The sequence below is a fragment of the Aeromicrobium duanguangcaii genome, from assembly GCF_024508295.1.
Taxonomy (GTDB): Bacteria; Actinomycetota; Actinomycetes; order Propionibacteriales; family Nocardioidaceae; genus Aeromicrobium; species Aeromicrobium duanguangcaii.
The window spans coordinates 1,296,309-1,353,979 of the sequence record NZ_CP101990.1 but is presented as its reverse complement, the minus strand read 5'-3'; the positions used below and the strand labels follow the sequence as shown (position 1 = coordinate 1,353,979).

Annotated in this window: 46 protein-coding genes, 4 tRNA genes and 1 pseudogene (2 of these 51 cut by a window edge); 20 read left to right on the top strand and 31 right to left on the bottom strand. The window is 64.8% G+C overall.

The annotated features are described in order from the left end of the window. Window positions 1-87 carry the start of an ABC-F family ATP-binding cassette domain-containing protein gene (locus NP095_RS06775; RefSeq protein WP_232416735.1) on the bottom strand. 1,566 nt of this gene lie to the left of the window's left edge, so 87 of the gene's 1,653 nt are visible here — the first part of the coding sequence; its start codon is at window positions 85-87; its stop codon lies beyond the left edge, outside the window. Between the two features lie 316 nt (window positions 88-403). Between NP095_RS06775 and NP095_RS15315 the strand changes: the two are divergent. The 3 genes and pseudogenes from NP095_RS15315 to NP095_RS15310 form a co-directional block, all read left to right on the top strand. After that, window positions 404-796 (top strand): annotated as a pseudogene (locus NP095_RS15315) (tyrosine-type recombinase/integrase); the annotation flags it as partial. Window positions 797-1,013: 217 nt separating this feature from the next. Beyond that, window positions 1,014-1,292: a site-specific integrase gene (locus NP095_RS06770; protein WP_232416736.1), complete on the top strand. Its 279-nt coding sequence runs from the start codon at window positions 1,014-1,016 to the stop codon at window positions 1,290-1,292. Further along, window positions 1,256-1,540 carry a tyrosine-type recombinase/integrase gene (locus NP095_RS15310; protein ID WP_404801106.1) on the top strand — a complete coding sequence of 95 codons (285 nt, stop codon included), beginning with the start codon at window positions 1,256-1,258 and terminating at the stop codon, window positions 1,538-1,540. The genes NP095_RS06770 and NP095_RS15310 overlap by 37 nt, the downstream gene beginning before the upstream one ends. Before the next feature lie 942 nt (window positions 1,541-2,482). Here the strand turns inward: NP095_RS15310 and NP095_RS06760 are convergent. After that, complete coding sequence (locus NP095_RS06760; RefSeq protein ID WP_232416738.1) at window positions 2,483-3,073, bottom strand: restriction endonuclease; 591 nt, start codon at window positions 3,071-3,073, stop codon at window positions 2,483-2,485. A 462-nt stretch (window positions 3,074-3,535) separates the two neighbouring features. On the opposite strand from NP095_RS06760, the gene NP095_RS06755 reads away from it, so the two are divergent. From NP095_RS06755 to NP095_RS06740, 4 genes are read left to right on the top strand one after another with little or no spacing between them, the layout of a single operon-like run. Next, complete coding sequence (locus NP095_RS06755; protein WP_232416739.1) at window positions 3,536-5,275, top strand: N-6 DNA methylase; 1,740 nt, start codon at window positions 3,536-3,538, stop codon at window positions 5,273-5,275. Continuing rightward, on the top strand, window positions 5,272-6,501 hold the full coding sequence (locus NP095_RS06750) for a restriction endonuclease subunit S (RefSeq protein WP_256766130.1): 1,230 nt from the start codon (window positions 5,272-5,274) through the stop codon (window positions 6,499-6,501). The genes NP095_RS06755 and NP095_RS06750 overlap by 4 nt, the downstream gene beginning before the upstream one ends. 41 nt (window positions 6,502-6,542) lie before the next feature. Beyond that, window positions 6,543-7,472: a DUF4268 domain-containing protein gene (locus tag NP095_RS06745; RefSeq protein ID WP_232416741.1), complete on the top strand. Its 930-nt coding sequence runs from the start codon at window positions 6,543-6,545 to the stop codon at window positions 7,470-7,472. Beyond that, a complete protein-coding gene (locus tag NP095_RS06740) occupies window positions 7,469-10,600 on the top strand; it encodes a type I restriction endonuclease subunit R (RefSeq protein ID WP_232416742.1) in 3,132 nt (1,043 codons plus the stop codon). Before NP095_RS06745 ends, NP095_RS06740 begins: the two co-directional genes overlap by 4 nt. A gap of 38 nt (window positions 10,601-10,638) precedes the next feature. Here NP095_RS06740 and NP095_RS06735 read toward each other — a convergent pair whose 3' ends face one another. Genes NP095_RS06735 through NP095_RS06725 form a run of 3 tightly spaced genes read right to left on the bottom strand, consistent with a single transcriptional unit; the run spans window position 10,639 to window position 13,417 of the window. After that, the gene (locus tag NP095_RS06735; RefSeq protein ID WP_256766129.1) at window positions 10,639-11,706 is read right to left on the bottom strand and encodes a hypothetical protein; all 1,068 of its coding nucleotides are present in this window, start codon (window positions 11,704-11,706) and stop codon (window positions 10,639-10,641) included. Further along, entirely contained in the window at window positions 11,703-12,227 is a 525-nt protein-coding gene (locus NP095_RS06730) for a hypothetical protein (protein ID WP_232416744.1), read from the bottom strand. The genes NP095_RS06735 and NP095_RS06730 overlap by 4 nt, the downstream gene beginning before the upstream one ends. Continuing rightward, a complete protein-coding gene (locus tag NP095_RS06725) occupies window positions 12,224-13,417 on the bottom strand; it encodes a hypothetical protein (RefSeq protein WP_232416745.1) in 1,194 nt (397 codons plus the stop codon). The genes NP095_RS06730 and NP095_RS06725 overlap by 4 nt, the downstream gene beginning before the upstream one ends. A 138-nt stretch (window positions 13,418-13,555) precedes the next feature. On the opposite strand from NP095_RS06725, the gene NP095_RS06720 reads away from it, so the two are divergent. Continuing rightward, the gene (locus NP095_RS06720) at window positions 13,556-14,446 is read left to right on the top strand and encodes an HNH endonuclease family protein (RefSeq protein WP_232416746.1); all 891 of its coding nucleotides are present in this window, start codon (window positions 13,556-13,558) and stop codon (window positions 14,444-14,446) included. A 3-nt stretch (window positions 14,447-14,449) separates the two neighbouring features. Here the strand turns inward: NP095_RS06720 and NP095_RS06715 are convergent, their stop codons facing one another. The 12 genes from NP095_RS06715 to NP095_RS06660 all read right to left on the bottom strand — a co-directional run bounded on the left by NP095_RS06715 (window position 14,450) and on the right by NP095_RS06660 (window position 32,943). Continuing rightward, window positions 14,450-14,947, bottom strand: a complete 498-nt coding sequence (locus NP095_RS06715; protein ID WP_256766128.1) for a hypothetical protein — start codon at window positions 14,945-14,947, stop codon at window positions 14,450-14,452. A gap of 32 nt (window positions 14,948-14,979) precedes the next feature. Next, window positions 14,980-15,924 (bottom strand): hypothetical protein, encoded by a 945-nt coding sequence (locus tag NP095_RS06710; protein ID WP_232416748.1) that lies wholly within the window; start codon window positions 15,922-15,924, stop codon window positions 14,980-14,982. Between the two features lie 164 nt (window positions 15,925-16,088). Continuing rightward, a complete protein-coding gene (locus NP095_RS06705) occupies window positions 16,089-17,129 on the bottom strand; it encodes a hypothetical protein (RefSeq protein WP_232416749.1) in 1,041 nt (346 codons plus the stop codon). Continuing rightward, window positions 17,126-18,493, bottom strand: coding sequence for a GAP1-N2 domain-containing protein (locus NP095_RS06700; protein WP_232416750.1), 1,368 nt, complete (start codon window positions 18,491-18,493; stop codon window positions 17,126-17,128). Before NP095_RS06700 ends, NP095_RS06705 begins: the two co-directional genes overlap by 4 nt. After that, window positions 18,490-20,679 (bottom strand): hypothetical protein, encoded by a 2,190-nt coding sequence (locus NP095_RS06695; RefSeq protein ID WP_232416751.1) that lies wholly within the window; start codon window positions 20,677-20,679, stop codon window positions 18,490-18,492. Before NP095_RS06695 ends, NP095_RS06700 begins: the two co-directional genes overlap by 4 nt. Beyond that, window positions 20,676-21,095 (bottom strand): hypothetical protein, encoded by a 420-nt coding sequence (locus tag NP095_RS06690; protein WP_232416752.1) that lies wholly within the window; start codon window positions 21,093-21,095, stop codon window positions 20,676-20,678. Before NP095_RS06690 ends, NP095_RS06695 begins: the two co-directional genes overlap by 4 nt. 1 nt (window position 21,096) lies before the next feature. Then, window positions 21,097-23,730: a hypothetical protein gene (locus NP095_RS06685; RefSeq protein ID WP_232416753.1), complete on the bottom strand. Its 2,634-nt coding sequence runs from the start codon at window positions 23,728-23,730 to the stop codon at window positions 21,097-21,099. Then, a complete protein-coding gene (locus NP095_RS06680; RefSeq protein ID WP_232416754.1) occupies window positions 23,714-27,160 on the bottom strand; it encodes a tubulin-like doman-containing protein in 3,447 nt (1,148 codons plus the stop codon). The genes NP095_RS06685 and NP095_RS06680 overlap by 17 nt, the downstream gene beginning before the upstream one ends. Before the next feature lie 22 nt (window positions 27,161-27,182). Next, window positions 27,183-29,750 carry a vWA domain-containing protein gene (locus NP095_RS06675; RefSeq protein WP_232416755.1) on the bottom strand — a complete coding sequence of 856 codons (2,568 nt, stop codon included), beginning with the start codon at window positions 29,748-29,750 and terminating at the stop codon, window positions 27,183-27,185. Next, entirely contained in the window at window positions 29,747-30,112 is a 366-nt protein-coding gene (locus NP095_RS06670; protein ID WP_232416756.1) for a hypothetical protein, read from the bottom strand. Before NP095_RS06670 ends, NP095_RS06675 begins: the two co-directional genes overlap by 4 nt. Window positions 30,113-30,867: 755 nt before the next feature. Continuing rightward, window positions 30,868-31,179: a hypothetical protein gene (locus NP095_RS06665; RefSeq protein ID WP_232416757.1), complete on the bottom strand. Its 312-nt coding sequence runs from the start codon at window positions 31,177-31,179 to the stop codon at window positions 30,868-30,870. Between the two features lie 687 nt (window positions 31,180-31,866). Next, window positions 31,867-32,943, bottom strand: a complete 1,077-nt coding sequence (locus tag NP095_RS06660) for a hypothetical protein (RefSeq protein WP_232416758.1) — start codon at window positions 32,941-32,943, stop codon at window positions 31,867-31,869. 1,243 nt (window positions 32,944-34,186) lie between these two features. Between NP095_RS06660 and NP095_RS06655 the strand changes: the two genes are divergently transcribed. Then, a complete protein-coding gene (locus NP095_RS06655; RefSeq protein ID WP_232416759.1) occupies window positions 34,187-34,807 on the top strand; it encodes a GIY-YIG nuclease family protein in 621 nt (206 codons plus the stop codon). Between the two features lie 227 nt (window positions 34,808-35,034). Here the strand turns inward: NP095_RS06655 and NP095_RS06650 are convergent, their stop codons facing one another. Beyond that, complete coding sequence (locus NP095_RS06650) at window positions 35,035-36,249, bottom strand: hypothetical protein (protein WP_256766127.1); 1,215 nt, start codon at window positions 36,247-36,249, stop codon at window positions 35,035-35,037. A gap of 326 nt (window positions 36,250-36,575) precedes the next feature. On the opposite strand from NP095_RS06650, the gene NP095_RS06645 reads away from it, so the two are divergent. From NP095_RS06645 to NP095_RS15305, 3 genes are all read left to right on the top strand, one after another. After that, the gene (locus NP095_RS06645; protein WP_232416761.1) at window positions 36,576-37,769 is read left to right on the top strand and encodes a TRAFAC clade GTPase domain-containing protein; all 1,194 of its coding nucleotides are present in this window, start codon (window positions 36,576-36,578) and stop codon (window positions 37,767-37,769) included. 997 nt (window positions 37,770-38,766) lie between these two features. Then, entirely contained in the window at window positions 38,767-39,132 is a 366-nt protein-coding gene (locus NP095_RS06640; RefSeq protein WP_232416762.1) for a YidH family protein, read from the top strand. Between the two features lie 13 nt (window positions 39,133-39,145). Next, on the top strand, window positions 39,146-39,490 hold the full coding sequence (locus NP095_RS15305) for a DUF202 domain-containing protein (RefSeq protein WP_369413442.1): 345 nt from the start codon (window positions 39,146-39,148) through the stop codon (window positions 39,488-39,490). A 191-nt stretch (window positions 39,491-39,681) separates the two neighbouring features. On the opposite strand, the gene NP095_RS06635 is transcribed toward NP095_RS15305, so the two are convergent. The 9 genes from NP095_RS06635 to NP095_RS06595 are packed head-to-tail and all read right to left on the bottom strand — an operon-like array spanning window position 39,682 to window position 48,096. Continuing rightward, window positions 39,682-40,140 (bottom strand): hotdog family protein, encoded by a 459-nt coding sequence (locus NP095_RS06635; protein WP_232416763.1) that lies wholly within the window; start codon window positions 40,138-40,140, stop codon window positions 39,682-39,684. Beyond that, window positions 40,140-40,865 (bottom strand): enoyl-CoA hydratase-related protein, encoded by a 726-nt coding sequence (locus NP095_RS06630; RefSeq protein WP_232416764.1) that lies wholly within the window; start codon window positions 40,863-40,865, stop codon window positions 40,140-40,142. The genes NP095_RS06635 and NP095_RS06630 overlap by 1 nt, the downstream gene beginning before the upstream one ends. Beyond that, window positions 40,862-41,605, bottom strand: coding sequence for an SDR family NAD(P)-dependent oxidoreductase (locus tag NP095_RS06625; protein WP_232416765.1), 744 nt, complete (start codon window positions 41,603-41,605; stop codon window positions 40,862-40,864). Before NP095_RS06625 ends, NP095_RS06630 begins: the two co-directional genes overlap by 4 nt. Beyond that, the gene (locus NP095_RS06620) at window positions 41,602-42,855 is read right to left on the bottom strand and encodes a CaiB/BaiF CoA transferase family protein (protein WP_232416766.1); all 1,254 of its coding nucleotides are present in this window, start codon (window positions 42,853-42,855) and stop codon (window positions 41,602-41,604) included. Before NP095_RS06620 ends, NP095_RS06625 begins: the two co-directional genes overlap by 4 nt. Next, window positions 42,852-43,844 (bottom strand): NADPH:quinone oxidoreductase family protein, encoded by a 993-nt coding sequence (locus tag NP095_RS06615; RefSeq protein WP_232416767.1) that lies wholly within the window; start codon window positions 43,842-43,844, stop codon window positions 42,852-42,854. Before NP095_RS06615 ends, NP095_RS06620 begins: the two co-directional genes overlap by 4 nt. 58 nt (window positions 43,845-43,902) lie before the next feature. Continuing rightward, window positions 43,903-45,420 (bottom strand): tripartite tricarboxylate transporter permease, encoded by a 1,518-nt coding sequence (locus tag NP095_RS06610; protein ID WP_232416768.1) that lies wholly within the window; start codon window positions 45,418-45,420, stop codon window positions 43,903-43,905. Beyond that, a complete protein-coding gene (locus tag NP095_RS06605; RefSeq protein WP_232416769.1) occupies window positions 45,420-45,932 on the bottom strand; it encodes a tripartite tricarboxylate transporter TctB family protein in 513 nt (170 codons plus the stop codon). Before NP095_RS06605 ends, NP095_RS06610 begins: the two co-directional genes overlap by 1 nt. Window positions 45,933-45,942: 10 nt before the next feature. Continuing rightward, entirely contained in the window at window positions 45,943-46,959 is a 1,017-nt protein-coding gene (locus NP095_RS06600) for a tripartite tricarboxylate transporter substrate binding protein (protein ID WP_232416770.1), read from the bottom strand. A 51-nt stretch (window positions 46,960-47,010) separates the two neighbouring features. Then, complete coding sequence (locus tag NP095_RS06595; protein ID WP_232416771.1) at window positions 47,011-48,096, bottom strand: NAD(P)H-dependent flavin oxidoreductase; 1,086 nt, start codon at window positions 48,094-48,096, stop codon at window positions 47,011-47,013. Window positions 48,097-48,211: 115 nt separating this feature from the next. Between NP095_RS06595 and NP095_RS06590 the strand changes: the two genes are divergently transcribed. The 3 genes from NP095_RS06590 (at window position 48,212) to NP095_RS06580 (ending at window position 51,997) form a co-directional block, all read left to right on the top strand. After that, window positions 48,212-49,102, top strand: a complete 891-nt coding sequence (locus NP095_RS06590; protein WP_232416772.1) for a LysR family transcriptional regulator — start codon at window positions 48,212-48,214, stop codon at window positions 49,100-49,102. Continuing rightward, window positions 49,099-50,010 carry a LysR family transcriptional regulator gene (locus NP095_RS06585; protein ID WP_232416773.1) on the top strand — a complete coding sequence of 304 codons (912 nt, stop codon included), beginning with the start codon at window positions 49,099-49,101 and terminating at the stop codon, window positions 50,008-50,010. Before NP095_RS06590 ends, NP095_RS06585 begins: the two co-directional genes overlap by 4 nt. 1,267 nt (window positions 50,011-51,277) lie before the next feature. Continuing rightward, the gene (locus NP095_RS06580) at window positions 51,278-51,997 is read left to right on the top strand and encodes a DUF6994 family protein (RefSeq protein WP_232416774.1); all 720 of its coding nucleotides are present in this window, start codon (window positions 51,278-51,280) and stop codon (window positions 51,995-51,997) included. A 152-nt stretch (window positions 51,998-52,149) separates the two neighbouring features. On the opposite strand, the gene NP095_RS06575 is transcribed toward NP095_RS06580, so the two are convergent. From NP095_RS06575 to NP095_RS06565, 3 genes are all read right to left on the bottom strand, one after another. Further along, window positions 52,150-52,221 (bottom strand) — tRNA-Val (locus NP095_RS06575). Window positions 52,222-52,300: 79 nt separating this feature from the next. Beyond that, window positions 52,301-53,329, bottom strand: coding sequence for an SDR family NAD(P)-dependent oxidoreductase (locus tag NP095_RS06570; protein WP_232416775.1), 1,029 nt, complete (start codon window positions 53,327-53,329; stop codon window positions 52,301-52,303). Between the two features lie 77 nt (window positions 53,330-53,406). Next, window positions 53,407-54,240 carry an aminotransferase class IV gene (locus tag NP095_RS06565; RefSeq protein WP_232416776.1) on the bottom strand — a complete coding sequence of 278 codons (834 nt, stop codon included), beginning with the start codon at window positions 54,238-54,240 and terminating at the stop codon, window positions 53,407-53,409. Window positions 54,241-54,321: 81 nt separating this feature from the next. Between NP095_RS06565 and NP095_RS06560 the strand changes: the two genes are divergently transcribed. The 4 genes from NP095_RS06560 to NP095_RS06545 all read left to right on the top strand — a co-directional run bounded on the left by NP095_RS06560 (window position 54,322) and on the right by NP095_RS06545 (window position 55,723). Then, window positions 54,322-54,393, top strand: a tRNA-Gly gene (locus NP095_RS06560). Window positions 54,394-54,425: 32 nt separating this feature from the next. Then, window positions 54,426-54,496: transfer RNA gene (locus NP095_RS06555), tRNA-Cys, on the top strand. A 21-nt stretch (window positions 54,497-54,517) separates the two neighbouring features. Further along, window positions 54,518-54,589, top strand: a tRNA-Val gene (locus NP095_RS06550). A 375-nt stretch (window positions 54,590-54,964) separates the two neighbouring features. Next, window positions 54,965-55,723 carry an SGNH/GDSL hydrolase family protein gene (locus NP095_RS06545; RefSeq protein WP_232416777.1) on the top strand — a complete coding sequence of 253 codons (759 nt, stop codon included), beginning with the start codon at window positions 54,965-54,967 and terminating at the stop codon, window positions 55,721-55,723. A 6-nt stretch (window positions 55,724-55,729) separates the two neighbouring features. Here NP095_RS06545 and NP095_RS06540 read toward each other — a convergent pair whose 3' ends face one another. After that, the gene (locus NP095_RS06540; protein ID WP_232416778.1) at window positions 55,730-56,638 is read right to left on the bottom strand and encodes a zinc ribbon domain-containing protein; all 909 of its coding nucleotides are present in this window, start codon (window positions 56,636-56,638) and stop codon (window positions 55,730-55,732) included. A gap of 151 nt (window positions 56,639-56,789) precedes the next feature. On the opposite strand from NP095_RS06540, the gene NP095_RS06535 reads away from it, so the two are divergent. Beyond that, window positions 56,790-57,671, top strand: partial view of an acyl-CoA dehydrogenase family protein gene (locus NP095_RS06535; protein WP_232416779.1) — the 5' portion only. Its footprint extends 762 nt past the window's final position; 882 of the gene's 1,644 nt are visible here — the first part of the coding sequence; it begins with the start codon at window positions 56,790-56,792; the stop codon falls past the right edge of the window.

Genomic DNA, 57,671 nt, shown 5'->3' with positions numbered 1-57,671 from the left:
GGGCGCGACGGTCAGGTCGAGGGATTCGAACAGGATGCGGTGAGCGTGCCCGCCCGCGAGGTCCTTCGCCACGAGATGCGCGCTCATGCAGTGATCATAGGTTCCGGCCACCGTCAACCGTCTCGCGGTGGTCCCCGACATCACCGCTGCATCGGATCTGCGCGCGACATGACGAAAGCCCCGGAATCGTTGGGATTCCAAGGCTTGTCTCGGGTGGGCGATACTGGGTTCGAACCTGATCGCCGCCGTTAGCGCCTCCGACTGGAACGACGGCATTTTTTGTTGTTATCCCAGCTCATAATGGAACCGTCTTCCGTGACTTTCGTGGACACAAGTGGACTGGAACGTACTCTCTTATTGCACGTTTATTGCACGACCACAGGGTTCCGGGGGTTCAGTTCGCATGGCTACTTCGACTCGACGGCGTCGACGTGGGTTCGGTGCCATCCGTCGCCTCCCGTCCAAGCGGTTCCAGGCCTCGTACACCGGGCCGGACATGGCCCGTCATGTCGCTCCGGCGACCTTTCCGACCAGCCTAGATGCCGAAGCGTGGCTCGCGATCGAACGCCGGCTCGTCGACACGAACATGTGGACTCCCCCGGCAGTCCGTGACCAGATCGAAGTCGTCGAACGCGACGAAGCCCTCTTCGCCACCTACGCCCAGACCTGGCTGACCGAGCGGGACCTCAAACCCCGCACCCGCGCCCACTACGCCAGCCTCCTGTCCAAACAACTGCTCCCCACGTTCGGTGCCGTCCGACTGACCGACATCTCCCCCGCCATGATCCGGGCCTGGCACGCCAGCCTCGGCACCGACCGACCCACCCAACGCGCCCACGCCTACGGGCTCCTGCGGACGATCTTGGGCACCGCGGTCGACGACCGCAAGATCGACATCAACCCGTGTCACATCCGCGGCGCCGGGAACTCCAAACGTGTCCGCAAGATCCGGCCCGCCACCTTGACCGAACTCGAAGTCATCACCGCGAGCCCTGCCGCCGCGGTATCAGCCGATGGTCCTGCTGGCGTCCTGGTGCGCGCTGCGGTTCGGGGAGATCACCGAGTTGCGTCGCAAGGACATCGACCTGGCCAACGGCGTCATTCACGTCCGCCGCGGGGTGACTCGGATTGCCGGGGAGACCATCATCGGCACCCCCAAGTCCGATGCCGGCGTCCGCGACGTCGCGATCCCGCCCCATTTGGTGCCGCTGCTCGCCGAACACATCAACGAACGCGTCCACGGCCGCGCGAAGGACTGCTGTTTCCTGCTGCTGACGGTGTCTCACACATGACTCCCTCGAGTCTGTACAAGGTCTACTACCGCGCCCGCGACAAAGCCGGACGCCCCGACCTACGTTGGCACGACCTCCGCCACACCGGCGCCGTCCTCGCCGCCCAATCCGGCGCAACCCTCGCCGAACTCATGAACCGACTCGGCCACTCCACCGCCAGCGCAGCCCTGCGCTACCAACACACCGCCGAAGAACGCGACCAAGAAATCGCCCGCCGTCTCTCCACCCTCGCCGGCAGGCATCAGTAGCCGAATCGCGCACGGGCGCTTCCTGGCTCTACGGCTATTTCCGGCTGGCGCACACCGTCCGCGAACTTGGTCGAGCCATAGGGGCTTTCTCTCTTCGCCGAAGGACGCGGTGATTCGCGCGAACTTCCCGTCGGTCTTGAATGGCACGGCGTGCTCGACGTGGTCGATGACCGGGCCAACCTCGAAGGGCGCCTGAAACAGCACTAGCTTCGTCAGACTGACATCCCGCAGCACCTGTCTGGCGATCTCGTCGGTCTCCAGTGACCGGCTACCGCGCGCTGCTGGATGCACACATCCTGCCTACCTTCTCCGACGTGGACCTCACCGCCATCACCCCCGACATGGTCGACCCCCGTCTGCCATTTCCTTGGACGCGCCCCGCGCCCCAACGACGCGTCCGCCGGCGAAGAAGCCACACCCACCAGAGAAACGCGAATGTCTCGAAGACGAAGATCGCGCTGTACAGAGTCCGGGCCGAAGCCCGCTCCGGGCGAAGAGCAAGCCCGGCTCCCGAGTCCCCTCCGAGCAGGCCCGGCAGAGCACTGAACAACTCAGCTCGTGGAGTGAACTCCCATGCACCCCCGGCCACCAAGTTGGCGAAGGACCTGGCGACGTGGACGACGATGACGCCGCCCAGCACCGCCAGACACACGACGAGCGCGGGCATCTCCCACGTCCAAGGGTGGGGGTTTGCACGGCGGTCCTGCTGAAAGCTCAAGCCGACCAGGTGCATGGTGTGGTCGGCGGTGATCCCGGGGGGGGAATCCCCGGGTTTCTCGGCGCGCTTGGATGCTTACGGCTACGACCGATGCCCTAGCGGGTCTCCGCGGACCCGCGGCGGTAGCGATGGAGGACGGTTCCCGCCATTCATACACGAAAAACGTGGTTCTCCCCCGTCCTCGTGACAGCCGAAATACGCCGCGAGGTGGCCCCATATCCCAATCAGTCGATGGCGTCGAAGTACCGCCGGGCACAGAGCGGCGCCCCGACAAGACCTATCAGCATCAGCACGAAGTTGTTGACCACCGCTGTCGACGTCTCAAGCCAGCCCTCCGAGAAACCTGACCCGATGCCGACGACGAACGCGCTCACAAACCACAGGGTCGCCCACCCCCACTCCTTGGAGTGGGTGTTCTCCACCAGCGGGAGCGCATGTGCTGCGTTCGCCTTCACCAGGTCATTCGCAGTCTTGTTCACAGGTTCGACGTTGCGCTTGCGGTCGAACGAGAACAGCGCCATCTTCAAGTGCTCTGCTTCTTCGGTGGCTTGCTTCGAGTAACCGCTAAACGAATAGAAGACTCGGCGCTCGCCGCCTGCGAACACACCCGCGAGCCGTTGGATGTCCGGACGTCCCACTGGCGTCGCGAGAAACTTCACCTGCGCGATGGCGCGCTCGGACCGGACGTCGATACCCCCGTCAGCCCCGTCGGGCATCCGTTTCGCGTCACGGAAACCAAGGACTCGTCTCATGTGCAATGCCGCCAGTTCCTCCGCATCCTCCCAGAGATAAATCTCCTCAACCGATTCGCTCACGCTTGCACTATCTCAAGTCCAACCACGAAATTTGTTGCTTCGTGCCTTTCGAACCCTGAAGCACAGGCAAATGACCTGATGGTACCCGTCTGCCTTCGGCCAGGACGGCATCGTTCGCGGTGCTGACAGGGACGATGAGTGAACGCACTGCGCACTGCGCCGCGACGCCCGACTGCCGCTCAGCCGCGATTAGTGCGTCACTCCACCGCGATTGCACCCGCAGTCAGATCAGCGCTTGCTGGGCTCCTCCAGCTCCGCCTTCGGAGATGCGGTGCGCTCGACGAGACCACCAGCAACGCGATCACCAGCGGTACCGCGGCTGATCACCCGCGAGGCGACGATCGAGACATCCTCTGGGGACCCGAGCCCCCGTGACCTCGGGGGTTCGACGAAAGTTCGATGTCCATTGCTGCCAGACTCAGCGAAGCTGAACACCCTCACGGAAACGGGGATCTGAATCTCATGAGCACCTTGGGCAACTTCGTCTGGGGCATCGCTGACGCCCTGCGGGGTCCGTACAAGCCCCACCAGTACGGCGACGTCATCCTGCCGATGACTATCCTGCGGCGCCTCGACGCGATCTTGGTCCCGACCCGCGATGAGGTCGCGCAGTTGGTCGCGGCCAATCCGGTCCCTGACGTGGCGTCGGCGCGGATCAAGCAGCAGCTCGGGCTGGGGTTCTACAACACTTCGCAGTGGACAATCTTCAAGCTGCTCGGCGACCCGGACAATCTGGCCGACAACCTCATCGACTACATCTCGAGCTTCTCGAAGAACATCGACGTCTTCGCCGAGTTCAAGTTCGACCAGACGATCCACGACCTGGCCGACAAGGACCGTCTCCTGATCGTGGTCCAGGCCTTCGCCAAAGTCGACCTGTCACCAACCACCGTTGACAACGCCGCGATGGGTGACCTCTTCGAGGAGCTCATCCGCAAGTTCGCTGATGCATCCAACGAGACCGCGGGTGAGCACTTCACCCCGCGCGACGCGATCCGGCTGCTGGTCGACCTGCTCTTCGCCGGTGACGACGACGCGCTCGCTGGCGCCGGTGTCGTACGCACGGTGTACGACCCCACGGCCGGCACGGGCGGCATGTTGTCGATCGCTGACGAACACCTGAAATCGCTCAACTCCCAGGCGCGGCTGCGACTCTACGGCCAGGAGATCAACCCGCAGTCCTATGCGATCGCGAAGTCGGACATGATCGCCAAGGGCCAGGACGCGGAGAACATCAAGCGCGGCGACACCCTTACCGATGACCTCTTCGCGGGTCAGTCCTTCGACTACTGCCTTTCAAATCCGCCGTACGGCGTCGATTGGAAGGGCGCCCAGGCGAAGGTCAAGGCGGAGGTGCAGGACCTCGGTGACGCGTCTCGCTTTCATGCCGGTCTCCCTGCGGTCTCGGACGGCCAGATGCTCTTCCTGCAGCACCTGATCGCGAAGATGCGCCCCGTCAAGGACGGTGGCGGCCGCGCCGGGATCGTCCTCAACGGCTCCCCGCTCTTCAACGGTGGCGCCGAGTCGGGGCCTTCGAACATCCGACGTTGGCTGCTCGAATCCGATCTGGTCGACGCGATCGTGGCGCTGCCGACCGAGATGTTCTACAACACCGGCATCGCCACCTACATCTGGATCCTCGACAACAACAAGCCTGCCGAACGAGTCGGCCAGGTGCAGTTGATCGACGGCACCGACTTCTTCGTGAAAATGCGCAAGAGCCTCGGCTCGAAGCGCCGCGAGATCACCAAGGAACAGCGCGACGAACTGGTGAAGCTGTACGCCGCCCACGGCCAGAGCGCGAAGTCGAAGATCTTCCGCACCGACGAGTTCGGCTACTGGACCATCACCGTGGAGCGGCCTCTGCTCGACGAGGACGGCCAACCGGTCACCGACCGGAAGGGCATCCCCAAGCCCGACGCGAAACTCCGCGACACCGAGAACGTGCCGTTCACCTACGACGGCAACACCCTCGGGGATGCCGGACGCGAGGTGACCATCAAGGCCTACATGGGGGTCGAGGTGCTGCCGCATGTACCGGACTCCTGGGTGGATGTGAAGAAGACCAAGGTCGGCTACGAGATCCCCTTCACCCGACATTTCTACACGTACGTCCCCCCGCGCCCTCTGGCCGAGATCGACGCGGACCTCGAGAAGCAGGTCGCGAAGATCCTGGAGTTGTTGCGCGAGGTGGAGGCGTGAGCGGAGAGAACGTTTGGGAACGCCGGCGGCTCAAGTGGGGCTGCTCCCTCGCAGCAGGTTCAACGCCCCCCACATCCGATGCGTCCTTCTGGGCAGCGCCTGACGCCGACGACGTCGTACCTTTCGTGTCCATCAGCGACATGAGTCGTCGGGTCACCGTGACGACCACCCAGCGTGCAATCTCGACCCGAGTGGTACGTGAGCGACGAATGCCCGTCGGGCACCCGGGGACGCTCCTCCTCGCGATGTACGCCAGCGTGGGAGAGGTAGCGTTTCTCGACTCTGACGCGACGTGGAGCCAAGCGATCTTGGGCCTCACGCCAGACCCAGCGCACTTTGAGCGACGCTTTCTTCGGTATGCCCTAGAGGCGATGAGACCGGACCTGCTGATGGACGTGCGTACGAACACTCAGGCCAATCTCAATGCCAGGCAGGTTGGGGACCTGTGGATCCCTGCTCCCCCCTCTGCACTTCAGGCTGTGGTCGCGGACTACCTCGACCGCGAGACCGCCCAGATCGACAACCTCATCGCCGAGCAGGAGCGTCTCATCGAACTGCTTCGCGAGCGCCGACAGGCGGTGATCGACTCCGTTTTCGATTCGGTTGAGGCGCCTCGGGGTCAGTTGCGAAGGGCCATCACGTTCCTGACCAGCGGCTCTCGCGGATGGGGTGACTATTACGCCGATGCCGGGGCCCGTTTCCTCCGCATCGGCAACCTGCCGCGCAGGTCCTTGGCGCTGCGGGGGCAAGTCCAGCGGATCTCGCTGCCCGAGGGTGTTACCGAGGGGGAACGTACCAAGCTGCAGTTGCACGACCTGCTCTTCTCCATCACTGCCTACCTCGGCTCTGTTGCGGTCGTCGATGCCGCTTGGGCGGGTGGCTACGTCAGCCAGCACGTCGCTCTGTGCCGAATGGACTCGGCACGTCTGGAACCCCACTTCGTCGGATGGTCGATGTTGGCGACCAACGGCCAACACCAACTAAACGCTGGCGCAGCGGGAGGAACGAAGGTCCAGCTCGCGCTTGACGATATCCGGGGTCTGGAAGTGGCGTACCCCTCGCTTGAGGAACAACGGCGCATCGTGGAGCTGCTCGACGACCAGACCGCGAAGATCGACCAACTGATCGCAGAGGCCGAACTCTTAATCGGGCTCGCCCGCGAGCGCCGCTCTGCTCTCATCACCGCAGCAGTCACTGGCCAGATCGAGATCCCGGAGGCGTCATGACCGTATCCCTTGGTCGGTTGGAGCCTGTGAAGGCTCGTGACGTGTGGCCCCATGAAGCGCTCGACTTCACGCCGTGGCTGCTGGCCAACGTCGACGTACTCAGCGACCTGCTCGGCATGGATCTCGTCCTGGAGGCTGCTGAGCATCCCGTCGGCAACTTCAGCCTCGACCTGATCGGTCGGGACGAGTCCACCGGGGAGCGGGTGATCGTCGAGAACCAGTTGGAGCTCTCCGATCACACCCACCTTGGCCAGATCATCACGTATGCCGCCGGGACCGATCCCACGACGATCGTATGGATCACCACCGGCTTCCGCCCCGAACACCGGGCCGCCATCGACTGGCTCAATGAACGCACCGACGAGAACACCCGCATCTTCGGTGTCGTGATCAACGTGGTCCGCATCGGAGACTCGGCGATTGCCCCTAACTTCGAGCTGGTGGCACGTCCCAACGACTGGGAGAAGGCCATCCGTCAGAGCGCCAAAGTCAGCCCTGCCGAGGCGGAGAAGGCAGCCTTCTACACGGCGTACTGGGAGCAGTTCCTCATCAGTGCTCGTGCGACCGGGGCTACGTGGGTGCCCCGCGGAATCACCTCACGTTCGGGATGGATGGACACCCGCACCTCCGTGCGCAACGCCAATCTCACCATGTACTTCCAGAAGCGTGGATTGAGCCTCCAGGTCTATTTCGGGTCGTCGGACGGCGAATTGAACATGGCGCGGTACCGGGCACTGGAGTCGCGTGCCAGCGAGGTTGTCGACCTGCTCGGCAGTGACGTCGAGTGGGACCCGATGCGCGGTCGCAAGGCGACGCGCCTCACCGTGTGGTCGCCTTTCCCAGACATGCCTGACGAGTCCCAGTGGCCGGCGGTCAACGAATGGCTGATCGCTCAGCAGGACCAGGTGCGTACCGCACTCGATGCCATCGACTTCGACGCGCTCATGCAAGAGGTAGGGGACACTCCGTGACCGTTGAACTCGAGAAGGCGTACGAGGACGAGATCTGCGAAGCGCTGCACGCGTCCGGCTGGATCTACACCTCCGAGATGGAGCGCCCGGGTTACGACAAGACGCGTGCCCTCTTCGTCCCCGACGTGCTCGCCTGGTTGCAGGAGACCCAGCCCGAGGCGTACGGCAAGGTTGTGAAGCCGGAGATGTCGGCGACGGAACAGGCGAAGGCTGTCGACTCGCTGCTCGATCGGTTGGTGAAGGTCCTCGACCTGCCGCTCGGGTCCGGCGGCGGCACTCTCAACGTGCTGCGCAAGGGGTTCGACAAGACCCCGGCGAAATTCAAGATGGCCGAGTTCAAACCCGTCACCACGCTCAACCCCGCCGTAACCGCGCGCCATGGCGCGATGCGCCTTCGGGTGATGCGGCAGGTCTACTACTCCACGAAGAACACCAACAGCATCGACCTGGTGCTCTTCGTCAATGGTCTGCCGGTGGCGACGTTGGAGCTCAAGACCGACAACACCCAGTCGATCGAGCACGCCAAGAAGCAGTACCGCGACAACCGGCAGCCCGCGGGTGAGCCGTTACTCGGGTTCGGGAACCGGTGCCTGGTGCACTTCGCGGTCTCCAACGAAGAGGTCGCGATGACCACCCGGTTGGCGGGTGCAAAGACATTCTTCCTGCCGTTCAACGTGGGTCGTGACGCTGGGGCAGGCAACCCGCAGATCCCCGGCAAGGCCGCGTCGGCGTACCTGTGGGAGCGCGTCCTCCAACCTGAGGCGTGGCTGCACATCCTCGGCAAGATGATGCACCTCGAAGAGCGCGTCGAGACCGACCCGATCACCGGTGCCCAGGAGAAGAAGAGCATCCTGCTCTTCCCCCGCTTCCATCAGTGGGACCTGGTCTCCAAGACGTTGCAGACCGTCGCCGACGAAGGGCCCGGACACAACTACCTGGTCCAGCACTCCGCCGGCTCCGGCAAGACCAACTCCATCGCCTGGACCGCGCACGGACTCGCGACCCTGCACGACGAGAACAACGAGAAGGTCTTCGACTCGGTCATCGTGGTCACCGACCGCACCGTACTCGATGACCAGCTGCAGAAGGCGATCAAGCAGATCGAGGGCACCAGCGGCACGGTCTCGCAGATCAACATCGATGAAGCCCGCAAAGCTGGCGCGAAGTCGAAGTCCGCGCTGTTGGCTGATGAGTTGTTGTCGGGCAAGTTGATCGTGATCGTGACGATGCAGACCTTCCCGCACGCGCTCAAGGCGATCCGGGAGGACGCCGGCCTGTCAGGTAGGAAGTTCGCGATCATCGCCGACGAGGCGCACTCCTCGCAGACCGGGCGTACGTCCCAGAAACTGCGGGCCGTGCTCACCGCCGAAGAAGCCGCCGAACTCGACGACGGCGGAGAGATCGACGTCGAAGCCGTCCTCGCCGCCGAAATGGCCGAACGGGCGGAGTCGAAGGACCTGTCCTTCTTCGCATTCACCGCGACCCCGAAGTCCAAGACGCTGGAACTCTTCGGTCGCTCCGACGGCGGCGGAAGCCCTCGGCCGTTCCACGTCTACACGATGCAGCAGGCCATCGAGGAGGGGTACATCCTCGACGTGCTGCGCAACTACACCAGCTACGACACCGCTTTCCAGATCGCCCAACAGGTCAAGAAGTCAGCCGGCGAGCGGCACCTGAAAGCCGTGAAGCTGGTCGACGAGTCCGAGGCGACCACGCACCTGATGCGCTGGGTGTCGCTGCACCCGACCAACATCGCGCAGAAGGTGCAGATCATCGTCGAGCACTACCGCACCAACGTGCGGCACCTGCTCGACGGGCACGCCAAGGCCATGGTCGTGACGTCTTCGCGTGAGCACGCGATCCGCTACAAGGACGCGATCGATGCCTACATCAAGAAGTCGGGCTACACCGACGTCGCGACGCTGGTGGCCTTCTCCGGCACGATGACCGCCGAGCAGGTGCCAGGGGTATTGTTCGCTGGAGTCGAGCCCCCGTACTCAGAGACCAACCTCAACAAGGGCCTGCGCGGTCGCACCATCCCCACCGCACTCGGCAGCAACGACTTTCAGGTCCTGATCGTGGCCAACAAGTACCAGACCGGCTTCGACCAGCCACTGCTCTGCACCATGTACGTCGACAAACGCCTCGACGGCGTCTCCGCCGTACAAACCCTCTCGCGGCTCAACCGGACCTATCCCTCGGCGGGCAAGGACACCACGTACGTCGTCGACTTCGTCAACGAACCCGCAGAGATCCTCGAAGCGTTCCTGCCCTACTACAAGGACGCCGAGATCGACGGCACCACCGACCCCGACCAGGTCCACGACCTGCGCGCCAAACTCGACCACGCCGGCATATACACCCCCGGCGAGGTCGACGCGTTCGCCACCGCATACCTCAACGGCAACCACGGCGCGGTCTCTGCACCTCTGGGTTCGGCGGCCGCACGCTTCGCGGACGCCTGGCGCGCGGCCCAGGCCGCAGCCGATAAGGCCCGCCTGGACGAGCTCGAACTGTTCCGCAAGGACGTCGGCTCCTATGTACGCCTCTACGACTTCTTGTCGCAGATCGTGAACTACGAGGACCCCTCCCTGGAGAAGCTCGCCCGCTTCCTTCGCCTGCTCAAGGGGCGACTCATCCGGCCCGAGGCCTCCGACATCATCGACCTCTCGTCGGTCGAGCTCACCCACATCAAGCAGGCCCGCGCCAAGGACCAGACCCTCGACCTCGGCTCCGGCGACGTCGTCCCCCTCAAGCCGATGAAGGCCACCGGCTCGGGCCAGTCCCGCGACCCGCACATGGTGCTTCTGGAAGAGGTGCTGGCCAAGGTCAACGCGCTCTTCGACGGGGAAGACTTCACTCCCGGCCAGCAACGCTCCTGGGTCGAAGGACTCGTCACCGTGCTCGGAGAGAGCGACACCGTCCGGTCCCAGGCCGTAGCCAACACGTCGAAGCAGTTTGTGGAGTCCCCGGATCTGTCCGACGCCGTCCACGGCGCAGTCCTCGACGCCAGCGACGCGCACTCGAAGATGACCGACATGTTTTTCAGCGACGATGTCTTCAAGGCCAAGCTCGTGACGCTGCTCGGCGAGCTCGTCTACGACGACATCAACCGGCTGGCTCGATGACCTGTCGCGACAACGGGTCGGTCGCGATCTGGCACGGCTCACAGCGCCGCGGCCCACTCCTCCATCGTTGGCGCAGCAGCAGCGGGACCAAGGCCCCGTCGCAGGAGGAAACGAACGCGGTCGCTGCGGACGTCGTCGAGCCCTTCGATCGCGCTGTCCGCGTCAAGCCATGCTCGGGGGTCCGTCCCCCGGGGCCACAGCAGTCGCCACGCCAACCGAGCGAAGCCCGCTCGGTCATCAGCGTGACTTCCTCCGCCAGCTTGAGACCAACCGCCGGAACCGAACAGGCGAAGTCCGCGGTAGTGCACCGGAGTCACACGAGTCACGGACTCGTCCACGAGCAGATACCTCGGGTCCACCTGCGCGTTGATGAGGCCGACGCGGTGCTGGGCGAGCAGCCACCCGCACACTGAACGGGCGATCTCGACCCGCCGGAACGGCGTGAGCACAGGGTCCTCACCGGAGATCAACTCCTCCAGCGTGCGAGGAGTCGGGTCTTCGCTCACTCCACTGCGCGCGAGGAAGGTGTCTTCGAGCGCCGGAGCGAAGTACCCCTTGACGTCACCGTACTCGTCGATCAACACCTCGTCGGGCCACCGAAGGTCGATACGTACGTCCCCCGAGCCTCGCACCGGAGGGCGGCGGTCGACCACGGACCCCGCCCGCGCGGCGCGACGCCTGACCGGCACGTCGAGGACGAGGGCTTCTCGCCCTCCCTCGGCACGAAGCACGGTGCCGCCTTCGCACGAGCGAGCGTCGACGCGCTCGTTCCCGATCGCGAGTTGCTGACGAACGAACGCCTCCTGTTCCGGTGTCAGAGCAACCGTTCTTCCGTCATCAACGGGCGACTCGTCGACGGCGAAGCCGAAATCTACGCTTGACCGCGGCAGGCTGCGAAAGTGCTCCCGCTCGGCCTCGGCTGCGGCGCGCACCGCCCTGACGGCGGCTTGGTCCCTCAAACGACGCAGCTTCCGTCGTCTGCTCCACAGATACGTCCCGAGAAGCGCGAGGAGCACCACGAATCCGCCCAGCAGCCACCACCCGCGCGCGACGGCCAACCACGGCGCCGCGAGCCAGCAGGTCACGGAGTTCCACCACGTCATCACGGTTGCTTCGTCTCCTCCTTGGCGAACAGGAACACCTCGAGCCGGACCTTTCCGTACGGGAGACTCCCATCCCAGAAGAAGCGACTCGGTGCCTTGCGTGGAAACAGATCGGGCGATGCCTTCGTGAGTCGAGGGCGTAGGGCCTTGGCGACCTCCTGGCCCGGTCCTGCCGTCTCGGCACCACCGAAGATCAACACCAACGCGGCTTCGTTACCGTTCTTGTCGTAACGCCGGATCGCCTTGGCCACGGCCTTCTGCGCCTTCGCCTTGGCATCCGCCGCGCCCGCGACCAGACCATCCGCCGGCACAGCGATTGAGATGCTGATCGGATCGGTCTTCATGCCGACGATCATCACCGGTTCAGGCTCGGGCTCGGGCTCCGGCGGATCGACGGCGACGGCGGTCCCCAATCCGATCAGGAAGAGCACCAGGAGCATGTCGGCGAACACCCAACCAGCCAGCGACTCGGTCGAACGCAGCCGGCCGCGGCGACCGTTGCTCAGCGATGCGCTGACCCTCACCGAACAACGCCCGCGGAACGGAGTTCGTCGAGCAGTTGTCCAGCGAGGTCGGCGGCGCGGCTGAGGTCCGAACTCTGACCCTGGAGTGCGGACTGGTGCGCCTCGAGAATCCGGCTCAGGTCCGCAGCGGCGCGCTGCGCAGCCTCCGTGGCCCGGGCCTGCGTCCCGACGCCCTCCACGAGCCACGACTCGGTGCTTCGCTGTGCTGCTTCGATCCGCTTGACCCCGTCAGTGAGCCCATCCACGGCTGCCGACACGCCCGAAGTGAGAGTCGTCGCCGCTGTTCGGCTGCTGTCAGACAAGGCCGTAGTGCTGGACGACACGGTGTCCTGGAACGAGGTCAGCGCACCACGCAGCGTCTCGTCGAAGTTCTGGGCGCTAGTGAGGACCTTCTCCTGAAGTCCGGCGGCGGATTCTGCCGACTCCGCGAAGGTGCGACTGGCCGAGTCCGCAGACTGGAGCAGGGGACGCAGATCCTCGAGGATCTTGTTGGCCGCGCCTTCGAACCGCGTGACTGCTTCGGTCGTCGCCTGGCGGAGCTCCTCCACTCCCTCACGGGTGGCACCGTGCGCCTCGTTCAACTCTGCCACTGAACGCTTCAGCGCTGCCTCGAGGAAGCGCGGATCGTCCGTCCGACGCTCGTTCAGGAATCGCTGGGCCCGACCGAGTACCGCCACGAGCTCTCGCCGCGCCGCGCCGCCTGAGCTCTCCTCCTTGAACATGTAGTGGTCGGAGACCCAACGGTTGAGCACGACCAACAACACAGCGAGCGTAACCAGCCCGAAGGAGACCATCGCGGTCGCGCCGAATTCGTGCCAAGCGCCCACTCGTCCGTCGAAGCCGGTCGTCCACATCCCAAGAAACGTGCGGCCCTTCTCGTCGCCTGCATCGAGGAGTTCGCGGTAGGCCTCCGAAGCGCGATAGATGCTCCACCACGTCCATGCCACGGGCAGGAAGACCGAGGCGCCGGCCGCGATGCCGACGATCCGCTCCCACCAGTGCATTTTGGTGACGTTGATCGAGGCCTCGGGCGGGAAGGCGCCGACCAAATCGATGCCCGTCCACGTTCCGTCCCCTTGGTCACGGACCGCTGCGGCCAGCGAGCGGAGGTCGTCGGCTCGAGTGTCGAAACGCGGGTCCGCCGCCAATCGCTCGAGACTCTCGGCACACGTGGTGCGCTCGTCAGACACCGATATCCTCCTGCGGTCGTATTTCTCGGGCATGCCTCGGGCCAGTCGCCGCATCCGTAACATGGGACAACGCTCGCGAGTATCCGTGCCACGTTATTCGGCACACGCACCCCAGCGGGCCCGTTCTTCACAATTGAGGTGAGAGTCATACGTTCGGCACCACACGGGATCGCCTTTCGCGCGGCGAGCATCGTCGCGCTGATCCTGCTCTCGGGACACACTCTCGCTGCTGGCCTCGACGCGGCAGAGGACGACGCAACGACCTTACAAGCGGCTCAAGCGACGGGCCCCACCGAATCCGCCGGAGATCCGGAAACCACGCAACCGACGACCTCCGTCGTACCGAGCGAGTCGCCGACCACGTCACCGACTCCGGCGGCCACTCCCTCGCCAATCACGCCGTCCACAACGCCGAGGAGCGAACGCGACAGGCTGCTTCAGCTCCTCAAGAAGGTCAAGGTGGTCGCATCGCGTCCCAACCCTCCCGGCTACGACCGCAGCTGCTCTCCGGGAGACGGCTGCGTCTTCGGAACCGAATGGAACGACGCGACCGACGCGACCATGGGACACAACGGATGCGACACGCGCAACGACGTGCTGCGCCGCGACCTCACCGAGGTCGTCATCGATCCCGGGACGAACGACTGCGTCGTTCGCCGCGGCACGCTTCACGACCCCTACACCGGCCGTAGCATCGCGTTCGAACGTGGCTGGGGATCGAGCCTGGCTGTCCAGATCGACCATCTGATCCCCTTGGCAGCGGCCTGGGATCTCGGCGCAGCCTCGTGGCCGCGCGAGCGCCGCGAGGCTTTCGCGAACGACGTGAAGGATGAACTGCTGGCCGTCGATGGCGATGCCAATCAGGACAAGCGTGACTCCACACCTGGCGACTGGCTCCCCCCGAACCGCGCCTTCAGATGCGAATACGGGATTCGCTACGTCCGGACGTCCCTGCGCTGGGGACTCCCGATAACCTCCGCCGACCACGGGGCCCTCGGCCGCGTGGCCGAGAAGCATTGCACTCGTTGAGCGTCAGGAAGGCGCCTCATACCGCTCTTGGAAGAGCTGGTTGAAGTCGAACTCGTTCGGTACCGGATTCATCGTGACGGTCCAGCCGCTCTCTCGACGTTCGAGGCGACCGAGTTCCACCCGCTTCGCCAGCTTGGGGCTCGGCAGGGTCCAGGTCTCCACGGACGCGCCGTCGCGGGGATTCCACATCGCCACGGTGAGGTCCTGCAGTCCCGTGAGCACCGAGCTCCTACCGGCAGAAAGCACGAACTCCAACCGACCCACGTTTGGGTCCAGCAGTTCGAAGCAGACCTGAACCTGCGCCTTGGTCCTTCCTTCGGGGGTACTTTCGTGACGGAGCACCACGCCGTCCCCGGTCAGCCGAGGCGTCTTCCTGAAGACCACATCTGATGCGCTCGAAACCGCCCCGCCGGCGTCCGTGCACATGACATACAGCGCGGCCACGCCGCCGGGCAGGCTCCACTCGACGTCTGCGACGAGCGCGTCCTGTTCCTCGGCCACGTCGATGCTGCAGCCTGACTCTCGTACGCCGCTCACGAAAGGATCCACTTCACCGGGTCGAGCACTCGGAACGGTGCGATTCCCGCTGAATTAAGACTCTGGCCCTCAGGGTGGGCACCGAGTGCGGAGACCGCAAAGTAACGATGGTCCACGTCCTTCTGACGAAGCAGATTCCTGAGTTTCGGACCGACGAGCTCGACCAAGAGCGAGTCAACCTCGGCGTCGACCAAGTCCGCGTCACGCCGGTCGAAGCCGGCCGTGCGCATCGACGGATCGCGCTGCAAGGGCGAGCCTGCGCGCACCATCACGCGTCGCAAGGGCGCACCCTCGACGTCCCTGATCTGCTGCAAAATGTCGAGCTTGGATACAGCGACAGCCACCCGCTTGCCCTCGGGGACGGGCAGGCGGCCGTCGTCGGTGAGGAGGTTCAAAACCTGGAGGACGACCTCGACACCGTCCCCCCCGAGGTCGCCGGGCTGAATGATCCCGTGCAGCGACTCCCGCAGCCTGTCCATCTTCAACGGATCGATCAGCGCAACCACCGCATCCGCGCGCTTGACGAACTCAAGGGCCGACCGACGCCGCACCAAGTCCTCGAGGTCCTCACCGGCGACGTCGCGGACCACCAGGATTTGGCTCCGACCGGCAGCGTCGACGAACCGGAAGATCAGTGGCCGGTATCCGTCGGGATCGGCTGCGATCTCGGCTGTGGCGCCGAGAATCACCCCCTCGTCGAACAACGGGGCCCCGTAGCGCTGCCAATAGTGGCGCTCGCTATCGCCCAGGAGTTCCAGATGCGTCCCATGAGTCTCTTCCACCCACAGCGCGAGCTGCTGGCGCAGAACCCCGAGGTAGATGCTCTTCCCCGAACTCCGTGCGCCAGCCATGGCGACGCAGGTGACGGTGGTGTCGGGACGGCGCCACTCGTCGGGAACCACCGAGTGGCAGGACGCGCACGCCTCCACGACCGCGTCCAACTTGCACCTCGGGCATGAGACCTGGTCAACCTCGAAGACGTAGGGCAGCGGGACATCCCGTCCGTACTCCTGGGTGAGACGCGCAGATGGCTCCCCCTCGCAGGTCGAGCAGGCCAGGTACTCGACCTCCGGGGGAAGATCCCGAAAGCACGTGGGGCACTTCGTCATCGTCGGCCTCCGCTCAACAGCGAGCACACGGAACTCCAGTCCCACTCCTGAGCGGGGACACCCTCACGCGCCTTCAGGTATGCCACGTTCAGTCGGCCGGATACCTCACCCCGAAGGGGAATATCGTGTCCGGCGGTCGCGCCCACCAGGACGAGGAGCACATCGCGATCTGCCGAATCGGCCAACAGCTTCCGCACGTCGGGCAGGTCAGCAGGTTCAGAATCAAGCAGCAGAACTGCCGACTGTGCGCCTGCGGCCCACGCCTGATCGAGCGCCGGAGCAGCGAGACACCACGACGCCGGGCGTCCGGGGTCCAACGCCAGTGCGACTGATCCCGGGTCGGTCGATCCGTGGACCGGCTCAGTCAATCCCGTCGCCCCGGTCCATGCGGGACCGAGTCCGGTCTCCTCCGCGAGGAGCCCCGCTAGAACACGGGCAGCCCCGTTCACTTCGTTCGCGTCCAACGCACGGCTGAAGGAAGCTGAGGAATCGAGGATCAGCGCCCACCTGCGCCCTGTCGCGGGAAGGTCCTCTCCCCCGCGTGAAACCCGCAGAATGTACCGCCCGGGCGCAACCCACAACGCCTCACGCTCGTCGAGCCGCGCCACGATGTCATCGTCGCTGAAGTCGAAGGCTAAGGGCGCGGGAACGCCCAGCCCGACGTGCCAGGACGTCCGGTCCCCGCGACAGGCGGCCAGTTCGAAGGAGCGCAGTGCGCCCACGTCGATCCTGAGGACGTCGAGGGCAGCAGGGAGATCACGAGCACCGGCGCCAGCGAACACCTCGACGTCGAGGCCGAGTCGCGTGCCGGGAGAGAACTCGACACCCGCTTCGGGTACGACCGACAGCGACACCTCGCCCTCCGTGGGCGAGACGTCCACGGCGTGGGGTGATTCGCGCTCGTCCACCCTGTCTTCGCCGCCGAGACCTGTCGCCAGGAGGCGCACGCCGTCGACATCCCCGGTGAGGCGAACGCGCAGGTAGCCGGGACGAAGCTCCGCCGTTCCTCCGCGAGGCGCCTGAAGCCTGGCACTCATACCTCGTCCTTTCTTGACCACTCGTACTCATTCGCCACCGGGGTTGCCACGATGGCGAGCCCCAAGGCCACCTGCACGGCGCTCTGTATGCGCTGGACCTCATCCCCGCTCGACTCCATCGAGGCCGCCCACAGGGCCTCCAGAGCCTCGACGACCGTGGGCGGGGGCGCGGTCGGACACTGCGACACGAGCAGCCCGACGATCGACTGCGGACCGGTTGCGGCTTGCTGATCGTCAACAGGCGGTGATAGGACGCTCACCGCCGGAAGGGTTTCATCCATACGAAGCAGCTCACGCAAACGCGGGTCGCGAAGGTCGTCCCACGGCCGAGTCTGAGCCCACTCTGCACATAGGTCGTCACGGTCCGGGTGACCCTCGTCGAAGTGCCGCAACAGCGCGAGCGCGAGTGGCCACGAAGGGTTGAGCAATTCCGTCGGTGACAGCTGCGCGCAGATCTCGTCCATCAGCTCCGTGATCTGGAGGGCGACACCTGTGCCGAGTGTGGAGAGTCTGAAGAACGCATCCTGCCAGCGGCGGTCGACGGGCCACGTCTGACCATCCACCTGCCAGTAGGTCTCGGCCTCCTCGTCGGGGCACCACCCGAGGTCGAGGACGAGTGCGTTCGTGCGGCCTTCAGCGACATGGGTCAGCGCCGCTACACGGTCCTCCGGCGGGATCCCGACCACGCAGAACGGAGTTCCCGGACTCGGCATGCTGCGGGCACGGTCGAACGTCCGGAAGGGGATGGTCGAACTGACGACACCAGACGTTGTCCACGACAGCCGCTCGAGGGCATCGATCACCGCAGGGGTGTCACCCACCAGGACGAGCGGTCGATCCTCCTGAAAGCAGAACGTGACGGCTGCGAGCAGTGCCTCGGTTCGAACCGGATCGGCAAACGCGCGCTCAAGAACGGTGCCCGCATTCTGCTCGTTCTCCGGCGCCTGGAAATCGTTGAGTCGCGAGGCAGCCACCTCACGGTGACCGAAAGGGTTCATCCAACTTGAAGACCGGACCAGGCTGATCGGCCTGCTGTGGTGATCGGGCTGCAGGCGGCCCACGACATGGGTGAACACGTTCCCGGGCCGACCGGTGACGTCGCTGCCGGCCGGGCACGCGTGCCACCACGCGGCTCCGCGGCTCGGATCGAACGCGAAACTCAACGACCGCTGCCGATGGAACAGCACCTCGCGAGGAGCGAAATCCGGCAGGTGTTCCCCAGTGTCGAGGTGCGAGACCACTCCCTGCTCCATGAAGTCCGCCAGTTCAGACGGGATCCCGGCGTCGCGCTCGAGAACGCCCCAACCGCCCGGCCGTCCGCCTTGGCCGGCCGATGACGCATACGTCAGTTGAAACCACGTCACGGGACTCTGCCCCTCAGCTGGGCTACTTCCGGGTCGATGACCGCGTACCGGGCTTGCTCCTCGTCCGGGAGGTCGACGAACAGCCGTCGCCACCCCTCTCCTGCACCCGCCGGCACTTTCCACCTGAGCGTCGACTTCGCGCCGTCCAGCTGGAGCCGACTGAGGGGCAGTCGCTGCGACCGCGGTTCCCCGGCCAAAGCCGAGCCGTGCAGTGGCAGCCGGTCGGGCATGGTCACGAGAACGACGTCTACTTCCTTAGGGGGTTCGCACTCGACATGGATCCAGTCCTCGGCTGCAGCGACCTCATTCTTCTCTCGGCGTTTCCAGAATCGCGATGCGGCGGGCTGGGGCGTGAGCCCCGACTCGAAGCGATACCTGATCCTGTACAAGCCGGGGTACTCGATCTCCTCCGAATCGCCCTGGACCTGCCGGCCACCCTCGACCGCGTATCCCATGAGAGCGAGTCGGCAGCCTTCCGCCGGAAGCTCACCGAGCCTGATGCCGCCGTACCGCCGGTGTGAGGCGCGATCGATTTCGCGTATCTCGCGCCAGTTCCACGGATCGGTTTCAGCCTCATTTCCCTGCATGCGCACGACGACCGCGCTGGCCCCTTCCGGCCAGGCGAACGTCAGATACTGCTCGTCCACTCTCTCGTGCAGCGCCAGATGCGTCACGCGACCCAGCCGCACGCGAACCTCTGCGGCACCCACTCGATAGGCGGTTCCCTCCGTCGAGACCGCGACGACCTGGATACGGGAGGCGCCCCCGGGCCAATCCCAACTGACCGTCGCTCGTCCGTCCTCCCGCGTGGGCGGAGTATTGATCCGCGTCCCGACCCCCAGGCCGAGACGCTCCAGACCTTCCTTGTCCAACTGGTGATCGCGCACTCCGTGAACGAGTTCTTGATCGGTCCAATGCAGTTCGACGTGGACTCCCTGGATTTCCTGCCAGGACGCGGTCAACCGGCCCGTCACGTCGTCGACCGTGACGTCGATTTCGTGGACCTCAGGCACCTGCACCTGGACCGTCACCTGCTCCTCCACCGGGACACTTCGATACTCGACGTCGTCGACCAGCGCGACGGCGTAGAACCGGTAGAGATAGGTACCCGCCGGGACGTCGTTCTCCTCGAAGCCGGTCAGGTTGCTCCCAGACAGATCCCCGCTGACCACGGATGCGGCAGAGACGGAACGACCTTCCGGCACACTGCCGACATCGAACCGATGAACCTCGACGCGATCCACTCCGGTCTCAGCCGTCCACGTCGCCGCGACCCTCCGGTCACCACTGCTCAGGTGAACCTTGCGGACCGGGGCAACCAGCACGCCCCTCGCCCACAGGCATGGCTGCGCCGCCTTCGCAGCACTCTTGTTGGCACCCGCGTGCACCCACACCGCATACTTACGTCCCCATTGCGCCACCGGGACCATGTCCTGCACCGAGGAGTCATGGCCCTGACCGACCAATCTGCCCTCATATCCCAACGGCCGTCGAGTTCCATCACCGGCGAACACCTTGAACCAGGCAAAATCCGTGGAGTCGGCTTCCGGCCAAGAAAGTATGACCCCGTCGTCGGCCGCAGGTTCGAACACGACGGCATGGCTGGCCGGGAGATGACCCGTGAGGTCCGGTTCGGTCGTGAAGTCCTCAGCCGTGCCCTCCTCTGTCCGCCGGCCGCCGACGCCGACATCGAGAAGCCCCTGCAACTGGCGACGATGCTTGCGAGCGACGGACACGGGCATCTTCGCCAATGCCTCCGGATCCTCGAGCGCGCGCGCCACCCAGTCGTCGTCCAAGTGGTCGTGCCACGAGCCCTCCGACCGAGCATTGGATACGTACTCACGAACGCGTCGTTCTCGGATGCCCCCACCGCCGGATGGCTCCACCGTTTGCTGCGCTTCCTCCAGCGCATGCTCCGTCGATGCGACCTGCGAGGTGTCCACCCCCGCCGGATCCGAGTCCCCCATGGACATGTCTGATTCCGTCGCGTCCAGGATCCGCCGCAAAGTCGGAAAGGTCGTGACGAGTGAGCCCGTGTCCCCCAGGACGAGCTTGGAGAGAGCGCTCTGGTCTTCCACACCCAGGCGTGCGCACGTCTCGACATCGTCATAGTCCGGTCGTGAACCCCCGGGGAGCTGCTGCCACCACCGGTCGGCTCGTGCGATCCGCTCCCGTGCATCGCTCACCAGCGGTCCCCCGTCGTTTCGCTCGAGGAGGCGACCCGGTCGACTCCCGATCCGGCCACAACGTTTCGGTGCTGCGGCGTCCCATCCATCATGGCGATGTGACCCCGGTCGGCGACCGCCTGAGCGATGAGCGCCACCGCTGTGAGCAGCGCAAGGCCACCGGTAACCCAGCGCGCGTCGCTCCAGACGACGCCCGCCGAAACCGCCCACGCGACGCCCATGAGGGGCAGCAACCATCGGTCGATACCTCGGGCTGCCCGAGGGGCGAGGACCGCAGCCACGGCCGTCAGACCTGCCGCCAGTGCCACGGAGAGCGAGTTCGAGACGTGCGCCGAGGACACGAGGACGACGACAGCGGTGAGCACCGCGCCGGTCGCGGACGCCACGCACAGGTACACCTGATTGATCGATCTCACCTCACATCTGTGGAGCGTCGCCGAAGCTCTTCGCGACGGGTTCGAGGACAGGCCCACTCCGGCAGAACGCCAGATCACGGGCGGGGAACGGTTCGGTCAGCTGCGTCAGGACGAGTGGACCGCCCTCTGGGGTGAAGTCCCCGGTTTCGGTGTGCGACACCATCCACGGGTCGACGGTTTCGGGAACGGTCGCGAAGACGTGCCGAGAGAACTCACCACGAGTCCGACTCGGCAAGACTCCGGCGACGAATTCCTGATACGACTCGTCGTGCTTCCGGCTGGCGCCGTCCGTCCACAGCACTCGTCGATCGCCCTCGCTCGCGACTTCGTCGACGAACGTCCGCAGGCGGTCCAGCACCGGCCGTGCAGCGTCAAAGCGTCGGTGCGGGGCGATCTGCTCACTCCAGACGGTCAGGACCGGACGCTCCCCCATGCGCGCGTCCGAGAACAGCAACTCCGGCTCGCGCTCCACTCGATGGCGGTCTTCGAAGGCCGGCAGATCGGCGAGGAACGCCTGCCAGGCGTCGGACAGCCAACCCGGCTCGCTCACTTCCGATTGCGCTCGACGGGCCAGCTCGTCGGCGGCCGCGTCCTCTATGACCACGCGCCCGAAGCGATGGTTGTGGCCGAAGCCGGCTCCCAACTCCGTCGTTCGCTCGCGCCCCGGCGCGACCTCCCCCCAAGGCGCCCCGACGAAAGCCGTGAGGGCCCTGCTCCAGTCCACGTACTGACGGTGAACGGCCAGCAACCGTCTCAGGTCCTTCAACGTCGCGGTGAGATCCTCGTAGGCGATCTCCGCGAGTCGTCGTTCCCGCTGCCGCCGGTGAATCAGCTGGAAGAGCGCCCGTTGGCGAGCGACGAAGACGCCCAGCAGCAGGGCCAAGGCCACGATCCACGTCGCCGCGATCCACCCAGCGACCTCCGTCCACGCGATCGCCCCGTCCGCGCCGAAGAAGGTCAACACGCTCGAGGTGGCAAGGGCCATCAGAAGGACCGCCCAGGTCCACCGGCCGAGGCTCGTCTGGTCCTTGAGAACGGCATCGCCGAGACCGGTGTCGGCCCCGTGTCGCCGGAGGACTTCCTGGTGCAGCAGCGCCTCTGTCCTGAGCCCAGAGATCCGCTCTGCGATATGCCTGCCCACCTGCCCGCTGTACGAGCGAGCGGAACGGTCACGCCACTCATCCACCCGTCGTTGCAGGTGTGCGAACTCGGCAGCGCTGTCGGGCTCCCGGCGGATCTGCTCGGCGATCATCTGCTCGACGACACCCATCCGCTCGAAGTCGTTGGCCGGCAGAGTCGCCACAGCGACGAGGCGCTTGGCCTCAGCCGGCAGCTCGAAGATCGAGGACAGATCCGGAACGACGACCCGCGGATCCGTCACCACCGCCGTCGCTCCGGCTTCTGTGGGCTCCGGAAGCTTCTCGCTGCGCTCCTGCCCGTCCAGCAGGGTCAGGGCTCCATTGACGAAGTCCTTCCACAGGTCGGGATGATCATGACGCGGGCTGACCGACGTGTGCTCATCCCCCGCCAGAGCAGCCACCCGTGCGTCAAGGTCTGCTTCAAGAGCCACCGCCGAGACGACTTCGCCATCCTCGGCGATGCCCGTGATGTCGCGCACCGTGATCTGGTAGGCCGAGTTCGACCCGAGCAGGAGTCGTTGCAGGGCCGGCGCCGTCGCACGCGCAGCCTCGGCTTCCAGAGCATGCGCGAACGTCTGGGGCGCGAGGCGGAGAGCCGAACCAAGGAATGCGAAGAAGCGCCTGAGCATCTCCTTGGCCGGCGTCCGTTCGGCCCTGACGTCTCGACCGACACGCGGCGAGGGATCCAGCGTCGAAGCATGTGCTTTCAACAGATGCCTCGCCATACGAGCCGCGGCGGCGTTCTCGTCGGAGATCCGCTGAAGCTGGCGTCCGACTCGGTCGACCGGGACCGGATACCGGGCGCTCACGTCGATCACCCGGGCCAAAAGATCGTTGGCAGACTCTGCCGTCGACACGTGCCGCGTGTACGTCCGCAGCAGGGTGACGCGCCCCCCACCGGAGGCCGGTGCACCGTGCACCGTGCCACGGCTGGCTCCGGTCCACAGTCCCGCTGCCGAGGCCAGGCCCGCAGCACCGTGTGTCAGACCTAACGGCCGCCGCAGCTCCTCGGCCGGCACCGGCGCCTTGCCACCGCCCGGCGAGTGCGAGTTCTCTGGCGCCAACAGCACCGTGTGACCGCCCGTCCAAGCGAACGTCGCGGGGTCGACCTGTGGCCAACCCTGAGTCGTTCCGACGTTCACCACTTGACCCCAGGTGAGGGGAATCCCGGGCAGCGCGAAGTGCACGGCATCCCTGAGGGCTGCCGAAATGTCGTTGTCGGGAAGCACAGCCTTGACACCGACTGTGCCCAGCGCCAGGACCGAGACCGACGTCACCAAGGGACGTGCAGCGATCTCGTCCTGAAGGATGACCGGCGTCGCCGCCCCGTCAGCGATCAGCAATGCCCGCCAGGTCGACGCTGCGACATCCTGCAGGGTGATCGCCACGAAGTCGCGAACGATCCCGAGCGCTGACCAGTCCTGGAGTGTCCCTGTCCACGCCGGCAGCTCGTCGCAATCGGCGGCCAGGATGACGAGATCAGAACTGGATGACATTGCCACCACCGGCCGCCGGACGGCTGCGCTCCAAGGCGCGCCGGACGGTCACCTGCAGTTCGACCAACGCATTGCGGATGACCAGAGCGAGTTCTCCATCGAGATGGCCCGCGCGCACCTCCTCGAGTGAGCCAATGTCGAAACGCGGAAGTGACAGCACTCCCGGACCCGACAGTGGCGCCATGAAGCGCTCCTCGTAGTGCGTCTGCACGCTTTCCAACCACGCGGCGAGCGCTGCAGCCCGGCCCTCGGGAGTGTCCTCCGCCTCTCTTAGCTTCTCGATCTGAGACGGGTGTCCCGCCGGCCACTCGCCCGTGGAGAGCCACCCGCTGACCAGATCCTCACCGTGAGTCCTCGAGCCCTCCCTCGTCGGCTCCAGTCCCCTGTCGTACAGCTCGCGCAACGCGCGATACGGCTGCAGCGCGGTGAACTCCACGTCGCCGGAGCACCGAACCAGTGCGAGCGTGTGCCCTTCGAGAACACCCGGCAGCCAAGAGCTACCGGCTTCTCCCCACGACGCACGCGGCGTGAGGAATTCATCGGAGAAGGGCAGCATTCTGGCTGACCGCAGCGCGTCGAAGACTTGGACGGGTCCCAAGTCTCCGGGGTGGACCGGATGCGTGACCAAACCCAATGCGCGACCGAGATACCACCCCTTCACGATGGCGGTCTGTTCTGCCGCGCCCATCGCCAGCGCCGCGGGCAGTGGACGCGTACGCTTCCACCGCCACAGGTCCCCACGCTCCAGTCCTGTGGCATTCGACCAGCGGTCCTTCAACTGGTCGAGGAAACTGCTGAAGACCACCGGCAGGTACTTCGGGTACGCCCCATAGATGGCGATGCGGTTGGCGTTGCTCTGAGCAGTGAGAGCCTCACGGAGCCTGTCGACGGAAGGATCCGGCTGACCATCCGCCGGCTGGATCTCTGATTCAAGCGCCTTGGCGGCCGCGGACCCAGGCGCGACCGGGATCTCGCTGAAGGTCAGCTGAGGCCTGACCTTCTGCGCATGGATCTTCTCGACGAGGTGCGCGTCGACGCCCACCAGCGGTGCGGCCTGGTGCACGGCTTGCTTGAACGCCGACCGAAACTTCAGAAGGCGCCCGGTGCGTTCCGAATCAGGCACCCCCGGTTCGTTCAGGTAGGCCTCAAAGGTCTGATTGGTGAAGATCGCGAAATGGTGGTCCCTGCGCGCTGCGAACGCACCGGCACGCATCAACAGATCAGCCGGTTTCAGAGCGAGTTCGTACACGGGGGTCTTGGCCGGACGGGGGTCCCCGGTTGCAGCGTCTCGCGGCAGAGCGGCCGCACGCCAAGCGACGACGTTCGTCAGGACGTCGAACCTGCTCGGCGCGGCCCCCTGGTCCTCCCACTCGCCTCGCACGATGTGCTGCACCATGTCGTTCACGGCATTCTCGACGGGCACTCCAGGGGCGGCTGCCTCCACGTGGGATCGAAAGGTGGCCGGGAAGTCGTCCGCCGTCGTCAGCAGCACTTCGTTGTGGGCGTGTTTGAATCGCGGCGGCACCACATCGCCGGAGGGCCACTCGCCGTAGAGCCTCGTGTGCAACTGAGCCAGGCCAGCCTGTCGCTCCGCAAGCTTCATGGCGTTCTCGAGGTCCTGCTGCGCTGCGCTCAACGCCCGGCTGATCGCCGGCAGAACGTCCTCCGCTACCGAACGGAGAACGCCGCTCAGCGGGATTGCCACGCGGTGAAGGACCGCGTTGTTGACCCGGTCTTCGATGTCCGCGCGGGCCTCTTGGCGCAGCTTCGGCGTGTTGTCCATGGCCCCCATGTCCAAGACGCGATCACTGAACTGCAGCACCGTGCCTGCCGGGGGAACCGCCGCGACGAGCTTCTCGGAAAGCACGCGGTATCGGCTCGCCATGTCCTCGAGGATCTTGCGCGCGAACGGCAGTCCCTGCGTCGGCTCAGCCAGGATCCGAACAGTCTCCGCGCGAAGGCGTGCCTCGAGACCCACCGCGAACTCCTCGACCCAGGCATACGCCCCCACGTCAAGGCCGTGCGCCACCGCCGCCTCGTCCCCGGCCAATCGTTGACGAGCCACCCCGAAGAAGTCCGCGCCCTTCGGCCCGGCATTCAGCTGATCGAGGACGTCCAGCACATTGCCCAGCGAGTCGTCCGCGATCTGACTCTGTCGCGCTCCGAGCAACTGCTGGATCCAGACCGAGAACTTCGCGTTCTGGACGGGTAGACCGACGCGCTCGTACAACGTCTCTCGTTGTGCGCCGACCGCTCGCTCCAGCTGGTCCTGCGGCGAGAGGGCGCTCGCGAGCTCCTTGTACCCGTCCACCAGCCGGTCGACAGCCACACGAGCCAGGCGCTGGGCGACGTACTCCCCGTAGCGGTCACGCCCCAGGCTCAGGCTCGAGTATCCGAAGGAGCCCCATGACACCGACGAGGTGTCGGCTCCCCAACCGACGACTTTCTCGACCACAGGCGGCGGGGTCGGGTTCTCGATGACGACCTGAAGGAACGTCTTGGACGCCCGCTCGGAGATCATCGTCGCCGCGATCGCTCGGCCCAGCCCGCGGAAAACGTCCTCCGGGGTCTCACCGAACTTGGCACCATCGCCGCCGATCGACGCGCCGATGGGAAGAACGCGGCCAAAAGCGGCCGGTTCTCCGTTCGCTGAGGCCACCCCGAGTGCCGTCATCAAGGCGCTGTCGATCGCGTCGCTGGATCGCGCTTGGGCCGCGATGACCTCGGCCAGCGTGGCCATCGCGTTGCCATCGATACCCACTCGGTTGGACTTGTCCAGCGCGTGGAACACGTCAGGAGTGAAGAGAAATGCGCTGGTCGCCTTCGGGACGACGCCCTTCACACGGCCAAGAAGTCGACACACGTCAAGGAACATCGACGCGCCGGAGCCGCCGGCCATTGACCCCACCACGATGGGTACGACCGAAGCACTGTCATACGGCCCCTGGTCGGCCAGCTGGTGGGGCAGGTTCCCCCACGCGCCGGGCTGCTGGAGGTCCTGCCAAGCGGAATTCAAGGCCTCTTGAATGAGGGCAAGCCGTGTCAGCGTCAGCATTCGCCCGATCGCGCGATACTGCCCCGCGCCTTCGGAGATGTTGACGCCGTCGGCGGCGGCGCGCGGCTCGGGCGCCCACCCGAGGAGACCCTCCAGGTGACCTGCGCCCTGCAGACGGCCCTCAACCTGCTGACGCACCACCGAGAAGGTGTTGGATGCGGAACTGACCGAAACGTACCGGCCACCGAGGTCTCGGATCGAACCGAGCTCAGGCGAAGAGTCCGGGCGCGGGTTGACGTCGATCTGGAGGAACTGCCACGCAGCAGGCAGTTCCTCGACGCCGCGACTGCGCAGATCGGCCTTGAGCTGATCCATGATGTACCGGACGGTCGCGCCGCCCGATCCTCCGACGCCGACGACGATGTACTTCCTCACTGGCCATCTCTCCTTGGTTTACTCACCAGACGTCGTCGTCGACGACGTCGCTCGCGGTGGTGGGGTTGGGGGTCGCGCCTGAACTCGGCGTGCCCCATTCGTCGTCGAAGTTCGCTCGACTGTTGGCGGCCGCGGGAGCCGCGTCGTGCCCATGCTTCCCTCGCAGCTTCGCCACCGCAGAGGGCACCTTCATACGGGCGTCAGCCAGAACGGCGTCGATGCCTTGGCCAGAGATCGGCATCAGGAGCACGACCTCCACGTCACCCGTGCCGGGCGCGTGAGGATCGAGCGTCGCCACCCAGTTGCCCCGCACGGCCAACGGCAGCGCGTGGCCCTGGGAAGTGACATACGCCGCGTCATCAGCCCTGACCTCCGGCGCTGTGACCAGCGCAAACGGGTGAAACTTCACGCGAAGCGTCAATCGGTCGCTGATGATCAGGCTCGTCTGGCGATCAGCGAAGACGTGCACGTGATGCTCGTGACGAGGTACCGCTGCTCCCACGAGGAACGACTGCGACTCGTTCACTTGTCCGCGCAGTACCGCGACGGCCACGCCGTCGCCGGCGAGAACGGCACCGTGCTTCTTGACCGCGGCGAGCAACGCCACGGGGATCGCCAACCCGAGCGCCATGACAAGTGCGAAGACTCCCCACCGCACGGTCTCGTTCGGCGCGGGCTCCATCTCGTAGCGGAACCTGACCGGGATCTCGATGGCGTCGCCGGGGCCGTCGGCCGGGAGCGCGCGCAGGAGCACCGTTCCGCCCAGGAGTCCGGCTCCGGCCTCCTCGGGAGTGAGCGAAAGAACGATCTCGTCCTCCGCGCAGGTGTCTGCGTCGCTCGCGGTGGACGCAAGCGCGGCACCGGGGACGCCGCTCGGCAACACGTCCGTCTGGGAACTGGCGAGCCAGACGCAGCCTCCACCCTTCCAGCGGACGGGCAGGTCGACCGCGTCGACCGAATCCCCGCGACCGAAGTCGATCGACCCCGGCACTCGCGGGTACTCGCCGGGTGCTTGCACGGTCACCGGATAGCTGACCGTCCTCGGGCCCAGCTCTGTGCCCTTTCCTCCAGGATCCGCAGTGGTCAAGGACATCTCCAGAACAAGCCGTCCGGCTCCTGGGCCTTCCTTGCTGAGGTCCACCGTCACCGGCTTCTGGAGGTCCGCCGCGCTGAGATCCTCCGCGAGAACGGATCGTCCGTCTGCTCCCCGGTCGAGGAGAACGCCCACGCTGACATTGCTCTGGAGTTCCTTCGGCTCCACGCGCGACCCGTCCCCCAGAGCGAGCCCGACATCGAGCGAAGACTCATCACCGACGACCAGTTCGTCGTCCTGTCCCCACACCGGCGCGAGATCGCTGACGAGCCGGATGTTGGTACGGGCTTTGCCGCGACCGGTCTTCGCCGGGTCTACGAACACGACGGACCAGGTTCCCTCCCACGAGGCAGCCTCACCGCGCTCGAGCGTGGCGGAGAAGACCGCGTCAGTACTCCACGATGCTCGGAGCTCAAAACCTGGGCGTTCCTCTTTCAGCGAGCCCCCCGGCGCCAAGGTCAGGCGCTCCCCTGCCGGAGTGACGAAAACCGCCTCGAAACCCTTGACGTCGGCACTTCCGAGCACGGAAACGGACGAGATGGAACGGTCCGTGACGAAACTATGGCGGCCGGCCGGGCAGACCTCGCCTTGGCACAGCGGCGTCGTCCGCTCCTTCGGCAGGTTCTCGGGGTCCGACAGGGCGTCGAAAGCGAAGAAGAGGTCGCCCACGTCCTCCGCGAGCACGAAGGAACCCTTCCCGCGCGCGTCACGGTCTCCGCACTTGCCTCCGTCGACCTTGCTCCGGGTGGCGACGCCGGACATGAGTCCGAAGTCGTTCGAGTCGCCCTGGTCCTGGCCCTGCAACGCGATCGCGACCGTGGTGACGCCGTCGGCGCGGATCGCATCCGCGACGCCACCGGCCCGGCACAGGTCCCGCGAACCGACCCGCTCCACCCGCTCGACGGATCCGGCACTCGTCAGCCGGATATCTGGGGCGTACGGCTTGGTCGTGCCGTAATCGTCCTTCTCCTGCTGGGTACTTCGTTGATCGAGGTCGTACATCCCGTCGGTGAGCCAGACCAGCGCCTTGCAGTCGGCGTCACCGTCAGCGAGGTAAGTTCGAGCGCCCTGAAGAGCCTGCCAGTAATCCGTCTCCCAACCAGTGTTCCGGCCACGGAACTTGTCGACCGACGTGGCCACGTCTCGCTTCCCCGCGCCGTCGAGGGCCGTCCATGGCAGGGAGACCTTGAAGTCGCCAGCGAAGCCCGCCACCGCCACCTCGAGAGCAGCTCCGGATGCCTTGGTGAAGGTGCCGAGTCGATCGGTGAGGTGGCGCGCCGCATCCACGCGGGTGGCCACCGGGTCACTGGTCTTCAGAGAGGCCGAGGTGTCCAGCAGCAGGAGAACGCGGGCCTTACCGCCACCGGCGATGCAGGCACCGAAATCTTGCAGCGGTTGCTTCGCGGAAGCAGCCTCAGCTCGGGTCACAGGCGTTGCGAGGGTGAGGATCAGGAACCCGAACGCCACAACCAGGCGTCCGGCGAGGGCCAGCCTCACCACCGGGACACCACGTCGGCGACACGCCACGCGTTCAGAACGATTGCGGAGAGCGCCAGCACGAGGACGACGCACTTGAGCGGGAACGTCCACGTCGACGAGAACACCAGTCCCTCCGTGTACCTTCGGGCGTCCTTCACCAGGAACATCCCAAAGAAGACGAGGGCCACCACGCCGCCCACGAACCACCCGAGAAGGTTTAGCGCGGACGTGCGTAGCGCTAACCCGACCACCAAGCCGGCCAGTCCGCACGCGGCAGCGACCACGAGCAACGCGAGCGGCGGCTTCGATGCAGACTCCACTGGACGATCGCCGCGGTATCCATCCCGTAGGAGGGAGTATTCCTCAGACCCCCACGACATGGGTTCAACCTCTTTCGCCGACAGCGGTTTTCAGAACCCGACCGGGGACACTCTACCGAGCGAAAGACGGGGCCACTGTGATTTCGGGGACTCACGCGTGTGATCTTGGCAAAAGTCCCCGAGGACGCCGTGACGTCGAGAGTTGGCCAACCAAACCACGCCCACAGCCGAGGCAAGCGAGAGCCTCCGCGAAACCCGAGGCGATCCTCCCATGAAACGGCTTCGAGTCCTTCAGGCAGCCAGACGCAACGGCACCGCGGTGGGTCGGAGTCGTCGAGCCCCGGATCCGTTTCGCTGCTCACAAGAGATCTGACGAAAGGGCCCTCACTTATTAGTCGACAATCGTTGATCTGTCGTTCAGCGTTTTGGCGGTTGCTCGGAGCCTGACGTTGTGGCGCCCTCAAGCGATCCCGAGTCTCTTCGCAACGTCGTCGCCGCCAACGCGGCGTACGACGTCAGGTTCGCGTACGACAACCAACATGTCGGTCACGCGCGACATCCCGACTTACAAGCGCTCCCGAGCTCGTTCGCGCTCCCCGGTCTCGTTGAGGCAAAGCACAACCGCACGGCGCTCGAGACCCTTGCTGCCAAGAACGTGACCATAGAAGACGTCTTCGCCGTCCCAGAAACTTCGCCAATACCCGACTTGTCCCAGTCGATCCGACTGGGCTTCTTGCTCCGGGTGTCGGCGTCCAGTAGTGAGGAGACGGATGTTCTCGGGTCTCCATCCCGCCTCGATCAAAGCATCGCCCTCGTCATCGGCCACTCCCAGCGCATCCTCGCCAGTCGAGGGAGAACCAACGGAATGAGTTGCACCGGTGGCAGCCGAACCGCGCGAAGATGCGCTGGTTCTCATCCGAATAGATGTAGAGGCCACTCATCCCCTCGTCACGCAATGACTTCAGCACCGGCTGCCACCAGGAGTCTGCAAAATCCTGGGCCTCGTCGACGATCACCGCGTCGCACTTCAAATTGTCAGCGAGCCCCTCCGCGAATTCCCCCATCTGTTCGGGCAGCGTCTCCCCCCAGAAGAGACTGTCCTGTCGATCTCCATCGCCCGCGCCCATTGCGTGCCATATTCATGAAACGTGCCGACGAACGCGGGACGGTGTTTGCGGGGCCAGTTGGCGACCTGACGCTTGAGATCAGGCAGTGGCCTCTCGATTAGGTCTATCCAGAAGCCGCAGACTTTGTCTCTGCGCTTGATCTCGGTCCTTCTCAGCTCAGCGAGCTCCGAGTTGAAACTCTCTTGTTCCTCAATCACCGTTTCCAGCCGTTCGCGGTCTGTCACGGCGTCACGGAAAGTCGGGACCACGGATTGAAAGAGCAGGTAGGTGATGAACAAGGACACAACAGCGCCGCGGCGAAAACACCCAGTTCCGCAGCAGAAAGCCGAGAACTGCCGAGGCTCGACGCACTCAGGCGATGCTAGTGCCGCGATGGCGATGTGTTCGTGGTTCGGCTGATCAGCATGTTCGACTCGCGCCACGTCGTCGCGGAACTCTCTGGGATACGGCCCAGGCACGATGCACATCTCCCAGCAGCACCACTCGGCACCACAGATCGGAGGTCACCGAATCGTGCAGCAGCCCCGATCGCGCGGTGCTTGACAAATTCTGGAGAAATTCTCACGGCGGCAACGCCGCACCCTGTGTGTTTGATGTACGAATCCCGACATGAGCCGACGGCTCATCGGCACGATAAATGAGGTGACAGAACCAGCGGGCCTATGCCGAAGGTGTCGCGCTGCCTGTTCAGCCCCTAGCTGTCTTGGCGAGAAAATCGGCGACGCTGAACCAATTGGCGTTCGGCGGGCCGCCGTGCTTCACCTCATATGTCGTGGTGCGCCATGCTCCACTACTGACGTCATTCTGTAGGACCGACCCGGTGAGCCCGCCATTGCGGCCGACCGAGTCGTACGGCAAGGTGCCCGAGGCATGAAGATCGACGATTTCGGCGCCGGTCAGGAGAGCGTCCTTGTTCTTTCCGAAGGCTGGTCCCGTCGACACGAGAGAGTCATAGTCGGCCAGCGCCGTGGTGAGGACATTGGACCAATACCGGGGTCCGACGACGCGGTACTGGTCGAGGACCTGTTCCCAGGTCATCACGGGCCAGCCATGCCCGGCGGAGGCAGCCGCTAGTTTCTCGGGCAGAAGCAGGACGTGCCTTACTCTCTCTTCGGATAGGCCGAGCACCTCGACCCAACGTGAGATTACCTTGGCTTGGCGCCACATCTGGGCGTTCAAATCCGCTCGGCTTGGGTTGTGGAACATCTTCGCCTCGACAGCGACGAGCCAGTCCGGTCCGGCGATGACGACGTCGGGGGTGTCCGCCTCGAGTCCAGTCCCCCAGCGCTCGCGGTCCTCAGGCGTGAATACTGACTCGGCGAAGCCGTACTCCGTGCAGAACAGGAGCTGATGCGGTTCGTCGAGACGCCCCTCGATCGAGACATCGAGACCGGACATTCGAAGAAACCTGTCGAGGTGTGCGAAACCGTCTGAAGCGACTAAACCCGGTAGAACGGTCCCCGTGTAGTACCGCTCCTTGCGGTTGAGCGGAAGCCCCTGAAGCCAGTTCCTGCTCGGCGCGACGTCCGTCCCGGCGGATCGCGAACCTGACTCAGCCCTGACGAATCGAATGTGCTCACCGAGCGCATTCCAGAGCGCTGCGGCGTCGCGTGCAGCCGAACCCTTGAACTCGCCCGCCCATTCGCCGTCGATGATCTGCCTTGCGATGCCACCTTCACCGAAAACGCGCCGGCCAAATCCGTTGGCCCTCTCGACAGACGAACGTACGGCACGATCGCCATCGGACTCCGAAAGTTCCGTCATCGCGCTGACGCTAGCAACAGAATCCGACAAAGGGCGGCACTTGACCCAACTGGACCCGACCCGCCCTCAGGCCGCGTGAACGCCTTCTCGCCATACCTTCGCCGTCATCGCTGTGATGACGCTTTGTCTTGGAGGACATTCTTTCGCGGGGGCTCAGCACCCGGTTCGCATGCACCCAGGCGGGCGGCGCGCCGCCGTTCGAGCGAGCGCTTCATCAACCGTCGTGGCGTGCCGGGCGCCAGGGCGCCGAGCACGTCGTGAACCATCCGCTTGGCGCGTTCGAAACCGTGGTGTTCGCTGGCGCTGACGTGCACGAGGGAGGGCTCCGCTGAGTAGCAACTGTTCATCGGACGGGCGGGACATTAGGAGCGTCAGGCGTCGCTCTCCTTGTTGCCCGACACGCCTGTTGGTGGCATGGAGCCAGGAACCATCACTCCCGGTGGTCCAGCTCCACTCAAAGCGTCAGTCCAGCGCGACTTCAGCAGAAGTCGGGCGCCCAAAACGCTTTCGGCGGATACGCAAAGTCCAGAGTAAATCTGGCACCTTCCGCATGCGTCCCACCAACGGCAAGTAGGCCCTCGGCCGGGTCCCGAGGTCCCCTTGGGCACAACGACCAGATCGGGCCCGACAACGGACGACGTGAAGCCGTTGTCTCGTCCGCCAAATGCCGCGCTTTCCACGCGGATCCTATGCGGGTATCGATGCGACTATCCGCGACGTACCACCAAGAACCAGGGCGTTGCCGTATGCCACTTTGTTGTCACGATGGGCGATCGCGTCGGCGCTGACCTGCACTAACATGGGTCAGGAAGCGCTCGGATGCGTTACGAAAAGACCCGCTGCTCGTCCATGTCCCATAGAACTGCCGCGGGCAGCCCCGCGCCCCGGCTCTCGATGGGACGTGCCGGTGTTGTCGGCGCACTGCTATTCACGATGTCCTCCCGAGCATCCTGGTACGACTGCCCATGTAACCATCTTTCTGCCAGAGGGCCGAAGACGACTAACGTGCTGGGCGTGACCTCCTCGACTTCGCTTACGGGTGACCTCACCTTCGGCCATGTGCTTGCCAACGCGGGCCTCGAGCCAAAAGACATCCTGGTCATCCGCCACACATATACAACGGACGGGCTCCGCAGCGAAGCAGACCTCACGCCCGAGTAACTCCTCGCCTACACACGAGCGCAGGGGGGCGGGACCGAACCACAAGCTCGGCAAGGTGCCACGGCCCCTGTGGTTGTGCTTCATGGCAGACGGCAAGCGGTGGTCGCGCTACTTGGTGGCCTACGAGAACCACGGCGAAGTCCTGAATGAACGCACCCGCGATCTGCGCTTCTTCGACCTCCGACCCTCCGCGGCACTCAGTTCGCTGAGCCGGAGGCTGGTTGTCGAGTGGTCGAAGGACGCGGTGAACTGGGCCAAAACTGGGGAAAGCGCTGCCGCGTTCCCCATCGTCGAGATCGCCGACCCCCAGGCGGTCGCCTTCCCGGGCTTCGACAACGTGCTCCTCACCTACAGCGAGTTGCAGACCATGACCGAGGACTCTCGCTACGCGGCTTGGCACACAGCGCTCGGCTCCGTGCAGGGTATCTACCTCATCACTGACGCCCTCGACGGGAAGCTCTACGTAGGCAAGGCCGACGGCAGCGAGCGGATCCTCGGACGGTGGAGCCAATACGCCAAAGACGCCCACGGGGGCAACGTCGCACTCAAGGAACTGGCGGTGGATCCCGACCACCGCCAGCACCTTCAGTTCAGCATCCTGCGTGTCTTCGATCCCAGCGTGCCGACCGCCGACAGCGATGCCGCAGAGGCGCACTTCAAGCGAGCGATGCTCACCCGGGAGTTTGGCCTCAATCGCAACTGAGGACCTGCCTCCATCAACGGATCTACATGGACTGCTGAACGCCACAGTTTGAGACGCGGCGCCTGCCCGCCGTTGGACACGAAAGGAGGCCGTGGGCGTCAACCAGCCGTCGGAAACGTCTAGCTCGTCCATGTACCGCCGCTCTTCGTCGAAGCCGACCCCACCGGCGGGTCCAGAGTCCTGGCTCCTTACTTCCGCGGCACGCGGATTGACGCCGCCCTCGAAGGTCAGAAGCCCAGCAGTTTGCCGATCGATGAGAAGAAGGCGTCGAACGCCTTGGCGATCGGATTGCTGGGCCCGTCAACACTGGACTTCTGCCAGAAGATTGGGTGGGGTCCGATGAACTCGTCGTCGACAAGTGGCGTCCGCCCCCAAAGGTATGGCCAGAACACCTCGGTCCGATTGACGCCGACGGTGAGGCGAGAGTCGAAGCCCATCACCAGGTGCTGCTCCATCCGCGTCGACCTGTCCCCGGGGCTGGTCGGTACGACATCGCCACTGCCCTGAACGATCAGACTGCCAGTGCCGGCGAACATGATGTAGCGCACCTGCCACGTCGCAAAGGCTTGGATTCCCCACCGCCAACGCGTCGACAGCTCCGGAGCGCCAATGACCCCGACGACATGCCTGGGACGCATGACCAGACCCGGGTGGTCCCTGAAGTCGATACGCATCAGGTACGCGTTCGGGTCATCAGGCGTTGACAGCGTCGCTTCGGTGCCGTCCTCGTCGCCCGTGATCCGGCTCAGTCCATAGAGTCCGGCCGCAAAGCTGACGAATGGCGACGTCCAGTCGTAGAGAAGTCGGCTGCGTACATTGCCCCGCACTGGACGCACGTGCTCCGATCGTGCGGACAGCACCTCACCCGGCGGCAAAGAGATCGGCAGGGTGCGTTCCGCCGGGCGGGCGCGAAGGCTGGCATTGTCACGCTCTGATCCAGCCGCAAGATGAATCGGCTTGTGCGCCCGAGTGACCACTGGCATCAGCAGGAAGTAGCCGACGGTGCGCAGCACAGGGGGAAGGAAGATGACAAGCAGCGCGATCCCGCACAGCCACCTCCAGGAATTGGCCCATCGGTCCACGACCCAGCCCACGCCGGATTTCTGGGCTGACTTCAGCTTCTCCTTTTCGGCCTTCGCCCTCGCAATCTTCTGTTTAACCCTGTCCTGCTCCTCTTCGACCGCATCGAGCGCCCGCTGGGCGTCCTTGCAGACGTTCCCCGGCGCCGGCTTCGCGATGACCTTCGCCCGGAAGCCGCACAGGTGGTCTCGACGCTTGATCTCGGTCTTGCTCAGGTCCACGAGCGTCGCATTGAGACTTTCCTGTTCCTCGATCACCGCTTCCAGTCGCTCCCGCTCGGCCACCGCGTCGCGGAAAGATGGGAGCACGGTTTCGACGAGTAGATAGGCGACAAACAAGGACAGCAGCACCGCGACGAACACGCCTAGCTTCCCCAGAAGAAAGCCGAGAGCGGCAGAGGCTAGACGCACTTACGCGATGCTAGTGCCGCACTTGCGACGTGTTCGCGATTCGGCCAATCGGCATGTGCGGCTCGCGCCACGCTTCGGCGGGACTCACTGGAATTCGGCCTAGCCACGTGCACATCACCCCAGCAGCATCTCCGGCACCACAGATCGGAGGCTAGCTCTCGTGCAGCAAACCCTTGATCGATGCCGATGCGACACGTCGGACCCCGCGGAACTAGCGAGAGCCGCGGCTCCAGATGAGTTTAGGTCCAAACGTCGGAGGGCTGTTGTACGTTCGCGCAATGGCTAACTACCCCAGGGTCCGCGAGCAGCACATCGCAGTCTTCGGCGAATCCGGATCGGGCAAGACCGTGTTGGTTTCCTCGTTCTACGGACCGACACAGGAGGGGACCTACAAGAACGACCTCTGGGACCTCGTGGCACGGCAGACCGGTCAGGGACACCGCCTTTATCAGAACTACTTGGGGATGAGGGACCAGTGCACTGCGCCAATGCCGACAAGGTTCGCCAACACAACTTATGAGTTTTCCGTCAAGTTGAGGCCCGGCGATTCGGAGGCCGAGAAGAAGCGCCCCTTCGATGAGTTGCGACTTGCGTGGCACGACTACCCCGGCGAGTGGTTCGAAGACGATCCAAGCAGCGACGACGAGCGGGCACGACGCACTGAAACCTTCATCACCCTTCTCAAATCAGACATCGCCTTGCTCCTTGTCGACGGCCAGAAGTTGCTTGACTACCGCGGCGAAGAAGAGCGCTACCTCAAGGCACTTCTCGGCAACTTCCGTCAGAATCTTGTTCGATTCAAGGACGACCTACTTGCCGACGAGGGACCGCTCGTCGAGTTCCCGCGGGTCTGGATCCTTGCCCTGTCCAAAGCGGACCTGCTCCCGGACTGGGACGTCGACACCTTCAAGGACCTCGTCATCCTCAAGGCAGCGGACGACCTCGAGCGTTTACGCTCGACAGTCGCCGAACTCATCGACACCCCTGAGGCCCTCGCCATCGGCGAGGACTTCATGCGGCTCTCCTCGGCGAAGTTCGAACTCAAGCCAGATACCGCAGAGCCCGTGGAGATTGATCTGACCAAGCGCGTGGGCCTAGATCTCATCCTTCCCATCGCCTCACTCCTGCCATTGGAGCGTCGCGTTCTTTGGGAAGAGAAGATGACGATCCCACGCAAGGTCGTGGACTCGCTGGCGGACGGTGCCGACGTGATCGCGGCAGCGCTCACTGGCGCGAAGTTCTCCGGGATCGAGAAGCTCCTTAAGAAGGTCGCCAAGTCCGACAAACGGGCCGAGTTCCTTGTCAACGCGCTGCCGGTATTGGCCGCCGCAGTCAGGGCGGCAGGACCCAAACTCAAGAAGATGAACGAGGATGCACGAACCCAGCAGAACCACCTTCGCGCGATGCTCACTCAGTTCAAACTCGACCTTGAGCAGGGCCTCTCGGACAAGGTGATCAGGACCCAGAAGTGAGTTCGCGTGATGCGCTAAGCCGCCAGCTCATCTGGGCCACGCGCGGACGAGTTTGGGGCTTTCGATTCCTCCTCGACGCAGGGATCACCGACCCACTCGCCGAGTACGAGCGCGCCTTCGGTGATCTCCAGGACGAGCCGTCCGTTTGGCGAGGTAGCCGAGACCGAGTGGCCTTACGGTTCTCTGATCCCTCAGGCCGACGGGACTCGGCCGGACGCGTCATCCCTCATGAGTTCGTCCTCTTCGACGACCTTGCAAAATCCGTCGACTCCTTCGATGCAGGCATCCGTGTGATTTGGCCTCTCGTCGCCGAGATCTACTCTCTGAGCTGGGATGCCGAGCATCCCCCGGATCCGATTGATCTTTCGGCAGCACATGAGGCGACCGCGGCCAGACGTGACGACGAGACTGCCGCCCGAGGAACGGAATGAACCTGCCTCCATTTCTGCGACGATCCTCGCCGCGCTACCGGTGGCGTTGCGATGCCCCGTACTGCCGCGAACTCCTAAGCGCTCACGACAAGGAGGCGTTCAAGTTCGCCGTGATGAAACATCGCAAGGTGCACAACACCGCAGACTGGCCAGCGCCATTCGAACGCGTTTGGGACGATTCGTTCTACGGCGAGTCCGACAGCGCTTAACTTTTGCATGCTCTACGAACCCTGACTCGTGCCTAACGTCAGCAGCGAAGGCCGACCGGAATTGCGAAATGGCGATGCGTTCATCGTTCGACGATCAGCGTCTGTTGACTCGCGCCACGTCTTCGCGGACCACCATCGGATACGACTTAAGGACGACGCACACCTTCAAGCAGCACCTCTCGGCACAACAGATCAGGGGTCACCTATTCGCGCAGCAGAGCCAACTGAGCAATCGTTCTGATCGGCTAGTTCAGCACTAGCGGAGGCAGCTCCTGGTGACCAATCCACGGAACCAGGGCTGTAGCATTGCTGCATGCACGAGGCACATCTGTTGCGCCGCCCACAGGCAAGTTCGTCGTGACTAGACCGGACGACTCGAAGAGGTGGCCCCGATGGGTCTACGGGCAAGGCGAGGAGCCCGACTACAGGTTCACTTTCGCCAATGAACGAACCTACCTAGCTTGGATCCGTACTTCGCTCGCGCTGCTTGCCGCGGGCGTGGCGCTCGATGTCGTTGAACTTTCCGTCAAGCCCTCGGTGCAACATGCACTCACCCTCGTGTTCGTTGGTCTGAGTCTTTTCTCAGCGGTTGCGGCATGGCTGCGATGGGCCAAGTCGGAACGCGCCATGCGGAGGGCCGAACCGCTTCCGTCGCATGGCTTCAGCGCACTGGTCACACTCGTCTTGGTAGTCACGGCACTTCTCCTCGCCGTCAGTCTCTAGACCGCCCGCCGCCGTGACGGACGAAGAGTTGGGCCAAGCGGTTGGTGACTTCGGCGTCTCCAATGAACGGACCGCCTTGGCATGGCAGCGGACAGGGCTCTCGCTCGTGGCAGGTTCTGCGATTATTCTGAGACTAACTTGGAGCGATCTCGGGGTCTTGGCGCTGGTGGCCCTAGCAATCGCAATGGTTCTCGGCACCTGGATCTTCGTTGAAAGTCGAGGCCGCTACGCCCACGATGCAGGTGCCCGCCGTCGCGCGAGGTCACGCGGCGGCCGCGCCCCCTTTGCTCTAGCACTCTCGACGGCTCTCCTAGCAACGACCGAGCTCACAATGCTGTTGGTGCGCTGGACCGGGTGAGGACCACCGCTGGTTCCCCGCAACTCTCTAGATAGCACGTCTAGGACAGGTCGCCGGATCGCAATGCGGACGTCTCGTGCTTCTGTCTACGCAGACTCCTTGGTCTGGACGTCCCAATTCTTCTGGCTCCGGCAGTCGTGGTGGCCCCCAAGCGAGGAACAGGCGCTGTGGAATCGGCGGCTCTGCAGTGGTTAGCCGGATTCGCCCGACATTCTATTCTGCGCGACGAACATCATCACGACCTCGGCGGAGCCGACATCCTCGAGATGACCGTCGCACTCGATGTCGAGACGGACAGCGACGCGGTATCCGGCGGTTGCCTGCTCCGCGCTAGCCAACTGGGCACGGGCGCGAATGCGGGATCCTACTCGCACTCGTGAGTGGAACTTGACCAGGTTTACCCCGTAGTTAATTCGTACTGCCACGTTCGCGACGTCATACAATCCCTTCAGCAAAGGCGAGACCGCGGCGATGACCAAGTACTCCGGTACGAAGCCGGGCTCGTGGCCGTCCGGGCGGAGAGATTTGGCAGATCCCGTGGCCATGTGAAATGCCGCGATGCGGTCTTCGCTGAGTGTCAGCCACGACGTGTGGCCGAGTTCTTCCCCCACCGCTTCGGCGAAGGCCGTCACTCCCGTGAACTGACGCATCAATTACCTTGCCTTCGGCGTCGTCGCTCCAAGAACCCAGTGACGAGTGGCTCCTGACGGGCAAACAAGTCAGCCTCGGGCCAATCGCGCGATAGCGCGACGAGTTCCTTGGTGAACGTGACCGCCTCACTGGGTAGCGAGGCGATCTCGCGAGCCAGTTCTTGTGCCGTCTCGAGAGACTCGTCCGGCTCGGTCACGCGATTCACCAAGCCCAATTCTTGGAGCCGCGATGCCGAGCAGGGCCGGCCAGTCAGTAGGATCTCCATAGCGGCCGCACGCGGGATCCGTGACGGCAGTCGGCTGGCGCCGCCGCCGGCTGCAACCAGCCCGTGACGGACCTCAGGAAGTCCGAATTGCGCGTCAGACGCTGCCACAACGAGGTCGCACGCGAGCGTCATCTCAAATCCGAGGCCTAGTGCGAAGCCCTCCACGGCCGCGATGATGGGCTTCGTTGGGGGCATCCACGTCAACCCACCGCCCCCACGACGCGGATCTAGGGGCCGAGTACCCGTCGCCTGGAACCGTTTCAGGTCCATTCCCGAGCAGAACACACCATGACGACCGTGCAAGACAGCCACCCGCAGATCGTCTGCGGCATCGAAATGGTCGAGCTGAGTGGCGATCGACCGCGCCATCTCGTCGGTCATCGCATTGCGCGCCGCGGGACGGTCGATCGAAATCACGAGAACGCCGTCGAAGGTTTCGGCGTGTATCGAGGAACTCACAGCGGCCTGCGTGCGAGGCTGAAGACCTGTCCGGTAGGGCCACCCGCGCCCAAGCAGAGAATGCTACGAACGAACTCGGCTACTTCGACCGCCGGCTTGACGCGTTCGCTGGGCAATTCGGCGGGGACCTCGCCAAGCGTCCACCGACCGCGGGTCATGTCTGTCGCAACGGGTCCCGGCACGAGTTCGTTGACATTGATCCCGTACCGCCACATCTCTTGAGAGAGCACGCCTGCCAAGTGGCTCAATCCGGCCTTCGACGCACCGTAGGCCGAGCGGCCGAAGGCTTTGGAGTGTCCCATGCCTGACCCAACGAACAGCACCTGTCCCGAGCCCTGTTCCTTCATCTGAGGCAGAACGGCGCGAGCAGACAAGTAACTACCGACGAGATTTGTCGTGACCGTAGCGATCCACTCGGATGGATCAGACTTCATGAGCGTCGCCGAGGACTCCATGCCTGCGTTCGCGACCAGCACGTCGATTCGACCGAACGCCTCCACGGCGGCGGCGGCGAGCTGCTCGGTGTCGACCTGAGAGGTTATGTCGGCTCGCACGGCAACGGCTCGGCCGCCATGTGATTCGATTTCGTTTGCGACGGTTTGGGCTGCGGGCTCGGAACGGGCGCCAAGCACCACGTGCGCGCCCGCGGCTGCCAATGTGAGAGAAATCGCTCGACCGATCCCCCGACTCGCACCGGTGACTACGATGCATTGTCCGTTGAGTTCTGGGGTGGCTGTCACAAGACTCTGCTCCTTACATCTTCACTGGTTGGGGGAATGTCAGCGTTGGCGACGACCACCTCGTTCTCGACGAGTTCGTCGATCCGATCCTGGCTGTGTCCCAACTCCGCGAGAATCGCGACGGTGTGCTCTCCGAGATGGGGTGCCCGCGACGCGCCGCTCTGGTCATCTACCGTCGAGATCCGGTACGGCAACCTCACGTACCTGTCCGGTGTGTCGTGGCTCGGGTTTTCGATTTTGCCGATGATGCCCAGTTCTTTGACGTTGTCCGACTCGGCCATCTGCTCATACGTGCGCACGGCACCTGCGACCAGTCCGTTCTCGGCGAGCCACTCGACGCACGCGTCGGCATCCATGGATTCAAATGCGGAATCCAGCACCTCATGGAGGAAATCCCGGTTGGCGACCCGGGCATCGAGGGTGCCGAGCCGTGGGTCATTCACTAGCTCGGGCCGCCCGATCAGAGCGCAAAGTTTGGCCCAGTGCGGTGGCGTGTACGAGGACAGCACTATGTGGCCGTCACGGGTACGGATGAGATCTGCTGCAGGAGCGGCCGAGGGCTGTCCGTTGCCCGACCGAAAGGGCACGCGCCCCGTCGAGAAGTACTCGATCAGGTTGGCCGACTGGATATTGATCGCTGTTTCAATCAACGATAGGTCAATGTCGGCGCCCGGTCCGCCACGCTCCCGGTGCAACAGTGCGGCGAGGATGGCTTGAGCGGCCGCGTTTGCAGTCGCGACATCGACGACGGCGAATCCAACCCGCTGAGGTTCTCGGTCGGTCTCACCAGTGATGGACATGAGCCCACTTTCAGCCTGCGCCGCAATATCGAGTCCGGCACGTTTGGCCGCGACTCCGGAAGAGCCGAAGCCGCTGATCGAGACGTGAATCAGCCCGGGGTTCCCCGGCCGCCCCGATCCGCCCTGACGCACCTGATTAGGTCCCAGTCCCATCCGTTCCATGGCGCCAGGGCGCAAATTCTGGACAACGACATCGGCCCCGGCCATCAGGGAGGAAGCGATATCACGCCCTTGGGTTGTCGCCAAGTTGACCGCGATCGAGCGCTTGCCTCGGTTGTACGCATGGAACATGCCCTGCCCGAACGAACCGAGGTGGCGTGTGGCCTCACCTCGGACTGGCTCGACCTTGATGACGTCAGCGCCAAGATCTGCCAGCACCGAGGTTGCGCCGGGCCCAGCAATGTACTGGGTTAGGTCTAGAACGCGGATGCCTGTCAGTGGTGCACTCATGGCGCGTTCTCGAACGTCACGACTAACCGACCGCTGATCTGACGGTCCGCCAGTCGTTGGAGCCCGGCAGGGACCTGATCGAATCCAATCTGCTCGACGCGAGGGCGCAACTCACCGCGCCGGTACATCTCCGACAACGTGCCGTGGACCAGTGCGCGATACTCGGGGTCGCCGCGGAACGGCCAAGTGCGGTACCCCACGATCGAGTAGTTCTTCAGTAGGGCATGGTTCACCGGAACGACGGGCACGTCACCGCTGGCGAATCCGATAATTAGCAATCGCCCCTCGAGCGCTATGCAGCGGCGTGCCGCGTCGGTGATGGCACCGCCAACGGGGTCAAAGATGACGTCAGCCCCGGTCCCGCCGGTCAACTCCTTGATTCGCGGGACCAGCTCCTCATCCGCCAGGTCGACCACGGCGTCCGCGCCGAGACTCGCACAATAGGCAGCCTTCTCCTTTCCACGGGTCACAGCGATGACTCGCGCACCCAAGGCGTGTCCAATCTCAATCGCGGCCGTGCCAATACCGCCGCTGGCACCGAGCACAAGAAGTGTCTCCCCCTCGGACAGACGGCAGCGGCGGACCAGGCCTATGTAGGACGTTTGATAGGTCATCGCGAATGCCGCGGCCTCGATAATTGGCATGCCGTCGGGCACCGGCAGGGTCCGCTCAGCGGGGACGACCAATGTGTCTTGGAGCAGACCAGAGGCCACTTGTCCGGGCACCACGATCACTGGAGCACCAATCGGGAGCCCCGCCCGCGGGCCCGCTGCACTAACGTGCCCGGCAGCCTCAGCCCCTAACGAGAACGGAAAGGCCGGTCGGTCATGGTAAAGGCCCTTGGCGAGCAACATGTCAGGGAACCCCAACGCTGCTGCCCCAACGGTGACACGCACGTCGCGATCGCCAAGAGGCGGCTCGGGCAGCGTGCGCAGTTGGACTGCGTCACCAAGGTCGCCTTCGCTGACGACTTGCCATGCGGTGATCATCGTGTGGTTCCCGTCGGGTGATGGTGATAGGGGTTTTGACTGTCGTACCCAGGCTGAATCACTCGGCGACGACCTCTACGAGTTCGCGCCCTTGCCGGCGAGCACGAGCGCCCATTGTTGTCTGTAGGACGAGCCCGCCCACCAGAAGGATCCACAGCCCCATCGCGATCGGGCTGGTGAAGAAGTAGGTCAGATCTCCTTGGCTGATGAACAACCCCTCGCGGAGGTATCGCTCTGCGAAGGGGCCAAGGATCAGGCCAAGCGCAAGCGGGGCCAAGTGGTAGCCGTAGTTGGTCAGGACGTAACCCAGTACCCCAGCGACGAGAAGCACCATGACGTCGAGCATGCTGCTATTGAGAGCATAAGTTCCCACGATCGAGACGACTGTGATCACGGGGACGAGGAGACTGCGGGGCACCTGGAGAAGACGCACCCAGACCCCGATGAGGGGTAGGTTGAGCACGACTAGCACCACATTGCCGATGTACATCGAAGCGATGACGCCCCAGAAGATGTCGGGGCGCTGGGTCGCGAGCAACGGCCCGGGAGTGACTCCTTGCACCATCATCGCCGCGACCATCAACGCGAGCACGGGGGTGAAAGGCATCCCGAGCGCTAGGAGCGGGATCATGCCGGATGTGGCGGCAGCATTGTTGGCCGCTTCGGGAGAGGCGACACCTTCGATGGCGCCCTTGCCCAACAGATGGCGGTTCTTGGAAAAGACCTTCTCGAGTTTGTAGGAGATGAACGTCGAGATGGTCGGCCCCGGCCCGGGTAACAACCCGAAAATGAATCCGGTAATCGTGCCTCGCCCCCAAGGTGCCCATGATCGACGAAGTTCCTCGCGGCTCGGACGCAGATCGCGCATTCGGACCTTCTGTGCACGTGGTAGGCGGCCCTCATCGGCCACCAGGCGCATGACTTCGGCGATACCGAATACGCCCACAGCTACGGCGACGACATCCATTCCTGCAGCGAGTGCAGGAATGCCGAACTGGAGTCGGCTCGTGCCCGACACGGCGTCCATGCCGATGGTGCCGAGCGCCAACCCGATCACCATGGGGATGAGGCCGCTGGCCAAACTCCCTCCCATGATCCGAACTAAGAAGAGCAGACCGACGACGGCCAACGCGAGGAACTCGGGAGGACCGAACCCCATCGCGAAAGAGGCGACTGGCGGCCCGATGAAGCTCACCAAGATCACGGAAATCGTGGCTGCGATGAAGGACCCGATTGTCACAATGAACAGGGCGGCACCCGCACGGCCCTGCCGGGTGAGCTGATAACCGTCGATCGTGGTCATGATCGAACTGGTCTCGCCTGGGATGTTGAGCAGCACGGACGTGAGCGAACCGCCGTACTGCACCCCGTAGTAGATCGAGGCGATCATGATCAATCCGGCAACCGGACCCATTGTGAACGTCAGCGGCAGGAGTACAGCAGCGCCAGCCGTCGGACCGAGTCCGGGAAGAACACCGACCATGGTGCCGGCAAGGCAGCCAATCAAGGCGGCCATCAGGTTTTCCGGCGTCAGGACGACCTCGAACCCGTAAAGCAACTGTTGCAGTACGTCCATTAGAACCACGAATCCACGAAAGAGGAGGGCAAGTACACGTCGAGGACCCTCACGAACACGAATGTCGAGACCACGGCGATCCCGAGTCCAGTCAGGAGCGCCTTCCACACCTTGGTCTGGCCGGCCGACCAGCTGACCGCCATGCCGCAAACCAAGGCGCTCACGAAGTAGCCCAGCGTCGGGAGCGAGAGGACACCGAGGGTCATAGCTACCAAGAAGATCCACGGTTTGCGGCCTGAAGACATGGCCTCCCCGTCGGAACCGACGTGGCCACGCCTCAACTCCCAGAATCCGCCACCGCCAGCGAGGATTGCCAGAACACCGACCAGGAGCGGAAACAGTCCCGGCCCAGGCTGGGCGAGTTCACCACGGTCCAGTTGGAGGCTGGCCACGGTATAGAGCAACCCGGCGGCGATCATCGTCAGAGAAATCAATCGCCTCCCCCGCGTCACCGCGCCGAGAGCCGCTGGGCCCGCATCGCCGTCGTTGAGATCAACCACCGGGTTGCTCATTGCAGTCCTCCTACTGTCCCGCGTCGAACTTGTCGAGGATTTCCTCGTACTGCTTCTGAACCAAGTTCATCGCCTCACCGCTGGACTCGGGGTCGCCGAAGGCCATTGGGAACCCGATGCGGGTCATCTGATCGCCCAGGTCGCCGTCGGCCTGCACTTGCAGCGCCTCGGTGATTGAATCGGCGACTTCGTCGGAGACGCCGGCAGGAGCGAGCATCACGAGTGCTGCCTGCGGGATCAAGTCAGTGTCCACACCGATTGAACCGAGCGTCTCGGACTCCTCTGCGCCTGCCGCCGGCTCGTCACCCATCGTGCCTGCGACCACGAGGTCACCGGAGTCGACAAAACCTTTGGCGACGGGGACAGTCGTCATCGCCAGCTCAACCTGACCCGATGCGACTGCCTTGTTGATTTCGGCGCCCCCGCCGGTAATCGGCACTGGGACGATGTCGATATCGGCGGCCAGCGCGAAGGCACGAGCCGTCAGATCATTGGAGCCGCCGGTTCCGGGATGGGCAATACGGACCTTTCCGGGGTTCTTCTTCGCCTGAGCAATTACGTCGGCCAGCGTCGTGTAGTCGCTGCCAGAGGAGGCGACGAGGACGAATGTCGAGGGCGCAAGGTTCCAAGACTTAAAGTCCGCCTTGTCGTACTGCAGGTCCTTGTTCAGGATTGGCTGCAGTACGACATTCGAGTCGGTCGCCATGCCGAGGTTGTAACCGTCGGCCTTAGCTGAAGCGACTGCGCTAACACCGATCGAGCCGCCACCGCCGTCCTTGTTGACAACGACGATTGACTGACCCAGTTCGGCTTCCAAGGCCTTCGCCACCAGGCGCCCAGCTGTGTCGGTTCCGCCGCCGGGTGCATAAGGAATGGTCAGTGTGATCGACTTGGTCGGAAAGTCTGGATCGGAGGCGCCGTCGCTATCCGACGAGACGCACCCAGACAGACTCAAGCTGGCGACCGCGACCATGCAGCCCGCGAAGGGCAGCCGGGACCGCAGGCGGCGTTGGGGGGTGGTGTTCATTCAGGTTTCTCCTGTGGATGAGGGTTGTGGGCGAGTTTTAGTGCACAAGAATCAAGGGGCGATTCGTTCGAGCGAGTCGGTTGCCTCCCTCTCCAGGCGCTTCATCACCGTCTCGACGTCAGTCCGTTCATCGAAATAGGCGACGCTTTGCCCAGCTTCGGATTTCATTAGGGGCTCCACACGATGTCGGTCCACCGATCCGAGAAAGTCGCCCACAAGAATGTCTTGGTTCGGCATCTGAAGCGGCACTGGCGCGTCGACACCCTCCCACTCGTCGGTCCATGCGGTCTTGATCTGGCGCAGAGTCTTGCCGCTGTCCGCACGCGAACGAATTGTGTCGGCCGATCCCGCAGCCGCGAGCTTGTCGAAGATCACCGGGTCCATATCGTGCTCACGGGTAAATAGCCACGCCGTCCCGAGCCACACGCCGGCACCGCCCAATGCGAGCGCTGCTGCGATATGGGCGCCACGGGCGACTCCGCCAGCTACGACTACGGGAACATCGCCCGCCATTTCTACAATTTGAGGAACGAGCGCGTACGTGCCGATGTCGCCGGTGTGGGCACCCGCCTCGTAACCCTGAGCAACAAGGATGTCGGCACCAGCATCAAGGGCGTACCGGGCATGCTTGGGTGCGCCGACGAGGCTTATGACGGTTTTACCGGCGGCTTTCGCCTCCGCAACCTTCTCGGGCGGTGAACCAACACCCGCGGCGAAGATTGGTACCGACGACGCCATGATCTCCGCGAACTGACGTGCAGCCATCTCCTCGGACCGCACGAAGCGGGAACGCACACCGGGAAGACCATCGTCGAGAACACCGTACTTGCCGCGTAGGTCCGAAACGAACTCGCGGTGGGCCTGCGGGATTTGAGATTCCATGACCGCGCGATCGTCCGTCGACGGCATACCTTTCGGAAGGACAAGGTCGATACCGAAGGGTTGGTCCCCTACCGCCTCGACCAGCCATTCGAGTCCCTCGCGGATCTCCTCCGGTGTGCTACGCGTCGCTCCCCAAATACCGATGCCGCCAGCCCGACTCACCGCCGCGACGACCTCGAGAGAGTGTGAGAAACCGAAGATCGGCAAACGAGCGCCGAGGCGGCGAACCACCGACGTGTTGAGTGCTTGGTGCATTAGAACTCCTTGGACGGTGGGCGGATTCCTGTACTCTGCATCACATTTCTGCAAGACTCAATCTTCAAATGCTTGCAATGGACTTCAGTAACTCTTATGGAGAACGGAGTACTTAATGAACGACCGCCACTTGGAGTTCTTTGCTGCAGTCGTGCGGCGCGGCACGTTTTCGGGCGCGTCGACCGAGACGGGCGTTACTCAATCAGCCCTTTCGCAAGCGATCGCAGCCTTGGAGTCTGAACTCGGTGCGATGCTGTTTGAGCGCTCAACGATGGGCGTGCGTTTGACCGCCGCAGGCCGTGAGTTCGCCATTCACGCTGCTGACGCACTCGTCGCGCTCGACCGCGCTCGCGATGCAGTGACCCGAGTGAATCGCGTTGAAGGTGGCCGCCTGGACGTCGCGTGTCCGGCCTCACTCGGCATCGACCCCATGCCTCGACTGCTCGCCGCCTTCAGCAACGAATGCCCGGGCGTTTCAATCCGAGTGCACAACGTGCCTGAGCAGCCGATTGAGGCGCGCCAACTCTTCGATCTAGGCGCCGATGTGCTCGTCACGTTGGCCGAATTCATAGGACAAGACATGCACACCGAGCGTCTGGCCCCCATGGAGTTGCTCGCCGTGCTGCCTGATTCCTCGACGTCTAGCAACCCCCGACAGGCCGTGCCCCTTCAAACGGTGCTCACTCATGGCTTGGTCACGCCACCATCCGACACGGCCGCGTACCGGCTGGTGGTTTCGCGGTTAGGCCAAGATGCGCTGGAGCGATCCATCGCAGTCGAAGTGGTCCACGCAGAGGGGGTTTTGCCCCTGGTGCTTGCCGGCGCGGGAGCCACCATCCTGCCTGCAGGACACGCTCGGGTCGCGTCAGCGATGCCAGGCTTGGTGGAGTGTGATCTCGACCCGCCTGCCCTTCTGGAAGTCGCCGCAGCGATCCCGCGGGATTCTGGATCGGTAGCGGCACACCGGTTCCTGCGCGTCTGTCGCGAAGTAGCGAACGCCGCATGAAGCGCACCCCGACCCGCTCGGCGGACCGCCGACACCTCGAGGCCTTCCTCGCGGTGATCGACCGAGGCAGTTTCGCTGCCGCCGGGCGCGAGCTCGGAATCTCTCAGTCGGCGATTTCCCAGTCGCTGCGCCAGCTGGAGGCGATCGTGGGCTCGGAACTGTTCGTACGTACCGCGCGGCCGTTCAACCTCACGGCGGCCGGTCGCGCTGCCGAACCGCACGCACGACGATCCCTGCAGGATCTCGACGCGTTCATGACCGCCGCCAGCCCCGACACGGGTCTTGCAGTAGGGCGCCTGACGATATGCACCATTCCCACCCAGTCGGCTCATCCGGTGGCGGGACTCGTCGGCGCGTTCAGAGCTGCCCATCCACGAGTGCGCGTCGACATAATCCAGCCGCCCTCAAGGTCCATCGCCGATGTCCCAGCCGCGGTCCGCGGTGGACTCGCTGACGTCGGTATCACCGAGTTTCCCACCGCCCAGCACGGTTTGCGGTCGGTGGAGTTCGAATCTGAGGAGTTCGTCGCAGTGCTGCCGCCGCACGCTGACCACCGAGAGGACACGATTGATGCGGAAACGTTTGCGTCCTACGGAATCGTAATTGGTCCGTACTTTGAGACTTCCGTGGCCTATGCGTTGCTAAAGAAGCAGCATCCCAACATCGATTCCGCCATAAAGATTCGAACGGATCACCGAGAATCGTTTCAACACCTCGTCGCGGAGGGGCTCGGGGCGACACTAATGTCCCGAGAGGGGTCTGCCACGGCGCGGCGACTCGGATGCCGCACCCTGGGATTTCGGCCACCGCTGAAGCGACGCACCGGTCTCGTCTACCCAAGTGCCTATCTGACGCCTCCAGCGGCCGCATTCGTCGAAGTATGCCGCTCCGGGGACCGACGTTTGTAGTCCTTGCGAACCGATCTAGCGAGGAACTGCGGATCGCGCTCGCGCGATAACTCGATAGGATCTACCAACGCTGCGGCTTGCGAGACTCCCCGTGGCACATGGAAGCTGGATCGATGTACGAACGATCATGCACCCAACCACCGCCCAGGTGCACGATCCCTAGACGCTACCCAACCGAACCTGGTACCGGTCCCCCAGCAGGCCCGATAGCCTCGATCCACATCCATATGGTTGTCCGCTCTGACCGCGACGCCCCCGATGTACTCCACTGCGCTTCCGCAGTTGTGGGTCGCACACGTAACTCCGGTGTGATGTCGCGAGTGCGATGTTCCCTAGGGGGTCGGGAGTATGAATCGGTCGAGCAGGTCTCGTTAGTGGTCGCCGTTCGATATGCGAGCGGCTGTCTTTTGACCCGTCGGTTGGCCAGCCATCGTGGCGGGTACTCCCCTAGTACTAGATCGGCCGCGCGGCGCACCGCAACACGTACTGACGGCGGTGTCCAATCCCGGCTCGAGAGCAGCCTGCGCCCATCGACGAGCCACGCCTCGGGCGTCCGCGCGACATTCGAAGGCGTACGGGGCAGTGTGCCGTAGACCCGCACCGGTGGACGACGTCCGATCGTCCGGACCGTGTAGCGAGCTTAGAACCGACCGCTGGCCAATCTCGAGATCTGACCGAAGGCTAGTTTTTCCACGCCACCCCACGCGACGCTCGACACTCCCCCGATTTCGTGGCCCATACGTAACCCATCGACAGGTTCTATTGGGCCCTCGTGGGCACTACTGCAAATGCGGCTTATCCCTGCCGTGCCGTTTAAACTCAACTTCATTCCTAACGCAAAACGGGCCAGAGATGCCGGTTTCTGGTTCAAACCCGATCGCGCCACACAAAGCTCTTGCGTCCGAACGGGTAGCAGCGTCCCCCGGCACCTGGCGAGACCCGGATTGCCAGATGTGGTGGTCAAGTAGATCCGAGCAGAGAAAGCCATGCGTCCATGCGACTATCGATGCGACTATCCGCAGCGCATCGCGACGAACCGGGGTGGTCCTGTATGCGCCTTTGAGGTCACGGAGGCCGACCGCAGCGGCTCTGACCTGCGCTAACGTGGATCAGGAAGCACCTGGATGCGTCACCGATAGACCCGCTGCTCGTCCATGTCCCATAGAACGGCATTCGGGTACTTCCGCCGGACGAGCATTCCGCCCGAGGTTCGCGAACCGAGCCATTTCGCTGCCCCTTGTCGGTGCTCGCTCCTATGCTGCAATACATGCAGCCGGCCGAGATCAATCTCCCCATCGATCCAACGTTCGATTTCCGCTCGGAGGTCCCGGCGGGCCGCGATCCTGACTCCTGGAGCCCGACGCTGCGTTCCTACCACCGGTTGCTGTGGAGCAAGCCGCTGCCAGACGGACGCACGTTCGACCTCACCGAGGAGGGCAAGCCGGGCGGCTACTTCCTCCGCCACGATTCAGCACTCGGAACCTTCAGGCTCACCAGCGACACCATCACTCACCGCTACCTTCGCACCGCGGTGGCAAAGCAGATCCCGGCCGCGGCGCTCCCCACCGACATCGGCTACACCATTGCCAGCGCCCTCGTGTTCCCAGGAACCCGGGTAGATGGAAAACAGACCATCAACCAAGCTCGGGGCACCCACCCTCGGATCCGTGACCGATTCGACCTGACACTGGAGTGCATCCGTCGGCACTACCAAGAGGAAGACAACCCGTTGAGGGCTGTCCTGACGCGCTACTCCAGCTTCTTCGAGTTGTTCGTCGACTTCGACGGCTACGTCGATTTCTTCCTGCTCCACGACGTGATCGGCGACGACGGCAAGATCGCCTACTGGCATCACTTCGACAACTTCACCACCCCACCCGTCCCGAACGACGTTGACGCCTACCTCGCCTACCGACGACACACCAGCGACTTCATCCGCGCCCGCAACAAGCGAATCGCGGACGCCACGCCAGGCATACCGAGCTGACAGGACTCCCGAACACACTCGAACACATCCCGACAGACGTCGACTGGCGAGGTCGTTTCGCGGACATTTTTCCGGTTCCTTGAACTACGTGGGAACTACGCCCGGAAAAGTAAAAACCCTGAAATCGTTGCGATTCCAAGGCTTGTCTCGGGTGGGCGATACTGGGTTCGAACCAGTGACCTCTTCGGTGTGAACGAAGCGCGCTACCACTGCGCCAATCGCCCGAGTGCACTGCGGGAGTGCGACGACCACATTAACCCACGCCCCGCGGCGGTCGGAAGTCAGGGGCCGTCGGAGTGTCGGCTACTGCACCGACCACCCGCCATCGGAGGGCAGGATCGCGCCCGTGATGTTCGTCGCGTCGTCGGAGAGCAGGAACGTGATCGAGGCGGCCATCTCGGCGGGACCGGCGATCGGCGGGATCAGCGCCATCATCGGCATCAGGCGCTCCGAGCCGAATTCGGAGGAGAAGTCCGCGCCGATGTTGGTGGCCGTCGGACCGGGCGCGACGGCGTTGACCCGAATGCCGCTGCGCGCGTACATGAAGGCCGCGCTCTTGGTCAGGCCGACCACGGCGTGCTTCGAGGTCGTGTAGGCCGCCCCCGCCGCCGAGCCCCGGAATGACGCCTCGGAAGCAACGTTGACGATCGCGCCGGACCCGGCCTCGAGCATGCCCGGAAGGACCGCCCGCGACAGCCGGAACACGCCGTCGACGTTGATCGCCATCACGCGCTGCCACATGGCATCGGAGACCTCGTGCAGTGGCGTCATGTCGTCGGTCACGCCGGCGACGTTCGCCAGTCCGTCGACGCGGGGACCGGCGGCCGCCAGGATGCCGTCGACATCGTCCGGGGCGGCGAGGTCGGCCACCACGGGCACGAGACTCTCACCGGGGAACTCCCCCGCCAGGTCGTCCAGTCGCTCGCCGGCGATGTCCACCGCCACGACGCGACCGCCTTCGCGCAGGATCCGAGACGCGGTGGCGCGACCGATCCCCGAGCCCGCCCCGGTCACCACGACCGTGCGACCGTCGAAGCGGCCCGGGACGATCCGCTCGGTCCACTCCGCCGGCACGGGCTCCGCGGGGGCCCCTGGCGGCGCGTCGGGCAGGTCCCCGCCGTTCGCTCGACGCACGAGGTCCTCGATGGCGGCCGGGTGCACGGCTCCGCCGCCGATGGCAGCCACCTGCTGCAGCGACATCCTCGTCACGGGCGCGAGCACGCTTTCGCCGTAGCCGCTGGCCGCCAGCAGATCGCGCAGGGCCTGACCGCCGGCCGGATGCGCCAGCCACTCGGAGATCGTGTTCGCCGCGGTGATCGGGGTGTCGGGCACGGTAGTCGCCTCCTCACGGCGTCCGGGAGGACGCTCGTTCCTCCATCGTCGGATGCGAAGGGGTCACCTGCACCCGATCACGGGTCGAGATCCTCAGCCATGCGGCGGTCCCAGATCTCCCGAGCACGACGGGTGAGCGGTCCGGGCGCGTCCAGCACGCGGTCGTCCACGCGCTCGATGCCCTGCACCATGCGCGTCGTACCCAGCAGGATCACCTCGTCGGCCTCGAACAGACTCTCCAGCGGGCTGTCGCGCTCGACGACGTCCAACTCCTCGGCCAGCCACTCGATCGCCAGCGCACGGGTGATGCCGGCCAGGCATCCGGACTCCAGCGTGGGCGTCACGAGCTGCCCGCCCTGGACGTACATGACGTTCGACCCGGTCCCCTCGCACAGCGCGCCCCGAGTGTTGGCCATGACGGCCTCGGATGCGCCGCGTGCCCGCGCGTACTCGACCATCTTGGCGTTCTCGGCGTAGGAGGTCGTCTTGAGTCCCGCGAGGGCGCCGCGCTCGTTGCGCGTCCACGGCACGGTCACGATCGAGCTCACCGGTCCGGGTTGCTCGGCAGGCTCGGTCACCACGACGTGCGTGAGACCAGCGTCACCACGCGGCGACCCCAACGGGCCCGGTCCCGACGTCACGGTGATGCGGATGCGGCCGAACGCCAGATCCTGGCCGGCCATCGTGGCCGCGACTCCCTCGCGCACGGCATCGACATCGGGTCGAGCGATCCCCAGGCCTTCGGCCGACGTCACCAGCCGGCCGAGATGACGCGTCAGGGCGAACGGCTCACCGTCGATCACCGCCACCGTCTCGAACACGCCGTCACCGACGACGAGCCCGTGATCGAGGACGCTGAGCGCCCGATCACGCGGTGATTCCAGCAAGCGACCGTCCAGCCAAGCCTTCATGGATCGACCATATGCCGACCCGGTTTTGGATGCTCAGAACACATCGGTTAATGTTTCTTCTCGGCCGGTAAAACGGCCAGCGCGGATGTGGCTCAGTGGTAGAGCATCACCTTGCCAAGGTGAGGGTCGCGGGTTCGAATCCCGTCATCCGCTCGGAGAGGGTCTCGGCAGGCCCATGATCCATCGGTGGGTTGGCCGAGAGGCGAGGCAACGGACTGCAAATCCGTTTACACGGGTTCAAATCCCGTACCCACCTCGAGGACAAATGAATAACCACGGGCGATTGGCGCAGCGGTAGCGCGCTTCCCTGACACGGAAGAGGTCACTGGTTCAAACCCAGTATCGCCCACAGACGAAGGCGTCGGAATCCACGGATTCCGGCGCCTTCTTGCATGGACAAGGACGACTTCCCCGCCGCCGCCGAGGAGCTGTTCGCCCAGGACGTCAGCGCACGGCTCGTGATGGTGACCTGCAGCAGGTAGACCTGCAGCAGGTACCGGTTCGGTGAGTCGCGAGCGCTCCGCGTGCATCGAGTGCGCGCAGGCCTGCGAGCAGTTGCGCGCCAGTCTCGCCTGAGTCCGTCACGCGGCCGGCGTCGCTCCCCGCACGGACCGGGACATGACGGCGACACCCGAGCGCGTACTATCGTGTCTCGCCGGTGACGGCGACTCGGGACGTTATCGTCGACCAAGCCCATTGGTACATCTGTGTTGGAGGATCTGGCGTGACGACCCGTGCCCACTGGCCCCGCCGCCGTGCCGGTCTCGTCGTCGTCAGCATCGCCTCCACCCTGGCCGCTCTGGTCACCAGCGCCGGCGTCGCGGCTCCGGGCTCGTCGGCGGCCGCGCCTGCGCCGATCACTGCAACCGAGACCCCGGCCGAACGCGCCACGATGCTGGTCGTCGGCGACTCGTACTCCTCCTACTACGGCGACCGGCACAGCCGGTATCCGGGCTGGTGGGCGCTGGTGGCCCAGGATCTGGGGCTCGAGCCGCAGCTCGAGGCCGCGGGCGGAACCGGGTTCCTGTCGCGGGGAGTCGCCTGCGATCGCACCCGCTACCGCGCTCGCCTCGACACCGTCAGCACCGTGCGCCCGCGCATCATGGTCGTCGAGGGTGGCCGCAACGACTGGCGTCGCTGCACCGCCGACGGACGCCTGGTCGAGGCCACGCGCACCCAGATCGAGTCGGCCGCCGATCGCTTCTTCGCCGATCTCGCCGATGTCTGGGACGAGTTGGATCGCCCGCGCGCCGATGTCTACGTCATGAGCCCGTGGGGCACCAGCAAGGCCCGCAAGGGCCAGATCATCCGGCCGATCCTGCGCGACGCGGCCGAGCGCTACGGGTTCTCGTGGGTGCAGACGCGCCCGTTGACCCTGGAGCAGGCCCCCGACGGCATCCACCCCAACAACGAGGGCAGCCGGTTCCTGCGTGACCAGGTCCTGCAGAACTCCGACCTGTCGGAGCGCTTCACCCGCGCCTGACCCCGGTCAGGCCGACCCGCAGGTGGCGCAGTAGGACGAGCCCACACGTCGCGGCGAGTGGCACGTCGAGCACGGCGCCACGACATCGCGTCCGCAGCCGCCGCAGTGCGGCCCGTCCGCCAACCCGGCCTCACGCAGCGGGAAGCCGCAGAAGGGGCACTCCCCCTTGCGCACCCGACGTCCCGGAAGCCGGGCCGCGAGGTACTTCTGCAGGACCCGGAAGGCCACGACGGTGGCCGCGACGCCGAGAGCCGAGAGGACGAACGGTCCGAGGTCGAGCGGATCGATGTAGTCGGTGACGTAGTCGACGCCGAAGACCAGAGCCATGATCGCGCCGACGGCCGCCGTGGAGAACGCCAGGGCGAGGTACCGCGACTCACGTCGGCGCAGCTGCCCGATGAGTCGGTATGAGCCGAACGTCCAGACCGCGATGAATCCCAGCCGCGCGAGCGCGACGATCCACGCCCCCGTGCCCGTCCGAGCCTCCTCGGCGGCATCGTTCTCCAACCGGTCGAGTCGCTTCTGGGCGGCGTCCGCCTTCGTGGCCGCCTTGCGGGCCGCGGCATCGGCCTTCGCGTAGTCCTGTTGCGCGGCGTCGTACTCGGCCCGGGCGTCCGCGATGCCGGCCTTCTCCTGCAGGGCCACCTTGTAGGCCTCGCGCGCCACGTCGAGTTCGTTGCGCTCGGTGTCGAGCGCCTCACTGGTCGCGTACCGGGCGTCCTCCAGCTTCGAGCTCTCGTTCCGCGCCTGCTCGAGCGTCGTCTCGCTGGTGCTCGAGAAGGCGTCCCCCACCCACGACGGCACCTGCACGTAGAACCACACGGTGCCCACCAGCAGGAAGATGCCCATCAGGACGGCCAGCAGCTTCTCGCTGCGGGTGGACTCGATGTCCTCGGTGTCGACGCGGGTACTCATCGGGGCTCCTTCGTGGGGCGGGTTCGGGGGCGGAACGTGACGTCGAGCTCGCAGTCCAGCGCTGCGGCGATCCGCAGCAGGGTGTCGAGCTTCGGTGGCCGCGAGCCGGTCTCGAAGGCGTGTTGTCAACGTCACGTTCTACGGTGGGCCCATGGATCCCGTGCAGCGCATCCCCGAGAACCAGGCCGTCCCGTTCGACGACGTCAACATCGCGACGGCGGACCTTCCCCTGATGGATGCGGTCCGCGCCCTGGGCGAGGACCAGGCCGGCCAGATCCGCTCCTACCTCGAGCCCATCGGCGCACTGGCGGGGACGGCCGAGGCGCGCGAGCACTGGCACCTGGCCAACGCCTATCCCCCGGTCCACGAGCCGGTCGATCGGTTCGGTCGCCGCATCGACGAGATCCGCTTCCACCCCTCGTGGCACTGGTTGATGGAGCGTGGCGTCGGCTTCGGCCTGACCGCTGAGCCGTGGACCTCCGACCGTCCGGCGGCCCACCTGCGGCGGGCGGCCGGCTTCTACACCTGGGGGCAGGTCGAGCAGGGCCACATGTGCCCGATCACGATGACCTACGCGGTCGTCCCGGCCCTACGCGCCGATCCCGAGCTCGCGGCCCAGTGGACCCCCGGCCTGGCCTCCACGACCTACGACTTCGGACTGCGGGCGCCGCAGGACAAGGCGGGCCTGCTCGCCGGCATGGGCATGACCGAGAAGCAGGGCGGCTCCGACCTGCGCGTCAACAGCACCATCGCCAAGGCGACCGACGTCCGGGGCGAGTACCGGCTCACGGGCCACAAGTGGTTCACCTCGGCGGCCATGAACGACGTCTTCCTCGTCCTGGCCCAGACCGACGCCGGCTCCACCTGCTTCGTCGTTCCCCGCGTGCTGCCCGACGGCACGCGCAACCCGCTCACGATCGTGCGCCTCAAGGACAAGCTGGGCAACAAGTCCAACGCCTCCAGCGAGCTCGAGTTCGACGACACGTGGGCCGTACGACTCGGCGAGGAGGGTCGCGGCATCCGCACGATCCTC

Excerpts from the sequence above, each read along its gene's own strand:
- NP095_RS06600 (WP_232416770.1), bottom strand. The coding sequence starts at position 46,959 with ATGAACACCACCCCCCAACGCCGCCTGCGGTCCCGGCTGCCCTTCGCG.
- NP095_RS06635 (WP_232416763.1), bottom strand. The coding sequence starts at position 40,140 with ATGCGTCAGTTCACGGGAGTGACGGCCTTCGCCGAAGCGGTGGGGGAA.
- NP095_RS06685 (WP_232416753.1), bottom strand. The coding sequence starts at position 23,730 with ATGTCATCCAGTTCTGATCTCGTCATCCTGGCCGCCGATTGCGACGAG.
- NP095_RS06595 (WP_232416771.1), bottom strand. The coding sequence starts at position 48,096 with ATGCACCAAGCACTCAACACGTCGGTGGTTCGCCGCCTCGGCGCTCGT.
- NP095_RS06565 (WP_232416776.1), bottom strand. The coding sequence starts at position 54,240 with ATGAAGGCTTGGCTGGACGGTCGCTTGCTGGAATCACCGCGTGATCGG.
- NP095_RS06705 (WP_232416749.1), bottom strand. The coding sequence starts at position 17,129 with ATGAGTGCCAGGCTTCAGGCGCCTCGCGGAGGAACGGCGGAGCTTCGT.
- NP095_RS06670 (WP_232416756.1), bottom strand. The coding sequence starts at position 30,112 with ATGTCGTGGGGGTCTGAGGAATACTCCCTCCTACGGGATGGATACCGC.
- NP095_RS06610 (WP_232416768.1), bottom strand. The coding sequence starts at position 45,420 with ATGGACGTACTGCAACAGTTGCTTTACGGGTTCGAGGTCGTCCTGACG.
- NP095_RS06615 (WP_232416767.1), bottom strand. The coding sequence starts at position 43,844 with ATGATCACCGCATGGCAAGTCGTCAGCGAAGGCGACCTTGGTGACGCA.
- NP095_RS06755 (WP_232416739.1), top strand. The coding sequence starts at position 3,536 with ATGAGCACCTTGGGCAACTTCGTCTGGGGCATCGCTGACGCCCTGCGG.
- NP095_RS06540 (WP_232416778.1), bottom strand. The coding sequence starts at position 56,638 with ATGAGTACCCGCGTCGACACCGAGGACATCGAGTCCACCCGCAGCGAG.
- NP095_RS06605 (WP_232416769.1), bottom strand. The coding sequence starts at position 45,932 with ATGAGCAACCCGGTGGTTGATCTCAACGACGGCGATGCGGGCCCAGCG.
- NP095_RS06590 (WP_232416772.1), top strand. The coding sequence starts at position 48,212 with ATGAACGACCGCCACTTGGAGTTCTTTGCTGCAGTCGTGCGGCGCGGC.
- NP095_RS06620 (WP_232416766.1), bottom strand. The coding sequence starts at position 42,855 with ATGAGTGCACCACTGACAGGCATCCGCGTTCTAGACCTAACCCAGTAC.
- NP095_RS06585 (WP_232416773.1), top strand. The coding sequence starts at position 49,099 with ATGAAGCGCACCCCGACCCGCTCGGCGGACCGCCGACACCTCGAGGCC.
- NP095_RS06655 (WP_232416759.1), top strand. The coding sequence starts at position 34,187 with ATGGCAGACGGCAAGCGGTGGTCGCGCTACTTGGTGGCCTACGAGAAC.
- NP095_RS06770 (WP_232416736.1), top strand. The coding sequence starts at position 1,014 with ATGGTCCTGCTGGCGTCCTGGTGCGCGCTGCGGTTCGGGGAGATCACC.
- NP095_RS06660 (WP_232416758.1), bottom strand. The coding sequence starts at position 32,943 with ATGACGGAACTTTCGGAGTCCGATGGCGATCGTGCCGTACGTTCGTCT.
- NP095_RS06580 (WP_232416774.1), top strand. The coding sequence starts at position 51,278 with ATGCAGCCGGCCGAGATCAATCTCCCCATCGATCCAACGTTCGATTTC.
- NP095_RS06665 (WP_232416757.1), bottom strand. The coding sequence starts at position 31,179 with ATGGGCGCGGGCGATGGAGATCGACAGGACAGTCTCTTCTGGGGGGAG.
- NP095_RS06645 (WP_232416761.1), top strand. The coding sequence starts at position 36,576 with ATGGCTAACTACCCCAGGGTCCGCGAGCAGCACATCGCAGTCTTCGGC.